The 57671-nt window shown below is 71.5% G+C and carries 49 protein-coding genes and 1 pseudogene (2 of these 50 cut by a window edge); 29 read left to right on the top strand and 21 right to left on the bottom strand.

All coding sequences use genetic code 11. The features are described from left to right. Positions 1-499, top strand: a pseudogene (gene bla, locus ACRAWB_RS01315) (class A beta-lactamase); it begins 424 nt to the left of the window's first position. 71 nt (positions 500-570) lie between these two features. Here the strand turns inward: bla and hpf are convergent. The 5 genes from hpf to mtrA all read right to left on the bottom strand — a co-directional run bounded on the left by hpf (position 571) and on the right by mtrA (position 6240). Next, a complete protein-coding gene (hpf, locus tag ACRAWB_RS01310) occupies positions 571-1272 on the bottom strand; it encodes a ribosome hibernation-promoting factor, HPF/YfiA family (RefSeq protein ID WP_431351711.1) in 702 nt (233 codons plus the stop codon). Continuing rightward, positions 1232-2095 (bottom strand): ComF family protein, encoded by an 864-nt coding sequence (locus ACRAWB_RS01305; protein ID WP_431351710.1) that lies wholly within the window; start codon positions 2093-2095, stop codon positions 1232-1234. Before ACRAWB_RS01305 ends, hpf begins: the two co-directional genes overlap by 41 nt. Positions 2096-2182: 87 nt before the next feature. Next, entirely contained in the window at positions 2183-3889 is a 1707-nt protein-coding gene (locus ACRAWB_RS01300; protein ID WP_431351709.1) for an LpqB family beta-propeller domain-containing protein, read from the bottom strand. After that, a complete protein-coding gene (mtrB, locus tag ACRAWB_RS01295; RefSeq protein ID WP_431351708.1) occupies positions 3886-5541 on the bottom strand; it encodes an MtrAB system histidine kinase MtrB in 1656 nt (551 codons plus the stop codon). Before mtrB ends, ACRAWB_RS01300 begins: the two co-directional genes overlap by 4 nt. 15 nt (positions 5542-5556) lie before the next feature. After that, on the bottom strand, positions 5557-6240 hold the full coding sequence (gene mtrA / locus ACRAWB_RS01290) for an MtrAB system response regulator MtrA (protein WP_431351707.1): 684 nt from the start codon (positions 6238-6240) through the stop codon (positions 5557-5559). 184 nt (positions 6241-6424) lie between these two features. Here mtrA and ACRAWB_RS01285 point away from each other — a divergent pair, with 184 nt between their 5' ends. From ACRAWB_RS01285 to ACRAWB_RS01265, 5 genes are read left to right on the top strand one after another with little or no spacing between them, the layout of a single operon-like run. Beyond that, complete coding sequence (locus tag ACRAWB_RS01285) at positions 6425-7636, top strand: hypothetical protein (RefSeq protein WP_431351706.1); 1212 nt, start codon at positions 6425-6427, stop codon at positions 7634-7636. Next, entirely contained in the window at positions 7621-8280 is a 660-nt protein-coding gene (locus ACRAWB_RS01280; protein ID WP_431351705.1) for a DUF4129 domain-containing protein, read from the top strand. Before ACRAWB_RS01285 ends, ACRAWB_RS01280 begins: the two co-directional genes overlap by 16 nt. Beyond that, a complete protein-coding gene (locus ACRAWB_RS01275; RefSeq protein ID WP_431351704.1) occupies positions 8277-9560 on the top strand; it encodes a DUF4350 domain-containing protein in 1284 nt (427 codons plus the stop codon). Before ACRAWB_RS01280 ends, ACRAWB_RS01275 begins: the two co-directional genes overlap by 4 nt. Continuing rightward, entirely contained in the window at positions 9557-10567 is a 1011-nt protein-coding gene (locus tag ACRAWB_RS01270; protein ID WP_431351703.1) for an AAA family ATPase, read from the top strand. Before ACRAWB_RS01275 ends, ACRAWB_RS01270 begins: the two co-directional genes overlap by 4 nt. Before the next feature lie 9 nt (positions 10568-10576). Continuing rightward, entirely contained in the window at positions 10577-11917 is a 1341-nt protein-coding gene (locus ACRAWB_RS01265) for a DUF58 domain-containing protein (RefSeq protein WP_431351702.1), read from the top strand. Positions 11918-11941: 24 nt separating this feature from the next. On the opposite strand, the gene ACRAWB_RS01260 is transcribed toward ACRAWB_RS01265, so the two are convergent. Further along, positions 11942-12937 carry a stage II sporulation protein M gene (locus ACRAWB_RS01260; protein WP_431351701.1) on the bottom strand — a complete coding sequence of 332 codons (996 nt, stop codon included), beginning with the start codon at positions 12935-12937 and terminating at the stop codon, positions 11942-11944. Positions 12938-12954: 17 nt separating this feature from the next. Here ACRAWB_RS01260 and ACRAWB_RS01255 point away from each other — a divergent pair, with 17 nt between their 5' ends. Further along, positions 12955-13794 (top strand): RDD family protein, encoded by an 840-nt coding sequence (locus tag ACRAWB_RS01255; RefSeq protein ID WP_431351700.1) that lies wholly within the window; start codon positions 12955-12957, stop codon positions 13792-13794. A 34-nt stretch (positions 13795-13828) separates the two neighbouring features. Continuing rightward, complete coding sequence (locus ACRAWB_RS01250; RefSeq protein WP_431351699.1) at positions 13829-14506, top strand: cyclase family protein; 678 nt, start codon at positions 13829-13831, stop codon at positions 14504-14506. A gap of 1 nt (position 14507) precedes the next feature. Here the strand turns inward: ACRAWB_RS01250 and ACRAWB_RS01245 are convergent, their stop codons facing one another. The 4 genes from ACRAWB_RS01245 to ACRAWB_RS01230 are packed head-to-tail and all read right to left on the bottom strand — an operon-like array spanning position 14508 to position 18230. Further along, complete coding sequence (locus ACRAWB_RS01245) at positions 14508-15059, bottom strand: GNAT family N-acetyltransferase (protein WP_431351698.1); 552 nt, start codon at positions 15057-15059, stop codon at positions 14508-14510. Further along, positions 15059-16537: an adenosylhomocysteinase gene (gene ahcY, locus ACRAWB_RS01240; protein ID WP_431351697.1), complete on the bottom strand. Its 1479-nt coding sequence runs from the start codon at positions 16535-16537 to the stop codon at positions 15059-15061. Before ahcY ends, ACRAWB_RS01245 begins: the two co-directional genes overlap by 1 nt. Before the next feature lie 33 nt (positions 16538-16570). Further along, positions 16571-17995, bottom strand: a complete 1425-nt coding sequence (locus tag ACRAWB_RS01235; protein WP_431351696.1) for a phosphomannomutase/phosphoglucomutase — start codon at positions 17993-17995, stop codon at positions 16571-16573. A 28-nt stretch (positions 17996-18023) separates the two neighbouring features. Further along, positions 18024-18230 carry a DUF3499 family protein gene (locus tag ACRAWB_RS01230; RefSeq protein ID WP_064111176.1) on the bottom strand — a complete coding sequence of 69 codons (207 nt, stop codon included), beginning with the start codon at positions 18228-18230 and terminating at the stop codon, positions 18024-18026. A 42-nt stretch (positions 18231-18272) separates the two neighbouring features. Between ACRAWB_RS01230 and ACRAWB_RS01225 the strand changes: the two genes are divergently transcribed. After that, positions 18273-18716: a metallopeptidase family protein gene (locus ACRAWB_RS01225; RefSeq protein WP_363807702.1), complete on the top strand. Its 444-nt coding sequence runs from the start codon at positions 18273-18275 to the stop codon at positions 18714-18716. Between the two features lie 19 nt (positions 18717-18735). Here the strand turns inward: ACRAWB_RS01225 and ACRAWB_RS01220 are convergent, their stop codons facing one another. The 5 genes from ACRAWB_RS01220 to ACRAWB_RS01200 form a co-directional block, all read right to left on the bottom strand. Continuing rightward, the gene (locus ACRAWB_RS01220) at positions 18736-20166 is read right to left on the bottom strand and encodes a DUF5719 family protein (RefSeq protein ID WP_431351695.1); all 1431 of its coding nucleotides are present in this window, start codon (positions 20164-20166) and stop codon (positions 18736-18738) included. After that, the gene (locus ACRAWB_RS01215; RefSeq protein ID WP_431351694.1) at positions 20159-23335 is read right to left on the bottom strand and encodes a glycosyltransferase; all 3177 of its coding nucleotides are present in this window, start codon (positions 23333-23335) and stop codon (positions 20159-20161) included. The genes ACRAWB_RS01220 and ACRAWB_RS01215 overlap by 8 nt, the downstream gene beginning before the upstream one ends. An 81-nt stretch (positions 23336-23416) precedes the next feature. After that, positions 23417-23740 carry a WhiB family transcriptional regulator gene (locus ACRAWB_RS01210; RefSeq protein WP_082889078.1) on the bottom strand — a complete coding sequence of 108 codons (324 nt, stop codon included), beginning with the start codon at positions 23738-23740 and terminating at the stop codon, positions 23417-23419. A 186-nt stretch (positions 23741-23926) separates the two neighbouring features. After that, positions 23927-24889, bottom strand: coding sequence for a UDP-glucose 4-epimerase GalE (gene galE / locus ACRAWB_RS01205; protein ID WP_431351693.1), 963 nt, complete (start codon positions 24887-24889; stop codon positions 23927-23929). Between the two features lie 54 nt (positions 24890-24943). Beyond that, positions 24944-26122, bottom strand: coding sequence for an acyl-CoA dehydrogenase family protein (locus ACRAWB_RS01200; RefSeq protein WP_431351692.1), 1179 nt, complete (start codon positions 26120-26122; stop codon positions 24944-24946). Between the two features lie 115 nt (positions 26123-26237). On the opposite strand from ACRAWB_RS01200, the gene manA reads away from it, so the two are divergent. Genes manA through ACRAWB_RS01180 form a run of 4 tightly spaced genes read left to right on the top strand, consistent with a single transcriptional unit; the run spans position 26238 to position 30071 of the window. Then, positions 26238-27404 carry a mannose-6-phosphate isomerase, class I gene (manA, locus tag ACRAWB_RS01195; protein ID WP_431351691.1) on the top strand — a complete coding sequence of 389 codons (1167 nt, stop codon included), beginning with the start codon at positions 26238-26240 and terminating at the stop codon, positions 27402-27404. 14 nt (positions 27405-27418) lie between these two features. Next, on the top strand, positions 27419-28015 hold the full coding sequence (locus ACRAWB_RS01190) for a hypothetical protein (RefSeq protein ID WP_431351690.1): 597 nt from the start codon (positions 27419-27421) through the stop codon (positions 28013-28015). Then, positions 28012-28758, top strand: coding sequence for an O-antigen ligase family protein (locus ACRAWB_RS01185; RefSeq protein ID WP_431351689.1), 747 nt, complete (start codon positions 28012-28014; stop codon positions 28756-28758). The genes ACRAWB_RS01190 and ACRAWB_RS01185 overlap by 4 nt, the downstream gene beginning before the upstream one ends. Before the next feature lie 23 nt (positions 28759-28781). Then, complete coding sequence (locus ACRAWB_RS01180; RefSeq protein WP_431351688.1) at positions 28782-30071, top strand: O-antigen ligase family protein; 1290 nt, start codon at positions 28782-28784, stop codon at positions 30069-30071. Here the strand turns inward: ACRAWB_RS01180 and ACRAWB_RS01175 are convergent. Then, positions 30013-31422 carry a lipopolysaccharide biosynthesis protein gene (locus ACRAWB_RS01175; RefSeq protein WP_431351687.1) on the bottom strand — a complete coding sequence of 470 codons (1410 nt, stop codon included), beginning with the start codon at positions 31420-31422 and terminating at the stop codon, positions 30013-30015. The genes ACRAWB_RS01180 and ACRAWB_RS01175 overlap by 59 nt on opposite strands. 29 nt (positions 31423-31451) lie before the next feature. Between ACRAWB_RS01175 and ACRAWB_RS01170 the strand changes: the two genes are divergently transcribed. Beyond that, on the top strand, positions 31452-32339 hold the full coding sequence (locus tag ACRAWB_RS01170; RefSeq protein ID WP_431351686.1) for a glycosyltransferase family 2 protein: 888 nt from the start codon (positions 31452-31454) through the stop codon (positions 32337-32339). 7 nt (positions 32340-32346) lie between these two features. Here the strand turns inward: ACRAWB_RS01170 and ACRAWB_RS01165 are convergent, their stop codons facing one another. Next, positions 32347-34203 (bottom strand): hypothetical protein, encoded by a 1857-nt coding sequence (locus ACRAWB_RS01165; RefSeq protein ID WP_431351685.1) that lies wholly within the window; start codon positions 34201-34203, stop codon positions 32347-32349. Positions 34204-34302: 99 nt separating this feature from the next. Here ACRAWB_RS01165 and ACRAWB_RS01160 point away from each other — a divergent pair, with 99 nt between their 5' ends. The 7 genes from ACRAWB_RS01160 to ACRAWB_RS01130 all read left to right on the top strand — a co-directional run bounded on the left by ACRAWB_RS01160 (position 34303) and on the right by ACRAWB_RS01130 (position 40330). After that, positions 34303-34836 (top strand): DUF2142 domain-containing protein, encoded by a 534-nt coding sequence (locus tag ACRAWB_RS01160; protein ID WP_431351684.1) that lies wholly within the window; start codon positions 34303-34305, stop codon positions 34834-34836. Positions 34837-34841: 5 nt separating this feature from the next. After that, entirely contained in the window at positions 34842-35822 is a 981-nt protein-coding gene (locus ACRAWB_RS01155; RefSeq protein WP_431351683.1) for a DUF2142 domain-containing protein, read from the top strand. A gap of 58 nt (positions 35823-35880) precedes the next feature. Next, complete coding sequence (locus tag ACRAWB_RS01150; RefSeq protein WP_431351682.1) at positions 35881-36615, top strand: glycosyltransferase family 2 protein; 735 nt, start codon at positions 35881-35883, stop codon at positions 36613-36615. Beyond that, a complete protein-coding gene (locus ACRAWB_RS01145) occupies positions 36615-36992 on the top strand; it encodes a DUF2304 domain-containing protein (protein ID WP_064111162.1) in 378 nt (125 codons plus the stop codon). The genes ACRAWB_RS01150 and ACRAWB_RS01145 overlap by 1 nt, the downstream gene beginning before the upstream one ends. A gap of 13 nt (positions 36993-37005) precedes the next feature. Further along, positions 37006-37752: a DUF2142 domain-containing protein gene (locus ACRAWB_RS01140; protein ID WP_431351681.1), complete on the top strand. Its 747-nt coding sequence runs from the start codon at positions 37006-37008 to the stop codon at positions 37750-37752. Beyond that, the gene (locus ACRAWB_RS01135; RefSeq protein ID WP_431352686.1) at positions 37701-38549 is read left to right on the top strand and encodes a DUF2142 domain-containing protein; all 849 of its coding nucleotides are present in this window, start codon (positions 37701-37703) and stop codon (positions 38547-38549) included. The genes ACRAWB_RS01140 and ACRAWB_RS01135 overlap by 52 nt, the downstream gene beginning before the upstream one ends. A gap of 116 nt (positions 38550-38665) precedes the next feature. After that, complete coding sequence (locus ACRAWB_RS01130; protein WP_431351680.1) at positions 38666-40330, top strand: DUF2142 domain-containing protein; 1665 nt, start codon at positions 38666-38668, stop codon at positions 40328-40330. Here ACRAWB_RS01130 and ACRAWB_RS01125 read toward each other — a convergent pair. Together ACRAWB_RS01125 and ACRAWB_RS01120 are read right to left on the bottom strand one after the other, a co-directional pair. Continuing rightward, on the bottom strand, positions 40215-41219 hold the full coding sequence (locus ACRAWB_RS01125; protein WP_431351679.1) for a glycosyltransferase family 2 protein: 1005 nt from the start codon (positions 41217-41219) through the stop codon (positions 40215-40217). The genes ACRAWB_RS01130 and ACRAWB_RS01125 overlap by 116 nt on opposite strands. Beyond that, the gene (locus ACRAWB_RS01120) at positions 41216-43693 is read right to left on the bottom strand and encodes a glycosyltransferase (RefSeq protein ID WP_431351678.1); all 2478 of its coding nucleotides are present in this window, start codon (positions 43691-43693) and stop codon (positions 41216-41218) included. Before ACRAWB_RS01120 ends, ACRAWB_RS01125 begins: the two co-directional genes overlap by 4 nt. Before the next feature lie 134 nt (positions 43694-43827). Between ACRAWB_RS01120 and ACRAWB_RS01115 the strand changes: the two genes are divergently transcribed. Further along, entirely contained in the window at positions 43828-45195 is a 1368-nt protein-coding gene (locus ACRAWB_RS01115; protein WP_431351677.1) for a hypothetical protein, read from the top strand. Between the two features lie 2 nt (positions 45196-45197). Continuing rightward, the gene (locus ACRAWB_RS01110; protein ID WP_431351676.1) at positions 45198-46739 is read left to right on the top strand and encodes a DUF2142 domain-containing protein; all 1542 of its coding nucleotides are present in this window, start codon (positions 45198-45200) and stop codon (positions 46737-46739) included. Here the strand turns inward: ACRAWB_RS01110 and ACRAWB_RS01105 are convergent. Further along, entirely contained in the window at positions 46670-49603 is a 2934-nt protein-coding gene (locus tag ACRAWB_RS01105; protein ID WP_431351675.1) for a glycosyltransferase, read from the bottom strand. The two genes, ACRAWB_RS01110 and ACRAWB_RS01105, sit on opposite strands and share 70 nt — an antisense overlap. Positions 49604-49681: 78 nt before the next feature. On the opposite strand from ACRAWB_RS01105, the gene ACRAWB_RS01100 reads away from it, so the two are divergent. The 6 genes from ACRAWB_RS01100 (at position 49682) to ACRAWB_RS01075 (ending at position 56198) form a co-directional block, all read left to right on the top strand. Next, a complete protein-coding gene (locus ACRAWB_RS01100; protein ID WP_431351674.1) occupies positions 49682-50761 on the top strand; it encodes a glycosyltransferase family 2 protein in 1080 nt (359 codons plus the stop codon). Positions 50762-50942: 181 nt separating this feature from the next. Next, positions 50943-52346, top strand: coding sequence for a glycosyltransferase family 4 protein (locus ACRAWB_RS01095; RefSeq protein WP_431351673.1), 1404 nt, complete (start codon positions 50943-50945; stop codon positions 52344-52346). A gap of 74 nt (positions 52347-52420) precedes the next feature. Further along, positions 52421-53278, top strand: a complete 858-nt coding sequence (locus ACRAWB_RS01090; RefSeq protein ID WP_431351672.1) for an ABC transporter permease — start codon at positions 52421-52423, stop codon at positions 53276-53278. Between the two features lies 1 nt (position 53279). Then, a complete protein-coding gene (locus ACRAWB_RS01085) occupies positions 53280-54536 on the top strand; it encodes an ABC transporter ATP-binding protein (RefSeq protein ID WP_431351671.1) in 1257 nt (418 codons plus the stop codon). Further along, positions 54533-55405 (top strand): glycosyltransferase family 2 protein, encoded by an 873-nt coding sequence (locus ACRAWB_RS01080; RefSeq protein ID WP_431351670.1) that lies wholly within the window; start codon positions 54533-54535, stop codon positions 55403-55405. Before ACRAWB_RS01085 ends, ACRAWB_RS01080 begins: the two co-directional genes overlap by 4 nt. A 481-nt stretch (positions 55406-55886) precedes the next feature. Then, on the top strand, positions 55887-56198 hold the full coding sequence (locus tag ACRAWB_RS01075; protein WP_431351669.1) for a hypothetical protein: 312 nt from the start codon (positions 55887-55889) through the stop codon (positions 56196-56198). A gap of 24 nt (positions 56199-56222) precedes the next feature. Here ACRAWB_RS01075 and ACRAWB_RS01070 read toward each other — a convergent pair whose 3' ends face one another. After that, a protein-coding gene (locus tag ACRAWB_RS01070) for a cell wall-binding repeat-containing protein (protein ID WP_431351668.1) crosses the window boundary here: on the bottom strand, positions 56223-57671 show its 3' portion. 612 nt of this gene lie beyond the right edge of the window; 1449 of the gene's 2061 nt are visible here — the last part of the coding sequence; the start codon falls outside the window, past its right edge; the stop codon is at positions 56223-56225.

The following is a 57671-nucleotide window of genomic DNA, read 5'->3' as shown; positions in this document are numbered from 1 at the left end:
CGCCGCTCTCCAGAAGAGCGACAACACGGCCGCGAATCTCCTTTTCCGTCGGCTCGGCGGACCTGCCGAGCTCGAGAAGAGGCTGCGAGCCCTCGGCGACACGGTCACCGAAGTGGACCGGACGGAGCCCGACCTCAACCAGGCGATCCCGGGTGACCACCGCGACACGAGCACGCCGCGCGCACTTGCCGCGGATCTGCGGTCGTTCACCTTAGGGAGTGCTCTGTCGGAGAAGAACCGCGCGATCCTTCTGGAGGACATGACGGGCAACGCGACCGGCGACCCACTCATCCGCGCCGGCGTGCCGAACGACTGGGCGGTCTCCGACAAGTCCGGAGCCGCGTCCTACGGCACCCGCAACGACATCGCGGTGGTGACGCCTCCCGGCCGGGCGCCGATCGTGATGGTGGTCTTTTCACGCAAGACCGATCCCGAGGCGAAATACGACAACGCCCTCATCGCCGACGCCGCACGGGTAGTGGTGAGGGCCTTCGACTGACCCACGGCCCGGCACGAGAGCGCCGATGGCGACCGCCGCCCGGGCGGCCGCCATCGGCACGGGATCGCGACTCAGCCGAGTTTGCGCGCCGCGGTGGCGACCTCCTGCAGCTCTTCGGCCTCCTCGTCGAGCGAGATCACGCCGTAGTCCCACCCCTTGCGGCGGTAGACGACGCTCGGACGCTGGGTCTCCTGGTCGACGAACAGATAGAAGTCGTGGCCGACGAGCTCCATGTAGTAGAGCGCGTCGTCGACGGTCATGGGGATGGACGCGAAGACCTTCTTGCGGATGACGACAGGGCAGTACTCCTCCTCCGTCTCCGCGGTCTCCGCCACGTCATCGGATGCGGCCGGCGTTGCGCCGGTGCGGACCTGGTCGAGCACGGCGACCGGAGCCGCCGCCAGACCGACCGCGCTGAAGCCGTCGGTGCTGGCCTCGCGCAGCGAGGTCGGCCGGTGCTGTCCGCGGTGGACCTTGCGGCGATCCTTCGCGCGGCGCACTCTCTCCAAGAGCTTGCCGAGCGCGATGTCGAAGGCCGCGTATTTGTCCTGGCCCGTCGCCTCGGATCTCACCACCGCCCTGGGCCCGACGAGAGTGAGCTCCACGCGGTCGTCGCCGCTCGGATTGCCCAGCTTCTCGTTGTGACGACTCACTTTGATCTCGAACGAGATGGCCCGTTCGGCCAGGTGTGCGACCTTCTCCGATTTCTCGGTGGCGTACTCCCGGAAACGATCAGTGATGCCCAGGTTGCGTCCGATGATGTTGATGTCCATGGAGACCTCCCTGATCCGGCGCGATGTCCGCCCGGTTCACGAAGGGCGGATCGCTCGCGCCTTTTCGACTACCGTAGTGCGCCCGCTCCGGAAGCGAAACCGTCGAACCTGACGCATTTCCGGTGCGTCCGCTGGACGCTCGCTGAGCATCGCTCCCACCGCGGAGCGGCGTCCGCGCGATGGCTACCGCACCTGTCACGCGTCCGCCCGCCGCACGGATGGCGCGAGCCGCTTCTGCGATCGTGGCGCCCGAGGTGAGGATGTCGTCGACGATCAGGCAGTCCCGTCCCGAAAGGCGCGGAGACGCCCGCATGCTCCCTGCCCGGTTGTCCGATCGGTCCACCGCCGACAGCCCGGCCTGGTCGGCCGTCTGCCGCGCCAGGCGCAGCGCCTTCCAGAGCGGCGGCACCAGCATGTGCGCCCGGGCCAGCACCGACCCGGTCGGATGGTAGCCGCGGGCGCGCCAGGCCGCCCGGGTGGATGGGACCAGGACCGGGAGGAGGGCGGTGCCGTCGCTCGACCGGAGGGACGTCCGCTGCGCCTCGGCGATCGCCGCGCGCAGCACGTGCGCGAGGGCCCGCGCGAGGTCGACCCGTCCCTTGTCCTTGTAGGCGAGCAGCACACGACGGGCCACACCTTCGTACGGGAGCGCCGACCAGACCGGGACGTCGCCGACCGTGTCGAGCCGCAGCACCGGCCGCAGGGCCGCGTCGCACTCGTGGCACAGCGTCCGGTCGGACGTGCCGCAGCCGGCGCAGTGGACGGGCAGCATGATCGCCGCAGCGTCGAGGAGGGATTCACGGATCAGGGTGGTGGTTGTCATGCGTCCAGCCTCGCGGGCGGCATGCCGCCGCGAGCGGGAGCCCGCGAATCGGTGGAGAACCAGTTCAGGACACGTGCTGTGGAGAACTCAGGGCTGACCCTGCTGCACCGCCACCGCGCCGACCTTGTCGAGCTGCGCCTGCCACCCCGTCCCGGTCGGCGCCAGCAGCGTCCCGTCGGCGCTGAGCACGACGTACGGGGCGAGCCCTGCGGCCCCGACGATGGTCCGGCCGCCGGTCGGCCCGGAGGTCGTCGTCTGCGAGCCTCCGACCGTCTGCTGGGCGATGCTGGTCGCCTCCCCGCTCGTCGTGGTGAGCACCGCGATGGTGAGGTCGCTGGTCCACGCCGCCGACCGCGCACCGGCCGACGGCACGGCGAGTTCGACCGGTTCGGTGAGCCCGTTCGGCGCTCCATTCGCGGCTCGGACGATGCCGGACGCCATCAGCGCGTAGCCGGTCGTGGTGCGCAGCAGAGCGGCGAGCCGGGTACCGTCGCGCGACACGGCCAGCGAAAGGATCCCAGTCGCATCCGGCCAGTTCGCGACCAGCCCGTGCGCATCCGCGCCGTTGCCCGCGGTGACCTGGATCGCGCCGGGCGACCCGCCGGGGACCGACCAGACCCACCCGTCCGCGTCCAAGGAGGGTCCGATGAGCCCGGGGCGCCCATCCACGCGGACCGGATCGCCGTTCTTGCGGACGGAGTACACCCCCGCTTGCGAGAGCACTGCGGCCTGATCGCGCGAGGCGCTGAGGGTGACGGCCGTCGGGTGCAGGGCCGCGACCTTGTCGCTGAGTCCGCTCAGCCCCGTCACGGTGTCGCCGTTCACAGGCCCGAAGACGTCGCCGCGGTAGACGTAGGCACGCGAGTCCACCGAGGGGTTCCGGACAGGCGCCGCGTCCGTGCTCAGCGACGGCACCTGCTGAACATTCCCCTCGATCGACAGCTGCACGCTCTGCGCGAGGCTGCCGAGGGACTGCTCCAGCTGGTACTGCATGCGCTGCAGCTGCGCGGAGTCCGCCTGCCCAGCCTCCGAGCTGAGGTCGACGCGCGCGACGCCGCCCTCCGTCGTGACGGACGGCACGGCGAGCTGCGTCCCCTTCGGGAACGAGGTGACGACCGCGCCGTTCAGCCAGGGCGCCGGCCCGGCGAGCACCGAGCTGGCGACCCGGGTCGCGGCGGACGCGACGCGCGCCGGGAACCAGCGCGCGTCCGGCACCAGGTAGGTGTAGCCGGGGCTGTAGAAGTAGAGGTTCTGCTGCGCGTACACCGCGCGGAACGTCGGGTCGTCGATGACGACGCCGTTAGGCGCGACGGAGATGCGCCATTCCCCGTCCTCCCGCACCAGCTGGTAGTTCAGCCCGACCGGCGCGGTGCTGGCCACGGGATGGTAGGAGCCGACGCTGTCGACGTTGGCGACCGGGGTGACGTCGAGGCGCCACAGCGTCCCCTGGTCGTCGTAGGTGCGGTTGCGGCCGTCGTCGACGGTCACCGACTCGTCGGGGTTCCAGTTGGCGGCCATCGCGGTCGTCAGGTACTCGCGAGCGATCTTGAAGTTGTTCTTGGGGCTGGACGCGGCGTCGATGAAGCCCTGCACGATCCGCTGCTGCGACGCGCCCTTCTCAGGTGGCGACGGGTTGAAGTCCAGGTCGAGCGGATCGTTCACCTGCGCGACAGGGGCTCCCTGGCGCACCGGGCCGGAGTCGGGGATGCTCGCGCAGGCGGCGAGCGCCAGCAGCGTCAGCGTGACGACGGCGGCGAGCGCGGCGCGGACGCGCAGGGGACGACGACGGATCATGCGCGGGCCTCGCTTCCGGTGCCGACAGGGCCGGGCAGCGCCTCCGGACCCGATCCGGCAGGCAGGGTCGCCCCGGCGTCCACCGGGGGCAGTGGCAGCGGTGACGCGGTGATCTCGCGTCCGGTCACGCGCGGCAGCGTCAGGCGGAAGCACGAGCCCTGCCCGGGCGCCGACCACACCTGCAGCCATCCGGAGTGCAGGGTCGCGTCCTCGAGCGAGATCGCGAGCCCCAGTCCGGTGCCGCCGAGCGTGCGCTTGCGGGACGGGTCGGCGCGCCAGAAGCGATCGAAGACGTGGGCCATGTCCTGCGGGTTCATGCCGATCCCGTAGTCGCGCACGGTCAGCGCGACAGCGGTCTCGTTGCTGTCGACCGTGACGACGACCGGGCGGCCCTCTCCGTGTTCGATCGCGTTTCCGATGAGGTTGCGGACCACGCGGCGGATGCGGCGCGGGTCCATCGGCACGTCGAAGTAACCGCCGGGCGCGTCAAGGGTGAGCTCGGAGCCGTTCTGCTCCGACAGGGTCCGCAGCTCGTCGACGCAGTCCTCGGCGAGGCGGACGAGGTTGGTGGGCTCGGCGTCGAGGACCACCGATCCGGCGTCGTAGCGGCTGATCTCGAGGAGGTCCGAGAGCAGCCGATCGAACCGCTCGATCTGCGTGTGGAGCAGTTCGGCGGTGCGGGCGGTCGCAGGTGCGAAGCCCTCCCGCTGGTCGTAGATCACGTCGCCGGCCAGCCGGATGGTCGTGAGCGGCGTCCGGAGCTCGTGCGACACGTCCGACACGAACCGCTGCTGCAGTTGCGACAGGGTGGCCAGCTGGTTGATCTGGCTCTGCAGGCTGTCCGCCATCCCGTTGAACGAGCGCGCGAGGGAGGCGAACACGTCCTCGCCCTTCTCCGGGATGCGCACGGCGAGGTCGCCCGCGGCCAGCCGCTCACTGGTCTGCGCGGCGACGCGGATGGGCTCCACGACGAAGCGCACGATCACCCAGGTGATGGCGCCGATGAGCAGGATGAGAGCGAGCCCGGCGAGCAGCAGCGTGTTCTGCACGAAGAGCAGCGTGTTCTCGGAGTCGCGCAGGTTGTAGCCGATGTACAGCTCGTACTTGCCGTACGAGGGCAGCGTCAGCTGTGAGCCGACGACGATGCCCGGGTCGGTGTCGCCACCGACGGCCGGGAGGGCGACGGACTGGTAGAACTGCTTGGTCCCGCCGGTCTGCACCTTCTCGCGCAGCTCGGGCGAGATGACCGAGTTCATGGCGGGGCTGCCGCGGTCGGGAGGAGCGAGCACGCCGGTGTCCTGGCCGGGCACGCGGTAGGCGGCGACCAGACGGCTGGAGGTGGACGCCTGAACGCTCTGCAGCACGGTGTTGAGCAGGTTCTTCCCGGCGTCGCCGGTGGAGACGTCGGAGGCGTTCAGCGTCGACTGGGCAGTCGTGGTGGCGCGGCTGGAGTCGCGCAACGCCTGGTCGAGCCGCGACTGGTAGAGGTCGTTGCTGATGCTGAGCGCCATGTAGACGCCGGTGACGAGGATGGCGACGCCGGTCAGGAGGAGCGTGATGGCGACGGTGCGCAGCTGCAGCGAGCTGCGCCACAGGCGCGCCAGACGGGACGGCGCCTGCCGCCACATCTCCTGCGTCGGCCACCAGCGCATTCAGGCCTCCGAACGCTAGACGGCCGCGCCGGCGCGGTAGCCGACCCCGCGCACGGTCATGACGATCTTCGGGTTGTCCGGGTCCTGCTCCACCTTGGCGCGCAGGCGCTGCACGTGGACGTTCACGAGCCGGGTGTCGGCCTTGTAGTGGTAGCCCCAGACCTGCTCCAGCAGCATCTCGCGGGTGAACACCTGCTGCGGCTTGGACGCGAGCGCGAGCAGGAGGTCGAACTCCAGCGGCGTGAGGGCGATGCGCGTGTCCCCACGGCGCACCTCGTGGCCGGCGACGTCGACGACGAGGTCGCCGACGGTCAGCTCGTCGGCGGGCGGTGCGGCCGGGCCCGGGCGGAGGCGGGTGCGGATACGAGCCACGAGCTCCTTGGGGTTGAACGGCTTGACCATGTAGTCGTCGGCGCCGGACTCGAGGCCCTTCACCACGTCGGCGGTGTCGGACTTGGCGGTGAGCATGATGATCGGGGTGCCGGATTCGGCGCGGATGCGGCCGCACACCTCGATGCCGTCCATGCCGGGCAGCATGAGGTCGAGCAGGACGAGATCGGGCTTCGCCGACCGGAAGGTGTCCACTGCGAGCGACCCGTCTTCGCAGAAGACCGGGTCGAAGCCCTCGGTGCGCAGCACGATGCCGATCATCTCCGCAAGCGCGGTGTCGTCGTCGACCACCAGGATGCGACTAGTCATGTGGGACGTTCCCCGAACCCTCCTCGAGCGGCCGGAGCCGCGGACAACATGACCAGCGTAATGGAGCAGTCCTGATACCGGCTTGAATGAATGCATCACGTGCCCTGTGGATGGGACATCGCTCGCGAGGCCGATGTGCCAGCATGGGACCAACGCACGACGCGCGGGGACGGAAGGGCACGGCGTGACCGACGAACAGAACTGGCAGGCGCCGGGTGCCGGGCAGCCGCAGCCGCCGCAGTACGGGCAGCCGCCGCAGTACGGGCAGCAGCCGCAGTACGGGCCGTACCCGGGGTACGGCCAGCCCGGACCGCAACCCGGCTGGACGCCGCCGCCCAAGCCGGGGCTGATCCCGCTGCGCCCGCTCACGCTTGGGCCGCTGCTCGCCGCGCCGTTCCAGGCGTTGCGGCGCAATCCGCGCATCACCGTGGGCGCAGCTCTGCTGCTGCAGGGCATCCCGGCGATCGTGGCCAGCATCCTCATCGCGGGCGCCGTCGCCCTGCTCGCCGGACGCATCGCGAACGGGGACGTCGCCGATCAGCCGACCCTGCAGGCCGGAGCCGTCGGCGGCATCATCGTGCTCGGCGTGCTCTCGTTGCTGATCACGACGGTGTTCAGCGCGCTGCTGCAGGGAGTGATCGTCGGCGAGGTGGCGCGCGAGACCCTGGGCGAGAAGCTGACCTTCCGTTCCCTCTGGCACCTCGTGCGCGGCCGCATCGGCGCCCTGATCGGATGGACGTTCCTGCTGGGCCTGGCGTGGTTCGTCGCGCTGGCGCTGGTCGTCACCGTGGTCGTCGTCCTGGCGATGCTCGGCGGGACCGCGGGCGTGATCGGCGCCGTGGCGGCCGGAATCGTCGGCGGGTTCGGTCTCGCCGCCCTCGCCATCTGGATCAACACCAAGCTCGCCATGGTGCCGTCCGCCATCGTGCTGGAGCGGCTGTCGCTCACCGCCGCGGTGGCCCGGTCGTGGCGGCTCACCGACAACTACTTCTGGCGGACCTTCGGCATCATCGCGCTCGTCTGGCTGATCGTCTACGCGGTCACGCAGACCATCAGCATCCCGTTCGGCCTCATCGGCGGCTTCCTCGGCGGGGTGCTCGCGCCGACGTCGGCGAGTTCGGCGGACCCGCTGTCCCAGGTGCTGGTCACGCAGCTCAGCGTCAACGTGCTCGCGAGTATCGTGACGTCGATCGTGGGGGCCATCGGCAGCGTCATTCAGAACGCCGCCGTCGCGCTGCTCTACCTCGACCTCCGGATGCGCAAGGAAGGCCTCGACCTCGAGCTGGTGCGGTTCGTGGAGGCGCGCGAGACCGGGCAGGAGCTGCCCGACCCGTACCTGCCGCCCGCCGAGCGCGCACAGCCGCCCGCCGCGGCTCCCGGGTGGCCGGCCGGCTGATCGTGTTCCGTGTCGACGTCCCGGTGGACCCGAGCTCGCCGGAAGCCCAGCAGTGGCTGCGCGACGAGCTCGCGCGCCCGCAGTACCAGGCGGCCAAGCCGACCTGGTTCGACCTGGCGTCGAAGGCCGTACAGGACTGGCTGGCGTCCCTCTTCCAGGGACCCGGTGGGAACGCCGGACCGGTGCTGCTGCTCGTCGTGGTCCTGATCGTCGCCGGGCTCATCGTGGTCGCCTTCTTCGTGTTCGGGCGCCCGCGGGTCAATCGCCGGTCCGCGTTGGAGCGTCGGTCGCTGTTCGGCGACGACGACGCCCGCAGCGCCGCCGACTTGCGCGCGGCGGCCGAACGCGCGGCCCGCGCGGGCGACTGGGTGGTCGCCGTCGAAGAGCAGTTCCGTGCGATCGCGGTGTCGCTCGACGAGCGCACGCTCGTGCGGGTGAGTCCGGGAACGACCGCGACGGAGTTCGCCCAGCGCGCCGCGGAGGTCGCGCTGGACGAGCGCGAGGCGCTGCGGACCGCGGCTCGCGCGTTCGACGACGTCCGCTACCTCGACCGCCCCGGCACCGAGGGCGCCTACCAGCAGCTGGTGGCTCTGGATCAGCGCCTGCAGCGGGTGCGCGTTCCGGCGACGACGGTGACATCGTGACCGCCCCGGCACCCGCGCGCGAGCGGGATGCGACCGAGTCCGCTCCCGCGCTCTCCCCCACGGTGCGCCAGACCGCGCGACGGGCCGTGCCATGGATCGTGCTGGCGGCCATCGCGGTCGTCATCGCGCTGTTCGGCATCCTGTTGACCGGCGGCCGTGCCGGCGAGGGCACGCCCGTCGATTCGGCGAACGCCGCGCCGGCGGGAGCGGAGGCGGTCGCTCAGGTGCTGAAGGCTCATGGGGTGACGGTCAGCCCCGTCACCACTCTGGCCGACGCCACGGCGGCGGCCGCAGATGACGCGACCGTGCTCGTCTACGACCCGCAGGGCAACCTGTCCTCCACGGGATACCGGTCGCTGGCGGCCGACGGACGCACCATCGTCCTGGTCGAGCCCGGATTCGCCGCCCTGCGAGCCGTCGCGTCCGACGTCACCGCGGCCGGCGCACCGCGCGGCGCCGTCAGCGCGGGCTGCGACGTCAGCGCCGCCGAGCGGGCCGAGCGCATCGACCCGCGCAGCACCCCTAATACAGAGGAGCACATCCACCCCGGCACGTTCCGCGTCGCGGGCGACGGCGTCTCCTGCTTCACGGACGCGGACGGGCGCACGTCCCTCGTGCGCACGACGTTCGACGATTCGACCCTGTACCTGTTGGGTTCCGCCGCCGTGCTCACGAACGACGGCGTGGAGCGCGAGGGGAACGCGGCGCTGGCGCTCAACCTGCTGGGCGGTCACCCCACGCTGGTGTGGTACCTGCCGTCGGTCGACGACCGCCCGGTCACCGGACCGCCGGACATCGCGGCGCTCACCCCGGGCTGGGTCACGCCGGTGATGCTGCTGTTGGTGGTCGTCTTCATCGCCGCCGCGATCTGGCGGGGGCGCCGGTTCGGGCCGCTCGTCGTCGAGAACCTGCCGGTGGTGGTCCGGGCCGGAGAGACCCGGGAGGGGCGGGCCCGGCTCTACCAGCGTTCCTCGGCCCGGCTGCGCGCCGCCGACGCACTGCGTGTGGGGACCGTCGGGCGCCTCTCCGCGATCGTCGGGCTGCCCGCCGCCGCGACGACGGTGGAAGTCGCCGACGCCGTGGCGGCACTGCTCCGCGCCGACAGGATGCGCGTTCGCGACATCCTGGTCGACCGGATCCCCGCCACCGACCACGACCTGCTCCGGCTCTCGGACGACCTCGCGGAGCTCGAACGCGCCGCCGCCGACGCCGTCTCACCGACCGCCCCGCCGCCGACCTCCCCGCCCGACTCGGGCCCGACCGGAAGAATGAGCGAATGACCGACGTCACCACGGGGGCCGAGTTCCCCGCTGCCTCCCCCGGCGCCTCCGCCGATGCCGCCCAGCTGCGCTCCGCCCTCGCCGGGGTGCGCACCGAGGTCGGCAAGGCGGTCGTCGGGCAGGACGGCGCGGTCACCGGGCTCATCATCGCGCTGCTCGCGCGAGGCCACGTCCTCCTGGAGGGCGTGCCGGGCGTGGCGAAGACGCTCCTCGTACGGTCGCTCAGCCACGCCCTCAGCCTCGACACCAAGCGCGTGCAGTTCACGCCCGACCTGATGCCGGGCGACGTGACCGGCTCGCTCGTGTACGACGCCCAGACCGGCGGCTTCGTGTTCCGTGAGGGACCTGTGTTCACGAACATCCTGCTGGCCGACGAGATCAACCGGACGCCTCCGAAGACCCAGTCGGCGCTGCTGGAGGCGATGGAGGAACGCCAGGTCAGCGTGGACGGTGTGAGCCGCCGCCTCCCCGATCCGTTCATCGTCGCGGCGACCCAGAACCCCATCGAGTACGAGGGCACCTACGCGCTGCCCGAGGCCCAGTTGGACCGCTTCCTGCTCAAGCTGACCCTGGATGTGCCCGAGCGCGACACCGAGGTGGAGGTGCTGCGGCGCCACGCGGCCGGGTTCAACCCGCGCGACCTGGCGGCCGCGGGCGTGACCCCGGTGCTCGGGTCCGCGCAGCTGGCCGCCGCGCGAGCGTCGGCGGCGGCCGTCGGCGCCAACGCGGACGTGCTGGCCTACATCGTCGACCTCGCCAGGGCCACCCGGCGCAGCCCGTCGGTGAAGCTGGGCGTGAGCCCGCGCGGGACGACCGCGCTGCTCGCGGCTGCGAAGGCCTGGGCGTGGCTGTCCGGCTACGACTCGATCACCCCGGACCACGTGCAAGCGATGCTGCTGCCGGTCTGGCGCCACCGTATCCAGCTGCGGCCGGAGGCGGAGCTGGAGGGCGTGGGCGCCGATGCGATCCTGCAGTCGATCGTCCAGCAGGTCCAGGTCCCGATCTAGGCGCGCGACGTGACGGTATCCGGACGCTTCGTCGCCCTGCTCGCGCTGGGCGTCGTCCCCGTCGTGCTGCTCGGACTGGGCGGCGGGAGCGGCGCGCCGGCGTACCTCGCGCTGGGCGGATGGCTCGTGCTGTGCGTCGTGCTCGGGGCGATCGACCTGACGGCGGCCGCGTCGCCGCGCGCCGTCCGGCTGGAACGCACGCTCCCGGCGCGCGTGCGTCTCGGCGCGGAGGCCGAGTCGGAGCTGCTGGTGACGAACACGGGCCGGAGGATGCTGCGCGGCATGGTGCGCGACGCCTGGGAGCCGTCCGCCGGCGCCGCGCCGACACGCACGCGTGTGTCGATCCCGGCCGGCGAGCGGCGACGTATCGTCGCCTCGCTGCGCCCGTGGCGGCGCGGCGAGCGCCGCGTCGCCGCCGTCACCGTGCGGTCCTGGGGGCCGCTGCACCTGTGGGCGCGGCAGGCGACGCTGGAGGCGCCGGGGCGCATCCGGGTGCTCCCGCCGTTCACGTCGCGCAAGCACCTGCCCTCGCGGCTCGCTCGCCTGCGCGAGCTCGAGGGGAGCACGACGGTGCTGCTCCGCGGCCAGGGCACCGAGTTCGACTCGCTGCGCGAGTACGTGCGCGGCGACGACGTGCGCTCGATCGACTGGCGAGCGACCGCGCGGCGGCACGACCCGACCGGCGGACGCGGCGCGCGGGTGATGGTCCGCACCTGGCGGCCCGAGCGCGACCGGCGCGTCGTGATCGTGATCGACACGGCCCGCACGTCCGCTGCGCGCGTGGCCGACGAGCCCCGGATCGACACGGCGTTCGAGTCGTCCCTGCTGCTCGCCGCCCTCGCCACGCGTGCCGGCGACCGGGTGGACCTGATCGCCTACGACCGGGTCGTCCGCGGCCGGGTGCAGGGCGCCTCCGGTCCGGAGCTCCTGTCGCGGATGGTCGACGCGATGGCCGGGATCGAGCCGTCCCTCATCGAGATGGACTGGTCGGCGGTGCCGTCGCAGGTGGCGCAGATCACGTCGCAGCGGTCGCTGGTCGTGCTGCTCACCTCGATCGAGTCGCCGGGCGCCTCGCGCGGGCTGCTCTCCGCACTGCCCCAGCTCACGGCCAAGCACCTCGTCGTGGTGGCGAGCGTGACGGATCCGGACACGATCGCGGCCACGGGGGAGCGGCCCAACCGGGAGGCGGTCTACCGCGCGGCGGCCGCCGAGCGTTCGCTGCTCGATGTCAGCCGCGTCACGGCGGCGGTGCGCCGGCTCGGCGGCGACGTGGTGACCGGGGCGCCCGCGGACCTGCCGCCCGCGCTCGCGGACCGGTACCTGGCTCTCAAGGCCGCCGGGCGCCTCTGACGCGCGGCGCCGGACGACACCGCCTCACCCGGCGATGATGCGCCGCGTCCCCGCTTCGTACTCCGTGAGGTCGCCCGTCTCGCCCGCGCGCACGGCCCGTCGGCCGAGAACCAGCATGTAGGCGAGGAACGCGGCCAGGGCGAGCGCGCCGATGCCGATCTTCGCCCAGACCGGCAGCCCCGACGGCGTCACGAAGCCTTCGATGAGACCCGAGACGAACAGCGAGATGGCGCAGCCGACGGCGACCGTGAAGAGCGCACGGCCGTCCTCGGCGAGCGCCTGACCGCGGGTGCGGGCACCGGGTGCGACCCACGCCCAGAAGATGCGGAGGCCGGCGGCCGCGGCGACGAAGACGCTCGTCAGCTCGAGCAGGCCGTGCGGGACGATGTACGAGAACAGCACGTCGCCGCGACCGTAGGCGAACATCACGCCGGCCGCGGTGCCGACGCCGACCGCGTTCTGGATGAGCACGTAGGGCACGTAGAGACCGGTGATGCCGAACGCGATGCACTGCGCGGCGATCCAGGCGTTGTTGGTCCACACCTGGCCGGCGAAAGAGGCGGCGGGGTTGTTGGAGTAGTAGTCGATGAAGTCGTGCTCGACGTAGCGGCGCAGGTTCGCGTCGTCGCCGAGGTTGCGGAGAACGTCGGGGTTGCCCGTGATCCAGAGCGCGTACAGCGTCGCGATGACGACGGTGGCGAGCGCGACGGCCAGCACGATCCAGCGGAGGCGGTACAGCGCGGCGGGCAGCTGCAGCACGAAGAAGCGCGGCAGTTGCGCGAACAGGTTGGCGCCGGCGCCGGTGAAGCGGAGCCGGGCGTTCGACAGCGCGAGGGAGAGCCGGTCGCCGGCGGCGGTGGCCCCCGCGCTGGTCTGCATGGCCGACAGATCGGCCGCTCCGGACTGATAGAGGTCGATCAGGCGGTCGGCCTCAGCCCCGTCGAGACGTCGCTTCGCGGCCAGCCGGGAAAGCTCCTCCCAGTCGGCGCTGCGCGCGGCGGTGTAGGCGTCGAGGTCCATCTGCTTAGATGATATCTATGATGCAGGCGGGGCCGGGGAGCGCGTCGCAGGACGACCGCGAGCTGGTCACCGGCGAGGCCGTCGCGCTCGACGTGAAGCCCGCCAGCTACATCCTCCGGGCGGCCGGCTGCATCATCGACTGGCTCGTGTCCATGCTCGTCATGTTCGGCTGCATCCTGCTCCTCGCGGCTACCGGGGGCGGCCTGGACCAGGCCCTCGCCCGCGCGCTGATCGTGCTCATCCTCGTGTTCGGGATGGTGGTGCTGCCGACCACGGTCGAGCTCGTCTCCCGCGGGCGGTCGCTCGGCAAGCTCGCCGTCGGAGCGCGGATCGTGCGCGACGACGGCGGCGCCATCGGGTTCCGCCACTCCTTCATCCGCGCCCTCGTCGGCGTCCTCGAGATCTTCATGACGGTGGGCGCGGTCGCGGCGCTCACAGGGCTGCTCAATACCCGGTCGAAACGGCTCGGCGATCTGCTGGCGGGCACGTACAGCCAGCTCGTGCGCGTCCCGAAGCCGACGCCGCTGCCGCTCTACCTCGCGCCGCACCTGACGACGTGGGCGGCGACCGCGGACGTCGCCCGGCTCCCGGACCGGCTCTCGCGCCGGATCGCGCAGTTCATCCGGCAGGCGCCTGACCTCACGCCCGCCGCCCGCCTCGGGCTCAGCGCCGAGCTGGCCCGCGAGGCTGCGCCGTATGTCTCGCCCCTTCCGCCGGTCGACGCCGAGACGTTCCTCGTCGCCGTAGCCGTGCTGCGACGGGAGCGGGACGCCCGCGGCCTCGCGTTGGAGCAGCAGCGGCTGGAGCGGCTGGAGCCGGTGCTCGGCACGCTGCCGCACGGTTTCCCCGAGCGCTGAGCCGCCCGCCGACCGCCCCGAACGAAGGAGCACCATGACCGCACGACGCATCGTCGACCTCAGTCACCCGATCCGGGCGGGTCTGGTGACGTATCCGGGCCTCCCCGCCCCGGTGATCACGCCGCACCTGACCCGGGAGGCGTCCCGTGACGTGTACGCGCCGGGCACGGAGTTCGCGATGGACGTCATCACGATGATCGGCAACACAGGCACGTACCTCGACAGCCCGTTCCACCGCTACGCGGACGGGCCCGACCTCGCCGGGCTCGACCTGGCGACCTTGGTCGGCCTCCCGGCCCGGGTGGTCGACTGGAGCGACGGCGAGCGGGACGCGCGCGGCATCCCCGCCTCGGCCGTCGCCGGCGTCGGCGAGCCCGGCGGCGCCGTGCTGCTGCGCACGGGATGGGATGCGCACTTCGGCACCCCGGCGTATGCGACCGGTGCCCCCTTCCTCACCGAGGAGGGAGCACAGGCCCTGGTGGACGCTGGCGTCGCCCTGGTCGGCATCGACTCGCTCAACATCGACGACACCGAGGGCGGTGGCACGCGTCCCGCGCACAGCATCCTGCTCGCCGGGGGCATCCACGTCGTCGAGCACCTGACCCGGCTCGGCGAGCTCCCGGAGCGCGGTGCCCGCTTCACCGCCGCTCCCCCGGCGATCGAGGGCTTCGGCACCTTCCCGGTGCGCGCGTTCGCGGAACTGCCCGACTGACTCAGTCGTGCAGGATGCGCTGGAACAGGACGTGGTCCTGCCAGCGGCCGGCGATCTGCAGGTACTTCGGGGCGACGCCGATGCGCTCGAACCCGGCGCGGGTCAGCACGGACTGCGAAGCGTGGTTGGCGAGCAGCGTCGCGGCCTGGATGCGGTGCAGCCCGTACTGGTCCCGGGAGGCCTCGATCACCGCGGTGAGGGCCGCCGACGCCAGCCCGCGGCCGGTGTGGTCGCGATCGAGCCAGTAACCGACCGTCGCCGACTGGAAGGCACCGCGGACGATTCCGCTGAGCGTCATCCCGCCGGCGATCTCGCCGCCGTCGACGAGCACCAAGGGCAGGGTGGCGTCCATCTCGCGCAGGGCCAGCAGCTCACGCGTCTGCGACAGCTGACCGCCCTCGGTGAAGAAGTCCTCGGTGCGGGTCGGATCCCACGGCGCGAGGTGCCCGCGGTTGCGCTGATAGGCGGCGGCGAGCGCCGCGGCGTCCTGCTCCTTCCGGACCCGGAGGATCAGGCCGCCGGGCAGCTCCCGGTCGGCGAACTCGAGCACCATCAGTAGCGGTAGTGGTCGACCTTGTAGGGGCCGTCGACCGGCACGCCGATGTAGGCCGCCTGCTCCTCCGTCAGCGTGGTCAGCTCGACGCCGAGGGCGTCGAGGTGCAGCCGCGCGACCTTCTCGTCGAGGTGCTTCGGCAGCACGTACACGCCGATGGGATAGTTCTCGGTCGAGACGTACAGCTCCAGCTGGGCGAGCACCTGGTTGGTGAACGAATTGCTCATGACGAAGCTGGGGTGGCCGGTGGCGTTGCCCAGGTTCATCAGGCGGCCCTCCGAGAGCACCAGGATGCTGCGGCCGGTCGGCAGGCGCCACTCGTGCACCTGCGGCTTGATCTCGACCTTCTCCGCACCTTCCAGGGACTCGAGCGAGGCCATGTCGATCTCGTTGTCGAAGTGGCCGACGTTGGCGACGATCGCCAGGTGCTTGAGCCCGAGGAGGTGGTCGAGGGTGACCACGTTGAGGTTGCCCGTGCCGGTGATGAGGATGTCGACCTGGTCGATCACCGACTCCAGGCGCGCGACCTGGTAGCCGTCCATCGCGGCCTGCAGCGCGTTGATCGGGTCGACCTCGCTGACGATGACGCGCGCGCCCTGGCCGCGCAGCGCCTCCGCTGCGCCCTTGCCCACGTCCCCGTAGCCGGCCACGAAGGCGACCTTGCCGCCGATGAGCACGTCGGTGGCGCGGTTGAGGCCGTCCGGCAGCGAGTGACGGATGCCGTACTTGTTATCGAACTTGCTCTTGGTGACCGAGTCGTTGACGTTGATCGCCGGGAACAGCAGCTGTCCGGCCTTCGCCAGCTCGTAGAGGCGGTGGACGCCGGTGGTGGTCTCCTCGGTGACGCCCAGGATGTCGTCGGAGATGCGCGTCCAGCGGTCCTTCGACTCGGCGAGCGAGGCACGGAGGGCGGCGAGGATGACGCGGTACTCGTGGCTGTCGCCCGGCGCGTTCTCCGGGACGGCGCCGGCGAGCTCGAACTCGCGGCCCTTGTGGACGAGGAGGGTGGCGTCGCCGCCGTCGTCGAGGATCAGGTTCGGGCCGAGGTAGTCGGCGCCGTCGGCCGCGGCCTCCGCGGACCAGTCGAAGATCTGCTGGGTGCACCACCAGTACTCCTCCAGCGTCTCGCCCTTCCAGGCGAACACGGGGACGCCGGCGGGCGCCTCGGGGGTGCCGGTCGGGCCGACGGCGATCGCCGCGGCCGCTTCGTCCTGCGTGGAGAAGATGTTGCAGCTGGCCCAGCGGACGCGCGCGCCGAGCGCGACCAGCGTCTCGATGAGCACAGCGGTCTGCACGGTCATGTGCAGGGAGCCGGCGATGCGGGCGCCGGCGAGCGGCTGGGAGTCGCCGAACTCGGCGCGCAGGGCCATGAGGCCCGGCATCTCGTTCTCGGCGAGGCGGATCTGGTGACGTCCCGCTTCGGCGAGGGACAGGTCGGCGACCTTGAAGGGCAGGGCGGTCGAAGTGGGAGCTGGCATGTTGTTTATTCTCGCATGCCCTCCCGGAGTGGGTCAGGCGCGGATGAGCGCCAGCACCTCGTCCCGGATGCGCGCCATCGTCGCCTGGTCCCCCGCCTCGACGTTCAGCCGGAGCAGCGGCTCGGTGTTGGACGGGCGCACCGAGAACCACCAGAACGTCTCGTCCTGCCCGACGCGGCCGGTGACCGTGAGGCCGTCCAGCTCGTCGAAGTCCGCGCGGTTCGAGAACGCCTCCACGATGCGGGTGAACGCTGCGGGCACGTCGTCCACGGTCGAGTTGATCTCCCCGGACATCGCATAGGGCGTGTACTTCGCCGCCAGTTCGGACAGCGGACGATCCTGCGAGCCGAACTCGGCGAGCAGGTGCATGGCCGCGAGCATCCCGTTGTCGGCGCTCCAGAAGTCGCGGAAGTAGTAGTGCGCGGAGTGCTCGCCGCCGAACACCGCGCCCGAGCGGCGCATGGCGTCTTTGATGAGCGTGTGGCCGACACGCGTCCGCAGCGGGACCGCGCCCGCCGCCTCGATCGTCTCCGGGACGATGTTGGACGTGATCAGGTTGTGGATGACCGTGATCTCGGCGTCCGGATCTTCGGCCCGCGCCCGCGCGATCTCGCGAAGGGCCACGATCGCCGCCACCGCGGAGGGCGTGACCGCCGAGCCGCGCTCGTCCACGACGAAGCAGCGGTCGGCGTCGCCGTCGAAGGCGAGCCCGAGGTCGGCGCCGTGCTCGACGACCGCGCGCTGCAGGTCGACGAGGTTCTTCGGCTCCAGCGGGTTGGCCTCGTGGTTCGGGAAGGTGCCGTCGAGCTCGAAGTAGAGCGGGATGACCGTGATCGGCAGCGCAGGAAGCCCCGCCGCCTCCTCCAGCACCGCCGGCACGGTCAGGCCGCCCATGCCGTTCCCCGCGTCCACCACGATCGTGATCGGCCGGATCCCGCTCAGGTCGACGAGCGAACGCAAATAGGCCGCATAGCGGTCGAGGACGTCCTCCTCGCGGAAGGTCCCCGGACGCTCCACCGCCGGGATGCCGTCGCGCAGATACGCGTCGGCACGGTCGCGGACGGCACGGAGCCCGGTGTCCATGCTCAGGCCCTGCGCGCCGGCACGGGACAGCTTGATGCCGTTGTACGTCGGCGGGTTGTGGCTGGCGGTGAACATCGCCGCGGGCGCCTCCAGGTAGCCGGAGGCGAAGTACGACTCGTCGGTCGAGCACAGCCCGATGGAGACGACGTCGGCGCCGCGCGCCTGCGCGCCGCGCGCGAAGGCCGCCGCGAAGGACGGGGACGAGTCGCGCATGTCATGGCCGACGATGACGTCGCTCCCGGCAGCCTCCACCTCGTCCACGAACGCGGCGGCGATGGCCTCGACCACGTCCTCAGCGAGGTCCTTGCCCACCAATCCGCGGATGTCGTAGGTCTTGACGACGGACTGCAGGCGCGGGTCGCTGGGGGTGCTCATGGCCCTAACCTACCGCGAGGCGCGCTCGTCAGTCGGTCACGCCGACGTGGCGGACGATCTGCCAGCCCTGCGGAGCGGACAGCCGCTCGGCGTGGATGGCGCACAGGTCGTACGAGTGCGGCTCGTGCGACAGGCTCAGCGGCCCGATGACGGCCATGGAGTCGGCGTACACGTACGTGAGCGTCTGCACGGCGTCGCGCGGACACGCGACACGGGAACAGGGACGGCTCAACATCGGGGACAGAATAGCGGTTCGCGGCGGAAGTAGGATGGCGACATGCCCCGCAACCGCCGCACCAGCAGTCAGACCCCGGCGACCAGCCGCTGGCGTAGCAGGCACGGCCGCGGCGCCCGCGGGCCCGTGACCGGCCCGCACCTGCCGATGCTGCAGAACCGGATCGACTTCTTCGACATGACCGTCGCGTCCACCGCCGACTACCTCAAGGGCATCTGGCCGGAGGAGCTGTCGAACGTGCACTTCGAGGTCGCGGCGACGCCGATCGGCAACTCCGGCGCCGACGGGGTCGACCGCTGGCGGGTGGACGCGTCCCGCCGCCGCATCGTGCTGTACCGCGTCCCGATCCAGCGCCTGACCAAGCTGCACCGGGACGACGAGCTGCACCGCCGCATGTACATCGAGGGATGCGTCTTCCGCGCGGTCGCCGAACTGCTCGGCAAGGACCCGTGGGACCTGGCACCGGACCGCTACCGCCACTTCTGACGCGGGCGTCGCCTGGGCGTCAGTTCGGGTAGACCGTGATGGGCGCCGCGAGCGGGCCTGGCGGCGCGAGCACGAAGCTGCTCGCGCGTCCGTCGGCCGAGAGGCTGACGCTGCCGGTGAGGTCCGTCGCGCCGGTCACCCGGTAGGTGCCGGGGGCGACCTTCACCTGCGCGCCACCCTCGGCGGGGACGGTGAGCTTGGTCGGCGTGCCGCCTCCGCGCGCCCCCTCGATCGTGACCGTCTTGTCGTCGTCGCCGGCGTTGGCGAAGTGCAGGGTGGCGGAGGCGCCGGAGGGCACCGCTGCGACCAGCTCCTTCTGCAGCGGACGCGCCGACGAGAACCAGGCGAAGTCCCGGGTCTTCGAGCCGATCACGGTCGTGCGCACCGCCGCCACCACGGGAACGTCGGAGTTGACGGTGACGGTGTAGTTGCCGTCCTTGAGGTTGTCCAGCGGCAGCTCGGCGACCGTGCCGGCCTTGAGGGTGGTGGCGTACGAGTTGCCCGCCGCCGTGCCCGCCTCGCCGACCGCGCCGACGGTGACCTTCGCGTCGGCGTCGCCGGGCACGAGGAGCCGGACGACGGGGAAGTCGACGCTCACGCCCTCCGCCGACTGCGCGCTCTGCACGGCGTTCATGGACGCGATGGTGACGCCGGGGATGATCTGCTGGCGTCCGGGCAGGCCGGTCGCTCCGGCGAGCTCCGCTCCGCGCGGCTGGATGCCCTGCTCGTAGCTCTGCTGCAAAGAGGCGACGACCTCGCCGCCGCTCGTCGTGACGCGGACGACCGGCGCTGACGCGGACGGCGCGAGCCCGGCCAGCGGGACGACCTTCTGGGATCCGGCGGGCACGACGATGCCCGTCGCCCCGGGGGCGCTGACGACACCGGACTCGGTGTAGATCGTCAAATCGACGGTGGCGTCCACCTCGCTCGCGTTGGACAGGAGCACGAGGCTGGTCTGGCCGAGGGATGTGGAGCCGGCGACCAGCCAGGTGTCGGCGCTCGGCTCGGCGCAGGCGGCGGCGGCGAGGCCGGCGAGGTCTTCCGTCGACGCCGTCTGGGACTGCGCGGCCGCGAACAGCGGCGGCGCAGTCGCCCCCTGCGGAGTCCTCATGGAGACCAGCTGCGGCGCCTGATCGGCGGAGTCGCTGTCGGCGTCGGGCTTCAGACCGCGCACCTCGGCGTCCTGGCTGCTGGCCGCGTAGTCCGGGGTCCCGACAGCGCTGGGCCGGGTGGCGGCGCCCGCGTCGGCTGCCAGCGCGAGCAGCGGGCCCGGGCAGACGCGCTGCTGGTCCGCGGCGACGGGGGTGACGGTCTTCGCGGGCACGCCGATGGCGACGTCCTGCAGCGGAAGGAGCGTGGTCCCGGCGATGACGACCACGGCCACGCCGACGCCCACGAGGCCGCCGACGGCGCGCATGCCGATGCGCGCGATACCCGTGCGGTCAGCCACGGTCGCCTCCCTCGAATCGGACGCGGGGACGGATGATGGTCTCCTCCAGGCCGTCCTCGAGCGTGGTCGGGCCGGGCGGGGTGGTCACGCGCTCCTCCTGGCGGTCGTGGGGGCGGTCGAGGTCGGGATCGGGTTCGTAGGCGGGTGCGGGCTCCGGCTCGGGCTCGGGGGCCGGCTCCGGCGCGGGCACGTCCTCCTCCTCCGCCGACTCCACGACGGCCTCGCCTTCCGGCTCGGCCTCGTACTCGCCCAGCGTCTCGGCGGCGACGCCGTCGGACGCATCCGCGGGCCGGTCTGGCTCGTCGTCGGGCTCGACCGCGCGCTCCTTCACCGTCCGGCGCGGGCGGCGGGCGGACAGCTCCGACACCCGGTCGGCCGACCGCGTGGTCGGGATGGCGAGCAGCAGCGTCACGCCGATGATCAGACCCTGCACGACCAGGATGAGGACGCGCCACCATCCGCCCGCATCGGCCGGGACCTGCGCGGCCGCGGGCACATCGGCTGCGCCACGGTCGAACGCCCACAGCCGCCCGGTGCCGGTCGAGCCGACGGGTGCGAGGAGCGGGTTGGCATCCATCGCAACGGATGCGCGGCTGCGCGTCGCGTCGGCGGTCGTCGTATCCGTGGAATCGATGGCCGTCGCCGACGGCGTCAGCAGGACGAAGTCGATGCCGAGACGCTTCAGTTCGCCCGAGGCGTCGTAGCCGCTGCGCGAGGAGAGGTTGCCGGCGAGGGTCGCAAGGTCCTGCTGCGCCGGCGAGAGGCCGCGCTCGGTGTCCGCGAGGGTCGACTGGTCGTCGAGCGTCTGACCGCTCCCGCGGACGATGTCGGCGCGGATTCCGCCGTCGGGCTGCGGGACGATCCGCAGCGTCCCGGTGCGCGGCGCTGTGGCGGCCTTCGCAGTGACCACCGCGGGCAGCGTGCGTCCGTCGCTCTCGGCGACCTGGGCGTGGCCGTTAAGCGTCGCGATGCCGACCGGGACGGAGGCGACGGCGAGGGTCACAATCGCAACCCAGGCCGGGTAGACGGCCGCGCGTCCGAGGGCCGAGAGGGCGAGCACGGCCGCCCCGACGAGTCCCAGCCAGTACAGGCTGAGCGCGCTGCCCGGCCAGATCGGCACCGCCGTGCCGCCCGCGACGGCCAGCTGGAGGTGCAGCGCGGCCACTGCGGTCAGGAAGCCGGCGAGGGCCACGAGCAGCGCGATGATGGCGCGCACCGTCCCGCGCAGGAACAGCGCCAGGAGGGCCAGGATGCCGAGCGGCGCCAGCAGGATCGGCACCAGGATGTTCGCCGATGCCGTCGACAGGTGGAGCGCCTGGGCGACCGCGTGCCAGCCGCCAAGCGTGCCATCGGGGAAGCCCAGCGCGAGCTGCCAGGCCGGCGTCTGTCGCGCATCCAGCGGGACGCCCGGATCGGCGAGGATCGACAGCCATGCGCCGCGCGAGATCTGCTCCCAGGCCAGCGGAGCGAACAGCACGACCGCGGGCAGCGGGATGAGCGCGATGCGGGCGACGCGGCGGCCGGCGAAGGCGATGGCGGCAATCCACGCGACCACCAGGGCCGGGATGAGGATGGGCGCGCACGCGACCGTGGCGGCGGCGAGCAGTGCGGTGGTGGCGCTGGCCGCCCAGGACCGTCGCGCGGCGAGCCCGGCGAAGAACAGCCACGGCAGCAGGATGTGCGCGAGCACCGCCGCAGGGCGACCGCCCTGCAGAGCGACGAGCAGCATCGGCGCAAGGGCGTAGGCGAGCGCGCCGACCGTACGGAGCACGCCACGGTTCGTCAGGCGCGCGGCTGCCAGCCAGGCGCCCAGCGCGGCGAGAGGCAGCGCGAGAAGCCAGAGCAGCACGAGCGAAAGCGACGGCTGCCAGAACGTGAGCGTGCCGAGCACCGCGAGCACGGCCGAGAAGGGATCGGCGGCCCCCGTGAAGCCGAGGCTCACGTCCCTCCAGCCGTATCCGAGGTTCGCCCAGAGCTGGCCGACCGAGGCGTCGAGCGGCAGCAGTCCCCCACCGCTCAGCGCGCCGGAGCCGATGAGCGGGAAGAACAGGGCGACGCCGATCACCAGGGCGGTGAGCACCGCCCATCCCCCACCGGTGCCGAAGAAGTCGAGGTCCTGCCGTTCGCCCTGCAGCTGCACGGTCGCCGCCTCGCGTTTGAGCGCGCGGGCGCGACGCACCTCGGCGAAGGGGATGCGCAGCGGCGCGACGGCGGCCCAGCCGACCTCGCGCGCCGACGCCAGCCTGCGCCGGGCGTTGCCGACCGCCATGCCGGAGAACGCGACGCGGAACGCCGCCCCCAGCTCGCCGCCGATCGACCCCGGCTCCTTGCGCAGCAGCCGCAGCAGGCCACGCAGGATGCCCAGTGGCACGAGAGTGAGCCAGTGCAGCGGCACCGCCCACCCGGGCGCGTAGGCCATGCGGCGGTGCAGCTGAGCGCGACGCCGCTCCCCGGAGAGGCGACGGCGCACCGTCCACTTCGGGCTGAGATTCGGCCCGGCGAGCCCGTCGCCCGCGAGCGCGACTCTGGCCGTCGCGACGAGCGTGACGCGGAAGCCGGCGAGGCGGGCGCGGGTGCAGAAGTCGAGGCCGTCGTCGATGGTCGGGAGTGCGGGGTCGAAGCCGTCCAGCCGCTCCCAGAGCGCCTGGCGCACCAGCATCCCGGCGCTGGAGACGGCAAGCACGTCGCTGAGACCGTCGTGCTGGGCCTGATCGAGTTCGTTCTCGACCAGCGGCACCGAGGCGCCGAACGGCGTCATCGCCTCGCCGAACTCGCGGATGAACGCCGGGTCGTCCCAGTCGACGAGCTTGGGTCCGACGATCGCGACGGAGGGCGACACCTCGAGAGCGGCGAGCAGAGACTCGAGCGCCTGCGGCTCCGGCGCGGTGTCCTGTGCCAGCAGCCAGAGCAGCTGCTCGGAGCCGTCGACGGGAGGGAGGACGCGAACGGCTGCAGCGACGGAGGCGCCGAACGGCAGCTTCTCGGGGAGGGAGATCAGCTGGGTGGGCTGGGCCTCGGCCAGGAGCCGGGCGGCGTCGTCGGTGGAAGCGCAGTCGACGGCGATCACGGCGTCCGGTCGTCGGGTCTGCTCCGCGAGGGCGTCGAGAGTGCGCTGCAGGTGGGCGCCGCCGCTCTGGGCGACGACGATGGCGGTGACTCTCGGATACATCGGGAGTCAGCCTAGGTCGGGGTCGCGCCGAATGCGTCTTTGCACCGGGCGCGGCGCGCCATTGCGGTCAATCGGTCGCGGTCAGCCGGCGCGCTTGCGGAGCTTGCGGCGCTCGCGTTCGGAGAGGCCGCCCCAGATCCCGAAGCGCTCGTCGTTGGCGAGTGCGTACTCCAGGCACTGGGCCCGCACCTCGCACGAGGTGCAGATGCGCTTGGCGTCGCGCGTCGAGCCGCCCTTCTCCGGGAAGAAGGCCTCCGGGTCGGTCTGCGCGCACAGCGCGTCGGACTGCCAGGACAGCGGGTTGTCGTCGTCGACGTCGGCTGACCGGACTCCGGGGACTCCGAGCGTGATCGGGTCGACGAACCAGTCGTCGGGTACACCCGCACGATATTCGGGAACTGGCATATCGGTCTCCCCACCCATGAACTGCTGAAACACGAGATTCCCGTGTGCCTTAATTACACCGTTGTCATTCGCTTCCGTCAAGTCGCGAATCGTAAAGCCTTGACCGCTGGTCGAGAGTTCGCGACGCGCCGGAGAACGACAACAATCGCGACACGCCCGAACCGGAACCGCTCGGCCGGAGGGGTGTCAGGACGCCGCCTGGCGCGCTTCCCAGGCGCTGCGCACCATCTCGTCGAGGGTGTGACGCATCTTCCAGTCGAGATCGCGCGCGGCGAGCTCTCCTGAGGCCACGATCCTCGCCGGGTCGCCCGGCCGTCGAGGCCCCACTTCTGGGGTGAAGGGAATTCCGGTCACTTCGGCCACCGTGTCCATGATCTGGCGGACGCTGACCCCGTCGCCGCTCCCCAGGTTGTAGACGGGCTCGATCTGCTCGTGCGCATCCAGACGCTTGGCCGCCGCGACGTGCGAGACCGCGAGATCGGCGACGTGGATGTAGTCGCGCACGCACGTGCCGTCCGGCGTCGGGTAATCGGTGCCGTTGATCCGGGGAGTGCGTCCCTCGGCGAGCGCGTCGAAGACGAGCGGGAAGAGGTTGTGCGGGCTGGTGTCGCGCAGGCTCACGTCGCCGGAGCCCACGACGTTGAAGTAGCGGAGGGAGGTGTGGCGCAGCGCGGCGGCGACACCCTGGTCGCGGAGCAGCCATTCCCCGATCAGCTTGGACTCGCCGTACGGCGACTCGGGGTTCTTCGGAGTGGACTCGGTGACGATGTCGACGTCCGGCGTGCCGTACACCGCGGCGGACGACGAGAAGACGATGGCGTCGACCCCCGCATCCTGCATCGCGGCGAGCAGGACGGCGGTGCCGGTGACGTTCTGCTCGTACGTGTGCAACGGCCGCTGCACGGAGACGCCCGCGTACTTGAAGCCGGCGACGTGCACGACACCCGTGATCGGGTTCTCGGCGAAGATCCGCGACAGCAGCTCGCCGTCCAGGATGGTGCCCCGGTAGAAGGGGACGCCCGCCGGCACGAACTCCTCGTGCCCGCTCGACAGGTCGTCGACCACGACGACGTCGATGCCCTCCTGACGGAACGCACGCACCACGTGCGCCCCGATGTAGCCTGCTCCTCCGGTCACCAACCACGCCACGGGCGAACCTCCTGTGTTCGACGGAGCTTCAACCCTATCGGGAGCGGTGGGCGCTCAGACGAACGCGGCCTGACCCGTCACCGCACGACCGACGATGAGCGTGTTCATCTCGCGCGTGCCCTCGTACGAGTACAGCGCCTCCGCGTCGGCGAAGAACCGCGCGACGTCGTAGTCGAGCACGATGCCGTTGCCGCCGAGGGCTTCGCGGCACCACGCGACCGTCTCGCGCATCTTGGAGGTCGCGAACGCCTTGGCGAGTGCCGAGTGCTCGTCGCGCTGCTCTCCGGCGTCCAGCATCTCCGAGACGCGGGTGCACAGGCCGATGGAGGCCGTGATGTTGCCGACGGACTTCACCAGGAGGTCCTGGATCAGCTGGTGCGACGCGATCGGCTTCCCGAACTGGACGCGCTCCTTCGTGTAGCGCAGTGCCGCCTCGTAGGCGCCCACCGCGACGCCGATCGCCGCCCAAGCGACCTCGGCGCGGGTGAGGCGGAGCACCGCGGCCGTGTCCCGGAAGCTGTTGGCTTTCTGCAGCCGCAGCGACTCGGGGACGCGGACGTTCTCGAGGGTTATGTCGGCGTTCTGCACGATGCGCAGCGACTGCTTCCCCTCGATCTTGGTGGCGGTGAAGCCGGGGGTGGAGTTCGGGACGATGAAGCCCTTCACCTGGCCGTCCTCGGCGCTCTTGGCCCAGATGACGGTGATGTCGCTGAAGGTCGCGTTGCCGATCCAGCGCTTCGAGCCGTTCAGGATCCAGTCGTCGCCGTCGCGCGTCGCCACCGTCTTGAGGCCCTGCGCCGAGTCGGAGCCGGAGGTCGGCTCGGTCAGGCCGAACGCGCCGAGCACTTCGCCGCTCGCCAGCTTCGGCAGCCACTCCGCCTTCTGCTCGTCCGAGCCGCAGACGCCGATGGCGCCGAGCGCCAGGCCGTTCTGCACGCCGACGTAGGTGCTCACCGAGGCGTCGATGCGGGCGAGCTCCAGCGCGACCCAGCCGCGGAACACCGCCGAGTTCTCGAAGGGTGCCGTCTCCGGGAAGCCGAGGCCGATCGCACCGTTGCGGTGCAGCACGTCGATGATCTGGTGCGGGAACTCCGCCTTCTCCCAGTACTCGTTGACGATCGGCTTGACCTCGGTCTCCAGCTGCGCGCGGAGGGTCGCGATGAACTCCTTCTCGCGGTCGGTCAGCTGGTTCTCGAAGCCGTAGAAGTCGCCGGCGATGGTCTCGAAGGGCATGTCTGCTCCATTGCGTCCACAGGGATGGTCGGGCGGTCGTCAGCCTACGGACGGGAGGCCGGGCGGACAAAGCGATTGGTAGTTTGGTCCAACGCGACGAAAGGGATGAGGACGCATGTTTGTGCGCATCGGCAACACTCCACGCGACTACGCGTGGGGCTCCACCACGGCGATCGCCGGCCTGCTCGGAACCGAGCCCAGCGGCGGCCCGGAGGCGGAGCTGTGGCTGGGCGCGCATCCCGGCTCCCCGGCCCGCGTGCTCGACCCGGCGGTCGCGGACGGCTCGGCCGATCTGGCGGCATGGGAGCGGACCAGCGACCTCCCTTACCTGCTGAAGGTGCTCGCGGCCGACGGCCCGCTGTCGCTGCAGGCGCACCCCTCGCCCGAGCAGGCGCGCGCCGGCTTCGAGCGCGAGAACGCCGCAGGACTGGCGCCCGACTCCCCCGACCGCAATTACAAGGACCCGTTCCACAAGCCGGAGCTGATCTTCGCGCTGAGCGATCCGTTCGAAGCGCTCTGCGGCTTCCGCGACCCCGCGGAGAGCCGGGCCGCCCTGGAGCGTCTAGCGGCCGGCAGCCCCGGCGGCGCGGTGATCTCGGGCTTCGCCCGCACCCTCGACGGCGAGCCTGGCACGGTCCTGCGCCGCGCGACGGAGTGGCTGCTCGGCGGCGACACGGATGTGGATCTCCTCGTCGCGGAGGTGGTCGCGGCCGCGAAGGCGTTGCCCGACGACCGGGACGCGGACACCGTCCGGATGCTCGACGCGGCGTTCCCCGGCGACCCCGGGATCGTGCTCGCCCTCCTTCTCAACCGGGCGACCCTGCGGCCGGGCGAGGTGCTGTACCTGCCGGCCGGCAACATCCACGCGTACCTGAAGGGCCTCGGCATCGAGCTCATGGCGGCGTCCGACAACGTGCTGCGGGGCGGCCTGACGCGCAAGCGGATCGACGTGCCGGAGCTGGTGTCGGTGCTCGACTTCTCGCCCATCCGGGCGACCCCGCTCGCGCCGGAGCACCCCTCGTCCGGCGTCGAGGTGTTCCGTCCGGATGTCCCCGACTTCCAGCTCGCTCGTGTGGCCCTGGACGCCGATGTCGCCGAGGCCCGCCTGGAACTGCCGGGCACGGCGATCGCACTCTGCACGGACGGCACGGTCACGCTCACGGGTGCTTCCGGGAGCACGACCCTCCAGCGCGGCGAGGCGACGGTCGTCACCGCGGACGAGCGCGCCGTCTCGGTCACCGACGGCCCCGGCACCGTGTTCGTCGCCACCCCGAACCGGTGAGCTATCCTTCGGGGGTGACGAGCCCGACCCCCGCGCTAGGCGCCCGCATCCGCGCCGCCCGGGCGGTCACGGGGACGGGCGAGTCGGTCTTCGCCGCCGTCCTGCTGTTCACGCTGTTCGCCGGCGAGTTCTGGCGCGATTTCATCAGCTGGCCCGGGTACTTCGTGCTCGCCGCGGTGCTCGCGGTCGGCAGCGCGATCCTCGTGGTGCGGTCCCGCCCGGCGTTCCGCTGGCGCACGACCCCGAAGACGCTGCTGGTGTTCCTGGCGCTGGCCGTGCTGTCGATCGCCTGGTCGGCGTATCCCGGGGCCAGTGCGCTCGGCGTCTTGGCGCAGCTGCTCACGACCATCGGCGGCCTGTTCCTCGGTCTGCGGCTGTCGACCGCCGGGCTGCTGAACGCGCTGGGCAATGCGTTCCGCTGGATCCTCGGCCTCTCGCTCCTCTTCGAGTTCGTGGTGGCGGTGTTCGTCCGGCAGCCGGTCCTCCCCTCACGCCGGTCCAGGCCGTCCCGTCCGGGAAACTGCCCTCGGCGTTCTACTGGAGCCGCGACCTGCTGTTCCACGGCGGTCCTATCCAGGGCATCGTCGGGAACAGCAACCTGCTGGCCATGATCGCGCTGCTCGCGATCGTCGTGTTCGCCATCCAGCGGGCCGACCGGACGCTCCGCCGCGGCTCGGCGACGACCTGGCTCGTGATCGCGGTGCTGACGCTCGCGCTGACCCGCTCCGCGACCGTGATCGCCGCAGCCCTCGCGACGGCGGTGGTGCTCGGTTTCGCCCTGTGGACGCGTCGGGTCGGACCCGAGCGACGGACGCCCGTGTACGTCGTGGCCGCGGTGCTCGTGGCGGCCGTCATCGTGCTCGTGTCGGTGTTCGGCTCCCGCCTCCCCGCGCTCTTCGGCAAGAGCGAAGACCTCACCGGCCGGATCGACATCTGGGACGCGGTGATCCGCCTGGCGCAGCAGCGTCCCGTCTTCGGCTGGGGCTGGGTGAGCTACTGGGCGCCGTGGGTGAAGCCCTTCGACGGGCTGGCCACACGGAACGGCGTCGAATACCTCCAGGCGCACAACGCCTGGCTCGACGTCTGGCTGCAGCTCGGGATCGTCGGCCTCGTCGTGTTCATCCTCCTGGTGCTGACGACCTTCGGGCGCAGCTGGTTCCTCGCGGTCGACCGGCCACGCTGGACCGTCGTCGACGACAAGCCCTACACCGCTACGACACTGCTCCCGCTGCTGCTGATGGCCGCCCTGATCGCGCAGAGCTTCGCCGAGAGCCGGATGCTCATCGAGGGCGGGTGGGCGCTGCTGGTCGCCATCGCCGTGGCCACGAAGCGGTCAGTCCCCGACGCCCACTGACGCCGGACCCGTAGTCTGTGAGCATGGCAACGCCCCGACGGACCCTGGTGCCGCCCGCGGTGACCGAGTTCCTGGGCTCCGCCCGCTTCACCTCGACGCTCGCCCTGCTCGCGGTGATCACCGGGTTCTCCACGCATGCCATCCGGGCGCTGATCGGCTGGCCGGGGCTGATCGGAGCGCTGGCGGTCCTGGTCGTGCTGGCCGCGGTGTCGTTCGCCGCGCAGTGGCGGCTGATCGAATGGCACGGGCTGCTGCCGATCTCAGCGCTGCTGTTCGTCGGCTGGTGCGCGCTGTCGATCCTGTGGAGCCAGTATCAGTGGGCCACGTTCGGTGCGGTGATCTACCAACTGATCTTCGCGTTCCTCGCCGTGTACATCGCGCTCGTGCGGGACGCCATCCAGATCGTCCGCGTGGTCGGCGACGCGCTGCGGTTCCTGCTGACGCTGTCCCTCGCCCTCGAGGTGCTGAGCGGGCTGCTGATCGACGCGCCGCTGAAGTTCCTCGCGATCCAGGGCAACATCGCCGCAGGTGGCCCAATCCAGGGCCTGTTCGGCACCCGCAACCAGCTGAGCATCGTCGCGCTGATCGCGTTCGTGACGTTCCTGGTCGAGCTCCGGACCCGATCGGTCCGTCCCCCGATCGCCGCGTACTCGATCACGCTGGCCGCGCTCTGCATCCTGCTCGCCCACTCCCCCGTCATCGCTGCCGTGTCGGTCGTGGTCGGGCTCGCCACCCTCGCGCTGTTCCTCATCCGGAAGGCGCCGGCATCGCAGCGGGTCTACTTCCAGTGGGGGCTGGCCCTGCTCACAGTGGCCGTCCTGGTCGTCGCGTACATCTACCGGACGCGCGTGATCGACCTCCTCAACGCCCGCGCCGACTTCCAGGTGCGCTACCAGCTGTGGATCCAGATCTGGCAGCTCATCCCCGTGCAGCAGATCGTCGGCTGGGGCTGGGTCGGGTCGTGGCCGACCGACCTCTACCCGTTCACCGCCATCCAGGCGAACACCGGGGTGTATCACGCGAACGGTCTCAACGCGTATCTGGACGTCTACCTGCAGGTCGGCATCATCGGCCTCCTGCTCTTCGTCGCCCTCATCGCGCTCGCCTTCGGCCGGTCGTGGCTGCTCGCCTCCAACCGCCGCAGCACGGTCTACGCGTGGGCGCCGCTGGTGCTGGTGGCGCTGCTCGTGACGAGCGTCTTCGAGAGCTCGATCCTGGTGGAGTCAGGATGGATGCTACTCGTCATCTGCACCGTCAAGGCCTCGCAGGGGATGAGCTGGCGGCTTCGGCTGCCGCACCGCGACGCGAGCTGACGGATCCCCGCGAGAGCTTCATCCCCACCAGGTGCACGGCGAGGCCGACCGCCGGGCCGGCCGCCAGAGCGAGTGCCGCGCGACCGGCCAGCGGCAGCGGCACGAACAGCAAGGCCAGGGTGACGACGGAGGCGGCCACCCAGCCGGCGGCGTACAGGCCGTGGAGGTTCCGCGCGAGCACCGCGGACCCGCTGACGAACAGCGCACCGATGAGCCCCGACGAGGCGATCAGCGCGACCAGGACCCCGGCGGACAGGTCGAACTGGGACCCGAACACGAGGTGCATGACCGGCTCGCCCCACAGCCAGGCCGCGCCGCAGAGAACCAGGATGACGACCGCGATCCCGGCGAAGAGCAGGGCGATCGTCCGCGCAGTCCGCTCCGGATGGTGCGAGAACCGGCTGACCAGGAAGCTCGACAGCGCGGTCAGAGGCACCAGGATGGGCGCGCGGGTCAGCGTGACCGCGAGCACGAGCGACCCGAGGTCGGAGTGGTTCTCCGGTCCCGCGAAGAACGAGAGCACGAGGGGGAAGCCGTTGATCAGCACGGCGGTCGCCGACGCGGCCAGCATCGTGCGGCCGGTGTTCGCCACGAGGGCCCGCACGCCGAGAGCGACCCGCGCGTTCTGCACGAGCGCCCGCGGGGCGGTGAGGAACACGATCGCCAGCGAGAGCGGGAACGGGAGGATCACCGCGACGGCGAGCGGCACGATGTCGTGCGTCACGCTGAGCACCGCCACCACGCCGATGACGCGCAGGATGCCGTCCAGGGCGACGATCGTCGCGAGCTGCCGCCACATCCCGGCTCCGGCCATGACGCCGGACGCCGCCGCGACGAGGCAGTTCAGCCCCGCGCCGACGGCCACGAACCACGCGAGTCCCGCGTTCGCCGCGCCGAGGCTGGGGACCGCCCACAGCAGGCTCGTCAGTGCCACCGTCACCGCCACGACCACGGCAGCGACCGCCGCGAAGGCCCAGAGGGACGTCCGCCGTCCGGCCGCCGGGGCGTCGACCGCCTGCTGCGTCTCCCGCACGGTCTGGGCCGTCGCGCGCGTCGACTCCTGCTGCAGTCCGAACAGGACGCCCACCACGAGGAACAGCGCCGACCAGAACACCGAGAAGACCCCGTACCCGGCGGCGCCGACCTCGGTGTACACCCGCCAGGTCACGACGTAGCCGGCAATCCCCGAGATGGCCGTCGCCGCGAGGATCAGGACGACCGACGACCGGGCCGACCGCGGTGCCGATGCCTCCTCGTAGTCCGGAATGGGCTCGTTGAGCGGTTCGAAGGCGGTGATGGGTCTCTCCCCGGAAGCGCGTGAAAGGATGGTCGGCGGCCGCGATCGCGGCACGCCAACACTACGACGAAAGTCTGGACGCAGTGACGATCGACATCATGATGCCGTTCTACGGCGACCCCGGCCTGTTCCGCGACGCCGTGGAGAGCGTGCGGGCGCAGGAGGACGGCGACTGGCGGCTGGTCGTGATCGACGACGTGTACCCGGACCGAGGCCCCGGCGAGTGGGTGTCCTCGCTGGGCGACGCCCGCATCCACTACGTGCGCAACGAGGTGAACCTCGGTGTCAGCGGCAACTTCAGCAAGTCGGTCGCGCTGGTCGAGGCGGCGCATTTCGTGCTCATGGGCTGCGACGACCTGATGGAGGCCGGCTACATCGGGTCGATGCGCGACGCCATCGCGAATCACCCGGACGGCTCGTACTTCCAGCCCGCGGTGACGGTGATCGGCGACGACGGGCGTCCCTCGCTCCCACTCGCCGACCGCGTGAAGTCCTGGTACCGGCCGAAGAAGACCGAGACGGCCGTGCTGTCCGGTCAGGAGCTCGCTGTTAGCCTGCTGCGCGGCAACTGGACCTACTTCCCCTCGATCTGCTGGAACACCGAGGCGGTCCGTCGTCACGGCTTCGACGCCGCCTTCGACGTGGTGCTCGACCTCGCGCTGCAGCTCGACATCGTCCTCGACGGCGGGAGCCTCGTGCTGCTCCCCGAGCACACCTTCCGCTACCGCCGGCACGCGGGCAGCGTCTCGTCGTGGACCGCGCAGGACGGCACCCGCTTCGACGAGGAGCGGGCCTTCTTCCTGGATGCCAAGGCCCGCCTCCGCGCGCGGGGCTGGCAGCACGCGGCTCGCGTCGCCGGGGCGCACTGGTCGTCCCGGCTCAACGCGGCGACCAAGCTGCCCGGCGCGATCGTGAAGCGGGACGGCGCCGGGCTGCGCGCGCTGAGCCGCCACATCCTCCGCGGCTGGTGAACGGCCGCTAGCGTACGGTGCCGACGACGACCCGCGGGTCGGCGTCCGGGCACAGCTCACGCAGTTTGGCCTCCAGCCCGGCGTCGCGCGTGCGAATCTCGACCTGCGGTCCCCAGGCGTCGAGGGCGGAGCAGACCTGCTGCGGATCGTCGACGCGCAGCGAGTAGCCGAACGGCCGGATGGGGTCGGACCCGCTGGTGGCCGACGCGCCCAGCAGCCAGAGGTTGGCGAATCCGTCTGCGCGCCAGTCGAAGTAGCCGGCCAGCATCGTGTGCGCCTGCGACGGGTCCTTCAGCGCGAAAAGGGTCGGGAGCACCGCGTCGCCGCTGGCGACCCCCTGACCGTGCAGGATGTCCGCGTACGGCACCAGCGCGCCGAACGTCGGCGGCTTGGGCAGGACGCTCGCAGCGGTCGAACCGACGGCGATCAGCACGCCCGCGACAGCGGCCACCCGACGCCAGACCGTGAGCGTCGCGGCGGCGAGCGCATCCAGCGCGAGGCCGAGGGAGAGCACCAGCAGGAGGATCCCGATGAACCAGACCAGTTTCGCCGGGTAGTAGCCCCACGCGTACTGATCCGCCCCCACGTTGCTCGCGAGGAAGATGTAGACGGCGACAGACGGCACCACGATTGCGAGCACGCCGAGGAGATGGGATCGTCGCCCCGGGGTGGCGAAACTCGTCGCGGCCAGAGCGATCGCGATGCCGGCCAGTACGTAGAGGAGGGCCGGCGTGACCGGGGCCATCGAGCCGCCCTGGGCGAGCGCTCCCTGCTCCCGGCGCAGGTCCGGCACGGAGAAAAGGAAGACGTAGACCACCAGCTGCAGCGCGCAGAGCCCGAGCGCCGCCCACGCCATCCACGAGACACCGGTCCGCCAGGGGCGCCCGAGGAGCCAGCGCAGTCCGGCCACGCCGGCGAGCGCGAGCGGGATGATCGCGAGGAACGCCCAGAGCGCGAGCAGGGCCGTCGCCGCCAGCAGCAGGACGCCGATCGCTGCGACGGGGGTGGTCCCGGCGCCGCGCCACGCCAGCCACGCGGCGAAGAGGCACGCCAGCGTCGGCATCACGTTGTAGAAGCCGAACTGGAACGAGAAGCCGGCGACGAACCAGGAGAGGATGAGCGTCGACCCCAGAACCGCTGCGATCGAACGGAGCACGGGGTGCCGACCACGCACCAGCTGCCCGGCGACCAGCCCGGCGAGGAACGCGGTGACCACGGTGGTCGCGGCGAAGACGCCCGCCATCGCGGCGATGTCGTGCTGCAGGATGCCTGGGGCGTCGGTGCCGGGTCGTCCGGTGGCCATGGCGGCCGCGAGCATGACGGAGACCAGAGGCGAGACATTCGGGTGCAACGACGGGATGAGACCCGCGTCGGTGATGAGGAAGCGCGACAAGACGAGGTTCCACACGGCGTCGTTCTGCATCGCCCACGAGAGCGCGTGCCCGTTGCGCAACAGGGGCAGCCCGCAGAACACCACCGCGACCAGGGCGGGCAGCGCTCCCGCGGCGAGCGCCAGCCACCACGCGCGTGCGGACGGCAGGCGGAAACCGGAACCGAAGACGACGGCCGCGAGAGCGAGGAGCACGACCGCGCTGAGCACCAGGATGTTGCCGGCCGCCAGGCTCAGCCCGACCTTGTGGAACACCCGGACGGCGAACGCGGCCGCCACGAGCGGCACGACGACTCCGGCGGCGATCCCCACCGCACGCGAGCGGAAGGCCGCGGCGACGGACAGCGCGGCCGCGGCGCCGAGGACCCAGATCGTCACGCCTCTCACCGCGAGGACGACACCGGCCACCGCGATGAGCAGCAGGACCGCGGCGGACCACCACCGGGCGCGCGGAGCTCGGATGGTATCGTCCACCTGTCCCCTTTTCGTCAGCCTGCACGGGCGCCTCCGCCCAGCATCCGAACCTACCTCACGGTGTTCGAGCAGGTGCTCCGAGACCGACAGGATGCCGCGATGACCTCTGCGCCACCCCGGACCGGCGTCCGTGGAGCGTGGACCACGTTCTGGCTGGCCTTCGGCGTGCTGTTCCTGATGATGGGCTCCTATTCGCTCGCGGTTCCGCAGGGTGCGAGCCCCGACGAGCCGGCCCACGCGATGCGCGCCTACGCGGCTGCCCACGGACAGCTCTCCGGGCCGGAGTCGAAGGCCGTCCCCGGAACCCTCGACCTCACAGTCTCCGAGTACTTCGCCCAGCTCGAGAAGCACATGCCGTGCTTCAAACGCGACATCACCCAGACTCCGGCGTGCGTGACGCCGACCGCCGATCAGGACGCGACCACCACCGGCCACTCGTCGACCGGGGTGAGCACTCCGGTCTTCTACCTGGCCGTCGGCTGGCCGACAGCCGTGCTCGACGGCGCGAAGGGCCTCTACGCCATGCGACTGGTGAGCGCTGCACTCTGCGCCGCCCTGCTGGCACTCGCCTTCGTCGCGGTGCGCTCGCTCCCCGCTCGCGCTGGGCGACGCTCGCCCTCGCCGCGGGCGTGACCCCGATGACGCTCTTCCTCTCCGGCACGGTCAACCCCAACGGACTGGAGGTGGCGGCGACGGCGGCCGTGTTCGCGCTGCTGACCGCGACCTTCGGCGCACCGGCCTCGCGGCGGACGCTGGCCTGGCGGCTCGCAGGGGTCACAGTGGTGTCCCTGCTTCTGGTGAACACGCGCAGCATCGCGCTGCTCTGGCTGCTCCTCGCGCTCGTCGCGGCGCTCATCCTCTCCGATCGGTTCGTCCTCCGCATCGTGCTCCGATGGTGGGCGACGTGGGTCGCGGTCGGCGTCGTCGCCGCGGTCACGCTCGCGGTCGCCGTGTTCTACCTCCGCCCTCGTCCGCTCACCCCCGCCTACCAGCCGATCGGCGCTGGTCAGAGCTGGGGACAGGGCTTCTCCTGGACCATCGACCAGACCTTCTCGTTCATGACCGGGTGGATCGCGCAGTTCGGCTGGCTCGAGATCCCGGCCCCTGCGATCGCGCTCGTGATCTGGGCGGTCGTCGGCGGCGGCATCCTGATCACCGGCGTCGTCTTCGGGGGACGACGGACCCAGCTGGCCGCGCTTCCCGTCGGCCTCGCGCTCCTGCTCGTGCCGCCGCTCACGCAGGCAGCCGTGATCGGCGTCGCCGGGTACATCTGGCAGGGCCGCTACACCCTGGCCCCCGCCGTCATGCTCCTCCTGCTCGCCGGGATGGGACTCGACCGCGCGCTCCCCGCCCTCGAGCCGTTCGGCCGGCTGCGTCCCCTGGTCGGCGTCGCCGTCGTCCTGCTGGCCGTGGGCCAGGTCGGCGCCTTCCTCTGGATGGTGCGCCGCTACGTGACGGGCCTCACCAGTACCGGAACCTGGCTCGACCTCCTGCGCCACCCGGTGTGGCAGCCGCCGGGCGGCTGGATCCTGCTCGTCGTCCTGCTGACAGCCGCGGCCGCCGTCGGCGCCTGGCTGACCGCCCGCACGGTGACCTCCCGGCTCCCCGTGCGAGAATGACTCCGACGCCCGGCCCCGTACCGTCTCCCTCCGCCACCCATCTAGTACCGTGACTGCCATGCCCTACGCCCTCTCCGAAACGCTCATCGTCATGCCCGCCTTCAATGAAGAGGAGTCGGTCGCGGCGGTGATCGCCGAGGTGCACGCCAAGCTCCCCGGAGCAGCGGTGCTGGTCGTCGACGACGGCTCGCTGGACGCCACGGCGGAGGTCGCCCGGGCGGCCGGCGCGCAGGTCGCGTCCATGCCGTTCAACATGGGCGTCGGCGGCGCGCTGCGACTCGGCTTCCAGTACGCGGTGGAGAACGGCTACCAGGTCGCGGTCCAGATCGACGCCGACGGCCAGCACGACCCCGGACTCGTCCCGGCGCTCCTCGCCGGCCTCGACGACGCTGACCTCGTGATCGGCGCGCGGTTCTCCGGCGAAGGCGACTACACCGTCCGCGGGCCGCGGAAGTGGGCCATGAGCGTGCTCTCCACCGTGCTCAGCCGCGTCGTGCGGACCCCGCTCAAGGACACGACCAGCGGCTTCAAGGCGAACGGTCCGCGCGCGATCGCCCTCTTCGCCCACTCCTTCCCGGCCGAGTACCTGGGCGACACCATCGAGGCGCTGGTGATCGCTGGGCGCGCCGGGCTCCGCGTCCGACAGGTCCCCGTCGCGATGCGTCCGCGGTCCGGCGGTCAGCCCTCCCACAACTTCGTCAAGTCCGCGGTCTATCTCGGGCGCGCGTTCGTCGCCCTGCTGGTCGCCCTCATGCGCCCGCGCACAGCCCTGAAGGAGACGGCGACGGCCTGATGTCGATCACCAGCTATATCTTCGGAATCCTCGCCGCGCTGCTCACGCTCGCGGTGGTCATCGAAATGCTCCGGCGCGGCCGGATGCGCGAGCGTCACGCCATCTGGTGGATCGTCGCCGGCAGCCTCGCGCTCCTGATCGGCGTCTTCCCGGCCATCCTGGATTGGGCCGCGGGCCTCATCGGCGTCGGCCAGCCGGTCAACCTCGTCTTCTTCGTCAGCATCGCGGTGCTGTTCCTGGTCTGCATCCAGCACAGCTCGGAGCTGACCACCCTTGAGAGCAAGTCGCGCACGCTGGCCGAGCGGAGCGCCCTCCAGGAGCTGCGGATCAGCCAGCTCGAGGAGCGCGTCGCCCAGCTCAGCCGCGAGCAGGAGTAGCGGGTTGCGCGGAATGTGGCGACCGCTCCTCGTGGTGTGGTCCCTCCTCTCGGCGCTGTGCGCCTGCTGGGCCCTCGCGACCCCGATCTCGGCCTCGCCCGATGAGCCGGCCCACGTGGTCCGGGCCGCCAGCGTCGCCCGCGGCGAGTGGGTGGGCACGCCGTCGCCGGAGGGCCATCTGGTCACGGTGCCGGGCTACATCGCTCGCACGCAGCAGCTGACCTGCTTCGCATTCCACTACGAGCGCACCGCGGACTGCGTGACCGCCGGGCCGGATGCGGCTCCCGCGCCCTCCGATCCCGCCGCACCGACCACCGCTCCCACGACCGCGGGACTCTACAACCCGCTCTATTACGTGGTCGTCGGCTGGCCGTCGCTGCTGTTCCACGACGACGCGGGGATCTACGCGATGCGCGTGGTCAGCGGCATCCTCGCCTCCCTGTTCGCCGCCCTCGGCTTCGCCGTGCTGTGGACGCTGCCCCGCCGTGCGCTCACACTGCTCGGCTTCGCCCTCGCGATGACGCCCGCCCTGCTCTTCCTCGGCGGCTCGGTGAACCCGACGGCCGTCGAGGCGACCGCGACGCTGTCGCTCTTCGCCGCGATGCTGGCGGTGGTGCTCGATCCCCGGCCCGAACGGCTCGCGGTGCGGGCCGCGGTCGTCGCCGTCTCGGGGGCGTTCGCGGTCAACGCCCGCGGCCTGTCGCCGCTCTGGGTGCTCCTCGCGATCGCCGCACCCCTGATCCTCGCGCCGCTCCCCTGATCCGGGAGCTGCTGCGGCGTCGTGCCGTTTGGATCGCGGCGGGCGTCGTCGCCGCCGGCGCCCTGTTCGCGGTGGGATGGACGCTGGGCAGCAATTCCCTCTACAACGCGGTCGCCAACCCGGACTCCACGCCGCAGCACTTCCCCGGCCAGGGCACGAACCCGCTCAGCGGCTTCTGGATCACCTTCGTGCGCACGATCGAGTACGCCCACGGCGCGATCGGCCTGTTCGGCTGGCTCGACACCCCGGCCCCGCCGGAGGTCTTCTTCGTCTGGGCGGCCCTGATCGGCGCGCTCCTGATCGCCGCCGTCTGCCTGCTCCGCGGCCGGTTCCTGGTCTTCGCCCTCGCCCTGCTCGGCGCGTACGTGCTGCTGCCCCCGATCGTGCAGGCCGCGTACATCACCGGAGGCGGCATCATCTGGCAGGGCCGCTACGCGCTGCCGCTCCTGGTCTGCCTCTGCGTGGGACTGGCCGTCGCCCTCGACCACACCGTGACCATCGCGCCGGCAGCCCGTTGGCTGCGCCGACTCACGCTGATCAGCCTGGTGGCGCTGGCGGCGGCGCAGTTCTACGCGTTCGAGAGCACCCTCCGCCGCTACACGGTCGGTCCGACCGGCTCGCTCAAGACCATGCTGATCGGGTCGCCGCCGTGGAGCCCGCCGGGCGGCGTGCTCCTCTGGCTCCTGCTGACCGCGGCGCTGCTCGCGGTGGGTGTCTGGCTGGGCGTCCGCACGTCCCGCAGCCTCCGCCTCGAAGCCGAGCTGCCGCTGAACCGCGCGGTGGACTCGGCGGTCTAGGCACGCCGGAGGATCGCGCCCCCGCAAGCCGTGCCCGTCCGCTAGGGTGCAACCGTGCCTCCTCAGACCGATGCCGCCCGGCGGGCGATGATGCCCGCACGCACGCGGTGACGACGGTGCCGCGCACGCGCCCGGAACAGCTCTCCCGGCTCGTCGCCGTCACCCGCGCTCCCGCCGGCCGCCCCGTGGCCGCCTTCTTCGCGGCGTGGGCTGTCCTGGCCGTGCTCGGTTCCCTCTGGGCCTGGGCGACGCCGCCCTCCGCCTCCCCGGACGAGCCAGCGCACATCATCCGGGCCGCCAGCGTCGTGCGCGGCGAGCTGTTCGGCGAGCCGTCCGCCTGGGGCAACGTCGTCCACGTTCCGCAGTACGTCGCGGATGCGCACCGGCAGACCTGCTACGCCTTCCAGCCCACGGTCCCCGCCAACTGCACGCTCCCGGCCGAAGCCGATCCCGCAGCACTGGTGACGGCGCCGACCTCAGCAGGCCTCTACAACCCGCTGTACTACGCCCTCGTCGGCTGGCCCTCGCTGCTGTTCGGCGACGCCAACGGGCTGACCGCCATGCGCGTCGCGAGCGCCGTGCTCTCGGCTCTGTTCGCCGCACTCGCCTTCGCCGTCGTCATGACGTTCCGTGAGCGCCGGATGCCCGTGCTCGCCTTCGCCGTCGCGGTCACGCCGATGCTGCTGTTCCTGAGCGGCACGGTGAACCCGAGCGCCATCGAGGCGACGGCGACCCTCGCGGTGTTCTGCGGGATGCTCGGCGTGACGCTCTCCCCCGACCCGGCCCGGCTGCGCGGGCGCGCCGTCATCGTCGCGGTGTCGGCCGTCGTCGCCGTGAACGCGCGGGGGCTCTCCCCGCTGTGGGTGCTCGCCGCCGTCGCCGTCCCGTTGCTGCTGACCAGCGGGCGCGGCCTCGCCCAGCTGCTGCGACGCCCCGCGGTCCTCGTCACCATCGGGATCGTCGCCGCCGGCACGCTCGCGGCGGTCGGCTGGACCCTCGGCACCAACTCCCTGGCGAACGCGATCGCCCACCCCGAGGACGCGCTGCAGTTCCCGGGCGTCGGGGCGTCGCCCGTGACCGGGTTCCAGAAGGTGTTCCTCGGTACGATCGGATACTCGCAGGGCCTGGTCGGCCTGTTCGGATGGCTGGACACGCCGGCGCCCGATCCGGTGCTGTACGCGTGGGGCCTCGCCATCGGCGCTCTCTGCGTCGGCGCGCTGCTGGTGCTCCGCGGCCGGCGCCTGCTCGTCTCGTGGGTGCTGGTCGGCGCCTTCCTGCTCCTGCCGGCGGTCGTGCAGGCGGTCTACATCCACGGCGGCGGTCTCATCTGGCAGGGCCGATACAACCTGCCGCTGTTCCTCTGCCTCGTCATCGGGCTCGCAGCTCTGCTCGGCGACTCCGTCTTCCGGGCACGGCACAGTCGCCTGCGGCTGCGCATCCTCGTCGTGGCGGCCGCGGCGGTCGGGCAGCTCTGGGCGTTCGAGACGGCGCTGCGCCGCTATGCCGTGGGCTCGAACGGCTCGGTCAAGACGCTGCTCTTCGGCTCGCCGGACTGGGCGCCCCTCGGCGGAGCCCCCGCTGTGCTGATCGTCGCCGCCGCAGCCTTCGCCGTCGCGGCGGTGCTGCTGTTCCGCGCCTCTGGCGACACCGCCGGGGGACGCCGGTTCACGCCGGTTGCAGCAGGTCTCGCAACACGTCCAGCCGGCCTCGGCTCGCGAAGCGGCCGTAGCGACCTCCGCGGGCCAGGCGGATCACGCGGGACACGCGCGCCGGCCGGCTGATCGGCAGGGCCGCCCGCTCGGCTTCGAACAGGGCCTTCTCCTCGGCGAGCGTGCGGTTCTCCCACGACACGTCGGCCGCTCCCGCCAGCCGCTCGCTGAGGATGCGTGAGCGCACCGCCAGCATCCGGTTGCGATCGCCGCGGCGACCGAGCACGCGGCCGATCTTGTGGCGGAGGGTGGGGTCGCCTGCGCCGATCTGGTTCTCGTCGTGCCGCCGGTAGCGGGTGAGCGGGCGCTCGCTCAGCTCGAGCCGGCCGCGGGCCGCCGCCTGGACGGCCAGCCACTCGTCGTGCACCCACTCGGCAGGGAACGGCAGAGCGCTCCGGAGCAGGTCGGCGGTCACCATCGCGGTCGCTCCGGTGGCCAGATTGCGGCGCACGAACACGTCGAACGCGTGGCCGGAGTGCACCGCCGCGCGCTCCTCGTCCGTCACCTCGAGCACCCCGAACAGGGTGCCGCCGGCCGGGAGGCCGTCGTCGTCGATGAGCGTCGCGTCGGTGTGCAGGAAGCCCAGGCCGGGACGCTGCGCGAAGTACGCCGCCATCCGCTCCAGCTTGTCCGGCTCCCACTCGTCGTCCTGGTCACTCAGCGCGATCAGCTCGCCCGTGCACGCCCGCAGCGCCTGCTCGAAGTTGGCGGTGACGCCGAGAGCCGTCTCGTTGCGCAGCAGCACCAGCTCGGGGGTCGGCGCCCCGGAGGCGCGATGCGCTGCGAGCTCCTGCTCGACGATCGAGACCGTGTCATCCGCGGACGCGTCGTCGGAGACCACGAGCTGCGCGGGAGGCAGCGTCTGGGCCAGGATGCCCGCGAGCTGCCTGCGGATGAACCGCGCGCCGTTGTACGTGCACAGCGCGACCGAGATCGCCGGGGCCGGAGCCGCGTCGGTCATCGCCGCCCCAGCCGGCTCCGGATCTTCTTCGCCACGACGGCCGGCCCGCCGTTGCGCATGTAGTGGAAGAACAGACCGACGTCGTGCCGGACGCCGTGCTTCTTGCGCCGGGTGGTCGCGCGCTTGACCGGAGTCCCTGAGCCGACGACGCCGCGAGCGACCAGGTCGGCCGCGTGACGCGGGTCGGCGACGAAGTCCACCAGCGGCGCCAGCACCACGCTCCAGAAGTAGCGCTGCCGCACACGGGCGACGTTGCGCTTGGCGGCGGCGATGAACTTCTCGTCGTACAGCACCTTCTCCAGCGCCGCGGCGAGCGCCGCCACATCGCCGGACGGGACGACGACGCCCAGCTTCTCCTCCTCGACCAGCTGGGCGAAGTGGTCGCCCTCGGTGACCACCATGGGCAGACCGGCCCACAGGTAGTCGAGGATGCGCGTCCGGAACGAGAACGTCGTCTCGACGTGCGAGAAGTGGGTGCTCACGCCCGCATCCGCCTCGGTCAGGTAGTTCTGCCGGTCGGCGTAGTCGACCCAGGAGCTGTTGAAGAACACGGCGCTGTCGAGCACGCCGAGGTCGCGGGCCAGCTGGCGGGACTCGGCCACGATGCCCATCTCCGGAACGCCCGGATGCGGGTGCTTCGTGCCCTGGAAGAACAGCCGGACGTCGTCGTGGGTCTCCGAAAGACGGGCGACCGCCTCGATCAGCGACTTCGGGTCGAACCAGTTGTAGAGGCCGCCGCTCCACAGCAGGAGCTTGTCGTCGCGTCCGATGCCGGGCAGCACGCCCTTGAGCACGTCGCGCTCGTGCGCGGGCGGGGTCTCCGAGAGCCCGAACGGGACCACGTCGATGAGGTGGTCGAGGTCGGGGTCGTCGTCGTAGTTGGCCGGGTTGATGCGGCCGAGCGCCGCGAGCTGGCCGAGGTAGAAGTGCCGCTGCCGCTCGGAGGCGCACAGGAAGAAGTCGCCCCGCTCCAGCTGTTCGTTGAGCACGTCGGTCGCATCCAGGACCTGCTTGTCCCACTGGGCCCGGCCGAGCTCCTTGCCCTGCTCCAGCTGCTCCAGGTGCATCGGGTCGTAGACGTCGGCGACGATGATCTTGTCGGTCTTGCGCAGGCTCTCGAAGAGCGCCATCGCGAGGCCCTGGAAGACGATGACATCGCTCTCGCGCTCCAGCGCCTTCATCGAGCGGTCGTCGCCCGGACGGATGTGGACGACATCGAACGGCGCCGACACCGGCTCGAGCCCGGCGAGCGACACCAGGGTCACCAGGTTGTCCTTCGCCAACGCCTCGGCCATGCTCCAGGCACGGATCGCGGGGCCGGCCATCTTCGCGCCGATGGGGTCGCCGGTGATGATGAGGACGCGGGTGACCGCCGGGCTCTCGGTGACCGGGAACGCGGTGGCCAGCTTGTCGTAGCCCTCGAGGTAGTGCTCGTCGGTGTACGACGGCGCATCGGTCTCGCCGAACAGCGCCCAGATGCGGCTGTCCGCGACCACCCGCGTGCTCTGGATGCGCTCGCGATCGGCGGTGAGACCCGGCAGGTGCTCGACGAACTGGTCGATCGCGTAGACGGCGGCGACCGTCTCCTTGTCGATCTCCATCGTCGGGTCGTTGGAGCCGCCCTTGCGGAGGTCGAACTCCGTCGAGTCCAGGCCGCCCTTGGCGACGCCGCGACGGACGGTGAGCGCGAGGGTGGCAGGGAGAGCCGTCGCCAGCGCCTCCTCGCCCAGGTTCTTGTACTGCGTGAAGAGGGCGTTGCGCTCCAGGAGGTAGCTCTCCTTGAACGCCCCGAACGACGACATGGACGCGTGGTGCTTGTGGAAGGCGAGAGATGCCGGCTCGTAGACGAAGCGGTGGCCCGCCAGGTTGAGCCGCCAGCCGAGGTCGACATCCTCGAAGAACATGAAGAAGCGCTCGTCGAAGCCGCCCAGCTCCTCGTAGACCGACCGGCGGACGAACATCGCCGAGCCGGTGCCGAACAGCACGTCCTTCGGAACGTCCGGGGTGGACGGGACGGGCTGCGCCGTCAGCGGCTTGTAGCCCTGTCCGAACCAGGTCATCGCCGAGCCGATGTAATCGACCTTCTCGCCGTCCCAGTCGAGCACCCGGCTCGCGACCGCACCGACGCGGGAGCTGGACTCGAACCGCTCGACCGCGGCGCGCACCCAGGCGGCGTCGGGCTTGGCGTCGTTGTTGAGGAACGCGACGTACTCGCCGGAGGCGTTGCGCACGCCGAGGTTGCAGCCGCCGGCGAAGCCGAGGTTGGCCTTCGACTCGATGAGGACGACGTGCGGGGCCTCGCGGCGGATGCGCTCCGCGCTGTCGTCGCCCGAGGCGTTCTCGACCACGACGATCTCGAGCCGGTCGGCGGGCCAGTCGAGCCGGCCGAGGTGGTCGATGGCGGTCAGCGTGTCGTCGGTCCCTCGGAAGTTCACGAGGACGACGGAGACGACTCCGGGGCGCGTGGTGGGCATGCGGTCCTTTCGCTGGCGATGCGCCCGCCAGCCTACCAAGGCCCCCTGGGCTCGCCGGGGCGCGGCGACAGGGACTTGCTAAGCTCTCTGGCGACCCCCGCCCGGACCGCGAACGGATATGAGGCCGCCACCGCATGAGCACCGACACCGCCACGACCCCGGGACGCCGGGGCTTCCGGGAGCGGGTGTTCTCGCGGGCGTCGATCGGGCCCGTCCTCCTCGTGCTCGCCGCCCTGCTGGTCGGGATCGTCCAGGTGCCCGGTCACAAGGGCGTCTCCCCGGTCGACGAGTACGTCTACATCGACTACTTCGCCAAGGTCGCCACGCAGGGCACCGTCCACCGCGGTGAGCAGACGGGCACCTTCGCCCGCCAGGAGCTCGGCTGCCGCGGACTGCGGCTGCTCCAGCCGGCCCCGGACGCGCGCTGCGAGCTGAAGAACGCCGAGAACAAGGAGCTCTTCCCGTTCCACGGCGCCACCTCCGCCTACATCTACACGCCGCTCTATTTCGCGATCACCCGCGTGCTCGCCGAGCCGCTGGTGTGGGCGGGCGTCGGTCTGGTGGATGCGGGCCGCTTCGTCGGCGCCATCTGGCTCGCCGCCGCCGCTCTGCTGCTGTACCTGGCGCTCCGCCGGCTGCGCGTGCACCCGGTCGCCGCCACCGCCGTCGGCCTGCTGATGGTCGGGTCGCTGCCCGCCTACTGGTCCAACACGTACATCAGCACGGATGCCACGGCGCTCTTCGCCGGCGGCCTGATGCTGTATCTGGCCACGTTCGTCCTGGAACGCCGGGCGCGCATCCTGTTCGTGGCCGGCGCGGCCTTCGTCACGCTGCTCAAGGTGCAGAACCTCGCCGCCGTCGCGGCGGCCGTGCTCTTCGTCGTGCTTCGCGCCGGTGTCGCCGCCTACCGTGAGCGCGGGTCGCGCTGGGGTTGGGTGGGCGCGCTGTTCCGTGACAGCCGGACCATCACCTCCATCGTCGCCGTCGTGGTCGCGGTGGTCGCGCAGGTCGCCTGGCTCGCCTACTCGACCGCCACGGCGGTCGGTCCCGCCCCCGACATGGGCAAGGTCCGTCCGCTCGGGATCACGTCGATCATCCTGCAGTCGGGCCTCTTCATCGACGGGGCGACCAAGGGCGTCGGCGACATCACGACCTTCCTCAAGGGACCGGGCCTGATCGTCAACTACGCGGTCTCCTGGATCGCCGTCGCGGGTGTGATCGGTCTGCTGATCGTGGCGCGCTGGGGCCGTAAGCGCAACGCGATCGCACTCGCCACCTTCGCCGCCGCCGTCATCTCCGCGCCGCTGCTCTCGGCGGTGACCTACGTCACGCTCGGCACCTATCCCGACCCGCCGCCCGCCCGGTACGGCATCTCGCTGGTCCCGCTGTTCCTCGCCTGCGCCGCCCTGCTCGTGCCGGCCCGTCGTCCGGTGCCGCGCTGGATCCTGCTCGGCGTCGGCGCCGTGACGTTCCTGGCCAGCCTGTTCCTCCCGCAGGGATGACGATGGACGCGGCGACGACCGATCTACGATTCCCGGGCCGCCTCTTCGTCTCGGTGTTCGCGGTGCTCTTCGCGCTGATGACCGCCTGGTCGCTCGCGACGCCGATCTACGCGGTGCCGGACGAGGCCTCCCACACCGTTCGGGCGACGGCGGCGGCGCGCGGCCAGATCGTCGGGGACGGCAAGCACTTCCAGGCGCCGGGCTACCTCTACATCCCCGGGGCTGGCGCGTGCTTCGCCGGCCGACCGGACAAAACGCCCGCGTGCGTCGGCACGTCGCCCTACGGCGCCGAGCTGCGTGACACCATCTCGACCGCGCAGACCAACTCGCCGGTCTACTACGTGATCGTCGGGCTCCCTTCCCTCGTCCTCTCCGGGACGGCCGCCATCTTCGGCATGCGGATCCTGTCGGGAGCGCTGGTCGCCGCCGTGTTCGCCGCCACCGCCGTCCTCCTGCGGCGAATGCCGGGCGTGCGCTGGGGTCTCCTGCTGCCGATCGCTGCCATCACCCCGGAGGTCGTCTTCCTGGGCGGCGCGATCAATCCGAACGCGATCGAGATGGCGGCGGCGGGAGGATTGTTCGCCTCGCTGCTCGTCCTGGCCCGCGTCCGTCCGTCCGGCTGGGCCTTCGGGTTCGCCGCCGCGACCGCCGTCGTCTCCACCGCGCTCGTGACCGGCGGGCGCAGCCTCGGGCTGCTCTGGGTCGTCTTCGCCGGCCTCGGCGTGATCGCCCTCCTGCGACGGGACGACTGGCGCGCGCTCACGCGGCGGGTCTCGACGTGGATCGTGCTCGGCGCCATCGCGGTCGTCTGCCTCGGCCAGCTCATCTGGTTCACCCGGCCGGGGAACGCCGTGCAGGCGCTGGCGGAGCCGGTCCCCGGGAGCTTGTTCACGGTCGCGCAGACCATGCTCGAGAACACGTTCGTGTACTGGCGGCAGCTCACGGGCTTGTTCGGCACCGTGGACGTGCCCGCGCCCGAGGGCGTCCAGACCCTGTGGACCGCGCTCTTCCTCGCGGTCCTGGTCCTTCCCCTCGTGATGGGCCGTGGCCGCGAGCGGTGGGTCGCCGCCGGCTTCACCGTCGCGCTGCTCGTCGTGCCGGTGATCACGCAGGTCGCGCTCTGGCGGCAGGTGGGCGATGTCTGGCAGGGCCGCTACGTACTGGCCGTGCTGCTCCTCGCCGCCATCGCCGGCGGCCTCGCCCTCGACGCAGCCGGGCTCCGACCGGGCCGCGGCTCGCTCGCGGTGTTTCGCACGCTCCTCGTACTGGTCGCCGTCGGGCAGTTCGCCGCGTTCACGTTCACCCTGCGCCGCTACGCCGTGACGAACGGCTCGTGGCCGCAGTTCCTCCTCGATCCGCAGTGGCAGCCGCCCGCGGGCACGATCGTGCTCACGCTCGTCGTCGTCGCCGCCCTCGCGTACGCCGTGTTCGCCGCCTGGCGCGCCCTACCTCGGCTCGCCCTGCCCGCGCCCGATCAGGGCGCGACCCACGGCGGAGCGGCCGTCGGCACGGCGTTCCCCTCGGGGTCGGACAGGAACTCGTAGATACCGTCGAGGGCCGCATCCCAGTCGGAATGCCGCTCGTCGATGGTCGCCTCCCCCGCCGCGGCGATGCGCTTGCGGGTCTCCGCATCGCGGACGAGCTCGTCCAACGCGGCGACGACCTCCTCGTAGGTCATCATCGACGTCCGCGCGTTGACGCCCGGCTCGAACAGCCAGCGGAACCACGGCGAGTCCGGCACCACCATCGCCACACCGCTCGCCATCAGCTCGAGCGGCAGGTACGACGGGTGGCGTGAGATCTGCAGCGTGATGCCGATGTCCGTCTCGCGGTAGAGGCGTCCGGTCGCCCGGTAGTCGAGCAGCCCGAGGTCGATGAAGTCGGCGCTCGGCGGGAGGTACTTTGCCCCTGCCGCCACGATCCGCACGCGGTCTCCGTAGCGGCGCTTGATCTCGCTGAGCGCCGCGTAGACGAGCTCCCAGCAGTTGCGGAAGTGATCGCGCGCGTAGGCGAAGATCGTCACCGGGTCGCCGGGTGCAGGCTCCGTGCGGCCCTCGCCGTGGAAGATCTCGCGGTCGACGGCGGGCTCGAAGTAGGTCGCCGTCCCGCCGTAGCCGCCCGCGTAGATGTCGTGCATGCTGCGCGTGTTGCAGATGCCGTACAGGCCGAGCCGGTAGGTCTGCTCGGTCATCGCGAACATGGTGCTGGCCGGGTAGAACGACGGCTCGTAGTCCTGGATGAGGTAGAACTTGCGCGGCGTGCCCGACAGCTTGGCCACATCCCGCGCCGTCAGCCAGAACGTCGCGATCGCGGCGTCGGCCGGAGGCACGGCGGCGAGGCCTTCGTCGGTGCCGTAGTAGTTGCCCACCTCGGAGCCGGCGAGCCCCGGGAACGCGGCGACGATGGCCGACTCGTAGAACTCGTTCGCCGGGTGCCCGTTGACGAGGAACCGGTTGAGCACGCCGTGCTCGCGCGCGAGCTTGTCGGCGATGCGCAGGGTCGTGTTCACCCCGCCGAAGAACGGCAGGTCGAAACCGGGGAGCAGCCAGTTGATCGTGCGGACCTCCCGGCGGCCGACGGTCGCGGCGTGCGTCTCGACGACGCGGTCCACCTCCTCGGCGGTGATGGTCGCCAGCGGCAGCAGCGCCGTCGCGTCCTCCGAGATCGTGGACTGCTGGGCGTCCGACTTCCACGGGCGGCCGAGTCCGGCCATGGTGAGCTTCAGCGGCGGCGGGTCGTCCACGGACGCGAAGCGCGGCACCTCCACCAGCCGGCACACGTTCGGCGAGATGTACGGGTCGCCCCCGGCGAGCCACGGCTGATAGCGCCAGTAGCTGGCGAAGGAGTCGGCTCGCGGCGCGTGCGCTCCGCGCGTCAGCGACTCGAAGTGCCGCACCGCGTCGAACGGGATGACGACGTTGCGCCGTCCGCGGATGATCTGGTCGAGCCCGAGCACCACGTCGCTCCCGGTGAGCTGGAAGCGCTCGTCGAACCCGCCGACCTCCTCGAACAGGTCCCGGCGGATGCCGACGCACGCCGCCGTGACCGCCAGCGTGTCGCGGTACCAGCGCACCGGCCCGATCAGCGAGTCCTCCTCGGGCCGCATCCCGGCGAACAGATTCGCCGCGAAGCCGCCGGGGCCGATCATCACGCCGCCGTGCTGCACCAGCCCCTCGCCGGTGCGGAGCTGGAAGCCGACCGTCCCGACACCCTCGCGGTGCAGCATCCCGACCAGCTCGCGCAGCCACCCCGCGTCGACGATCTCGGTGTCGTCGTTGAGGAAGACCAGCACCTCACCGGACGTGGAGCGCGCGGTCACGGTGTTGACGCGGGAGTAGTTGAACGGCTCCTCTGTCCACCACACGTGACGGATCGGGACGCCGGCGTCGAACCCGGCGTACCAGGCCTCGTTCTCCTCGGTCTCGCCGCCGTTGTCGACCACCGTGACGTCGAACGCCGGGTAGTCGGTCGTCGCCAGGCTGGGCAGCAGCCGCTCCAGGTTCGCCCGCGAGTGCCGCGTCGGGATGACGATGGACACGGTGGGCCAGTGTTCGGGGTCGAAGCGCACCCGGACGATGCCGGCGTCGACCTCGGCGGTCGCGGCCTCGCCGCGGTCGCTCAGTGCGCGCGCGACCATCGCCGCGTCCTCCGGCGTCGCCGGCGCGGCCGGCTCGACCGGGACCGACAGCAGCACGTGCGGCACCCGGCCGACGGACGCGTCGCTCAGCTCCGAGCGCAGCAGCAGCCGCCAGATGCCGTGATCGTCGAGCGTGATGCCGCTCGCGCTCCGCGCATCCTGCACCCGGATGGCGAACGCACGCCCGAAGTAGTTGACGCCGAGCATGATTTCGGGCGACCAGACCGGCCGGAACAGCGGCGACACGCGGTCGCCGCGGGCGGTCAGCCGGTCGGAGTCGAAGGCGATCACCCGGCGCACCGGGTCGACCCGGTGCTCCTTCGCCACCTGCTCGAGCGCGTGCGGGTCGAGCACCGAGCCCGACTTCACGAACAGGACGAAGTCCTCCGGGACGTCGGGCAGCACCTCGCGCAGCGGCGTCCCAGTGCGAAGCACCAGCGCCCGCGGCTCCAGTGCGACCTGGGCCGCGATGCTCGCCTCGGTCGCGGCGACGCGGGCCGCCTCCTCCTCCTCGCCGGACCCCGATGTCTCGACGATGACGAGGAACGTCGTGGTCTGCCCGGCGGGCAGCGGCTCGAGCGGCGGCTGCTGCGCACGCCACTCGGCGTAGTCGGTGAGGCCGGGACCGCGGTCGGCGGGCTCCGCCCCGGGCACGTCGCGACGCAGCTCGGAACGGAAGGTGCGGGCGGCGTCCTTGCCGGCGCGAAGCACCCTCCCCGGGCCGGACTGCGGGGGGAACAGCCGGCCGAGCGCGCGCTGTGCGTGGCTCATCCATGGGTTCATCCGGGCAAGTCTATCGGGGAGGATGCCGAATCCCGCCCGCCTAGACTGGGGCGCAGAGGAGGCGCCGTGAGACTAGCGATGACCCTGATGGTGCGCGACGAGGCCGACATCGTCGGTGCCATGATCGACCACCACCTTTCCCAGGGCGTCGACACGCTCATCGTCACCGACAACGGCTCGGCCGACGGCACCACCGAGCTGCTGGAGCAGTACGCCGCCGACGGCCGGATCGTGCTCCACCACGACCCGGAGCACCGCAAGCAGCAGGCGGTCACCGTGACCAGGATGGCGCGCGAGGCGGCGACCGAGCACGGCGCCGACTGGGTCATCAACGCCGACGCGGACGAGTTCTGGCTTCCGCGCGCGGACGGCCTGACCCTCAAGGAGGCGTTCGCGGGCATCCCGACCAGCATCCAGGCCTTCGACGTGCCGGTCCACGACATGATCGGCCCCGCCGCGCTGGCCGGCACCGGCCTGCAGCGGCTCGCCTACCGCGACCTGCGCTCGACCGAGGCCCTGCACCGCGTCGGGCTCAAGGCGCACGCCACCCACGACGCCGTGCACATCGGCGACCCCGCCATCGAGGTCGTGCAGGGCAACCACTTCGTGAGCCTTCCGAACAACGGGCCGGTTCCCGAGGGCTTCGAGGTCGAGGTGCTGCACTTCCCGTGGCGCTCGTGGGAGCAGTACAGCCGCAAGGTGCGCAACGCGGGCAGCGCGTACGAGAACTCCGATCTGACGCCGAGCCCGAACCACCACGGGATGCGCGACTACCGGCGCCTGCTCGCCGGCGTCCTCTACCCCCTCTACCTCTGCCGCCACCCCGACGAGGAGGAGCTGGCCGCCGGAGTCGCGACCGGCGAGTACGTGCTCGACACGCGCATCGCCGAACGCGTCCCCTCCCCGGTGCCCGACCGCCCGGTCGACGGCGTGACCGAGCCGGTGGACCGTGCGATCGGCCTCGCCCTCGCCGACCTGGACGCTCAGCTCGCCCGGGAACGCGACGACCGCTCGCGCGCCGAGGCGGAACTCCACGCGGCCCGCGAGGAGAACCGGGCACTGCACGAACAGCTCGGCGCGCTCCGCAATCGCCGGATCGTGCGGCTGACCGACCGGGCGGCGCGGCTGCTGCCTGGGCACCGCTGAGAGTCCGCACAGACCCCCGCTCTCACACCGTCTTCCCGTTCTGGGGTGGTAACGTTCCGAGCGGCTTTCGTGCTCGGCGCTTACCCGTATGCGGGCGAGAGGCCTCCCCGCGGTGTCGCCTCCTTCGGTCAAGCCCGGACCGTTCGAGGGTGGCCCGCACGATGACGCGAGAAGGAGCACCATGCCGACCACCGATCCGAGCGAGGGCACGGACGTGACCACGACGACGGCCCCGCGGCGGCGCATCCTCGTCGTGACCCCGGACACGCTGGGCGAGCTGATGGCCGGCCCCGCGATCCGCGCCTGGGAGATCGCCAAGGCGCTCAGCGCGGTCGGCGATGTGCGCCTCATCTCGACCAACCGGGTCACCGACATCTCCGACGAGCGTTTCCACGTCGCCTTCGCCGACGACGAGGGCCTGCGCGCCCACGTCGACTGGGCCGAGGTGCTGGTCTTCCAGGGCCACATCCTGCGCAGCCACCCGTGGATCAAGGCGACCGACACCATGATCGTCGCCGACATCTACGACCCCATGCACCTGGAGCAGCTGGAGCAGGGCAAGGACCTCTCGCCCGAGGAGCGCGTCGCGGTCGCGATCGACACCGTCGAGGTGCTGAACGACCAGCTCGAGCGCGCCGACTTCCTGGTCTGCGCGTCCGAGAAGCAGCGCGACTTCTGGCTCGGCCAGCTCGCCGGCCTCGCCCGCATCAACCCGGCGACCTATGACCGCGACCCGAGTCTGCGCTCGCTGCTCGACATCGCGCCGTTCGGCGTGCAGAACGAGCCGCCCGTGCTGAAGCGGCACGGCATCAAGGGGACGGTCCCGGGCATCGGACCGGACGACAAGGTGATCGTCTGGGGCGGCGGCATCTACAACTGGTTCGACCCGCTCACCCTCATCGAGGCCGTCGCGATCGCCCGCCGCGCGCATCCCGACCTCCGGCTGTTCTTCCTCGGCGCCGCGCATCCCAACCCCAACATCCCCACGATGAGGATGGCCGTGCAGGCCCGCGAACGCGCCGATGCCCTCGGGCTCACCGGCGAGACCGTGTTCTTCAACGAGTCGTGGGTGCCGTACGCCGACCGTGCGGACTACCTCCTCGACGCCGACCTGGGCGTCAGCACCCACTACGAGCACCTTGAGACGGCGTTCAGCTTCCGGACGCGGATCCTCGACTACCTGTGGGCGTCGCTCCCGATCATCAGCACCGACGGGGACACGTTCGCGCCGATCATCCGCGACAACGACCTCGGCCGCGTCGTGCCGCCGGAGGACGTGGAGGCCCTGGCCGCCGCCATCGAGGAGCTGCTGTACGACGCCGACGCGCGCGAACGCATCGGGGCGAACATCGCCGCCTACGCCCAGGAGCACACCTGGGAGCACACCCTGCGCCCGCTCGTGGCCTACTGCGCCGACCCGACGCCCGCGCCGGACCGCGTCGCCGGCATCGTCTCCGAGCGCACGCGGGTCACGAACGACCTGCACAAGCGCATCCGCGGGCTCGAAAGCAGCTCGTCCTGGCGCCTCACCCGACCGCTGCGGGCGGCCTCCGAGTGGGTCTCCGCCAAGCGCCGCAAGCTATAATCCATCGAATGCCCGAAGAGATTGACGACTGAATGACTGCACTGGATCGATATCGTGCGCTCTCCCAAGAGCGGATGGTGACGGTCAGCGGCGACGACAAATCCAGCGGCTCCTGGGCCGCCGTGCGGGACATCCTCCGCCACCGCGAGCTCCTTTCGCTCCTCGTCCGCCGCGACCTCAAGTCGCGCTATAAGGACAGCGTCCTCGGTTTCGTGTGGACGCTGGTCCGCCCGCTGACCCAGCTGCTGATCTACGCGATCGTCATCGGCAAGATCCTGGGCGCGGAGCACGGCATCGCCGACTTCGCGATCTACGTCTTCACCGGCCTTACCGCGTACGGGCTGTTCAGCGAGATCATCGGCGGAACGACGGCGTCGATCGTCGGCAATGCCGGACTGATCAAGAAGATCTACCTGCCGCGCGAGATCTTCCCGCTCGCCAGCGTGGGGTCGGCCGGGTTCAACTTCCTCATCCAGTTCGCCATCCTGCTGGTCGCGACGATCGCGATCGGCAAGCCTCCGCTTCACGCGGAGACCTGGTACCTCATCCCGTCGGTGCTGCTGCTCCTGCTGTACGGCACGGCGTTCGGTCTGCTGCTGGCCGCCGTGAACGTGTACCTGCGCGACGTCCAGTACCTCGTCGAGGTCGTGCTACTGCTCCTGCTCTGGGCCTCCCCGATCGTCTACTCCTGGGAGATGGTCGCGAAGGCGCTCGGGCACGGCATCCTGCTCGACATCTACACCGACAATCCGGTGACGCTCGCCGTGCTCGGGTTCCAGAAGGCCATGTGGGTGGGCGGCCAGGGAACGGCGGTGTACCCCGACTTCCTGCTGCTGCGCATGGGCATCGCGTTCGTGGTCGGCCTCTTCCTCCTGTTCGGCTTCCAGCGGGTGTTCTCGCGCCTGCAGGGCAACTTCGCGCAGGTGGTGTGACATGACGACAGACACGACAGCAGTCGCCCGGGACGAGGTGGAGGGCGAGACCCCCGAGATCGTCCGGGTCGCCGACGTCTCCAAGCGGTTCGTGATCCGCAAGGACAACTCGCTCAAGGAGCGCCTGGTCGCCTTCGGCCGCGGCCGCGAGCACCGCGAGGAGTTCTGGGCGCTCCGGGATGTCTCGCTTACCATCCAGGCCGGTCACACGGTCGCGCTGATCGGCCACAACGGCTCCGGCAAGAGCACGCTGCTCAAGGTCATCGGCGGCATCATCGACCCGACCAGCGGCAGCGTCGCGCGCCGCGGCCGCATCGCCGCGCTGCTCGAGCTCGGCGCGGGCTTCCACCCCGACCTCACCGGGCGTGAGAACGTCTACCTCAACGCCTCCATCCTCGGCCTCAGCCGGGAGGAGACCGAGGAGCGCTTCGACGAGATCCTGAGCTTCTCGGGCATCGGCGACTTCATCGACACACAGGTGAAGTTCTACTCGTCCGGCATGTACGTGCGCCTGGCGTTCGCCGTCGCCGTGCACACCGACCCCGACCTCCTCCTGGTGGACGAGGTGCTGGCGGTCGGCGACGAGGCGTTCCAGCGCAAGTGCCTCGACAAGATCCGGTCCTTCCAGCAGGAGGGGCGCACCATCATCCTGGTCACCCACAACCTGAGCCAGGTCACCGAGCTCGCCGACCGCGCGATCCTGCTCAACAAGGGCGAGGTCGTCTACGACGGCGAGCCGGGCGGGGCGGTCACCGAGTTCCGCAACATCCTCGAGGGCCGCCGGGTGCTCGAGGCCGAGGCGGAGGCCGCGGTGCACGCGTCCAAGCACGGTGAGCCGGTGCTGGAGCACGGCCGGGTCATCGAGGCCCGTGCGTGGGCCGACGGGCGCGAGCCGGGCGAGCCGGTCCAGCCGGGCGACGATCTTCGCATCGAGGTCACCGTCGAGCACGAGGAGGGCATCGACGACTGGATGGCCGCCATCCAGATCGACAACACCCTCGGCCAGCCTGTCTACGGCACCACGACCGCGCGCATCGGCGCCGACGTGGCCCGCCTCAAGGAGCGCCGCACCGTCGCGTTCGTGCTGCGGGACGCCCGCTTCGGCGCAGGCAAGTACTTCGTGAACGCGTCGCTGATGGACCGCGCCGGCCGCCACCTCTCGGACATGCCGCAGGCCTGCTCGTTCGATGTGCCGTACTACCCGCTCGCGGTCGGGATGGTCCACGCCGTCCCCGAGGTCGTCGAGCCGTCGGCGTGACCGGCGGCCCGACCGGCGACGCCGCGAGCGCCGCCCCGCGCGTGCTCGCAGTGACGGTCACGTACAACTCCGCGGACACCATCGGGCCCTTCCTGTCGTCGCTGGCCACGGCCGGCCGGATCGACGAGGTCGTCGTGGCCGACAACGCCTCCGCCGAGGCGGCCGAGGTCGGCGCTGCGGTCAGGGCCGCCGGGTACCGGTTCGTCGAGCTCCCGGAGAACGAGGGCTACGGCGGAGGGGTGCGCGGCGCGGTCGACGCGGCGCTGGTCGAGCCGGACTACGTGCTCGTCGCCAACCCCGATGTGATCTTCTCCCCCGGCGCCGTGGACGCGCTCGTCGCCGCCGGGCAGCAGCTCCCGTCGGCCGGGTCGCTCGGTCCCAAGATCCTGGACGCCGACGGCACCGTCTATCCGTCCGCCCGCCGCCTCCCGTCGCTCCGCACGGGCGTGGCACACGCCCTCTTCGGCCGGCTCTGGCCGTCGAACCCGTGGACGGTCCGCTACCGCGCCGAGCGCGAGACCGAGATGCGCCGCGACGCCGGCTGGCTGTCGGGCGCGTGCCTCCTCATCCGCGGCGAGGCCTACCGCGAACTCGGCGGGTTCGACCCCGCCTACTTCATGTACTTCGAGGATGTCGACCTCGGCGACCGGCTCGGCAAGGCCGGCTGGCGCAACGTCTACGTGCCGGAAGCCGTGGTGACCCACACCGGGGCGCACTCCACCTCGCGCGAGCGGAAGCGCATGGAGAAGGCGCACCACGACAGCGCCTACCGCTACCTCTCGCGCAAGTACTCCCCCTGGTACTTCGCCCCGCTGCGCCTCGCCGTGCGGTTGGGCCTCTGGGGCCGCCTGTGGTGGGTGTCGCGGTGAGTTCCGCCTCCTTCGCCCGTCGCGCCGTCTCCGCGGTGCGCTGGCGGGCGGCCATGCGGCTGTACCGCGCCGGGCGCTTCCGGATGCGCGAGCTGCTGCGCTCCGGCGACCCGGACGGCGTCGCGGTCATCATGTGCCTGTGGAACCGGCGCGAGCGCATCGACGCGGTGCTGACGCAGCTGGATGCGCAGCAGGGCACCCGTGTCCGGCTGCTGCTATGGAACAACAAGCCCTCCGACGACGCCTACTACCGTGAGCGGATCGCCGCGTACCGCCCGCACGGCGCCCTCGCCTCCGTCTCCCTGTTCTCCAGCCCAGTGAACGTCGGCGGGCTCGGCCGCTTCTTCGCCGCCCGGCAGCTCTGGGTCGCGGGCGAGCGCGGTACCTTCGTGATGCTCGACGACGACCAGGACGTCAGCGACGCCTTCCTCACCGACCTGCTCGCCGCCTCCGGCCCGAAGACCATCGCCGGCTACTGGGCGTGGACCATGGATGGCGAGTACTGGGCCCGCACCCCGCGGAGCCGGGCGACCGCGTCAGCTACGTCGGCACCGGCGGCTGCGCGTGCGACCTCGACATCGTCTCCGACCCGTCCTTCTTCACCGAGCTGCCGCGCTACTTCGCGTTCCTCGAGGACATCTGGATGTGCGGGTACGCCCGCAAGCGCGGCTGGGTGCTGCGCAAGGTCGACACCCCGGTGGAGTTCGTCCTCGACGAGACGAACCAGCACCACACCCTCGCCGAACGCAAGGCGGAGTTCTACCGCTACCTCCGGCTCGACGACAGCCACTGACCGCGCGCTGCGCCCGCCCGGGCGTCAGCAGGGGCGGAAGCTCGCCACGTCGGGCGCGAGGGCGGTCGTGCCGCCGATGAGCACGACCTTGGTGGTCTTCATCGTGACCAGGTCGTTCCCGATCGAACGCGGGAGGCAGTACGACCGGGCGACGAACAGCGGCGCCTTCTGAGCACCGGCCACGGCCGAACCGGCCAGCGCGTCCGGGAAGTCGACGCCCGAGGCGACGTAGACGGTCGGCGCGGTCGGGAACTTCTGCGAGTTGACCAGGTGGCTCGTGTCGAAGCGGTCGTAGCCGCCGATCCGCGTCACGGTCGCGCCCGACGCGCGCATGGAGGTGTCCAGCGCCGTCGAGATGGCCGTGGAGCCGCCGACGATGGTCGCCGAGGTCAGCTTCGCCGAGGCCGCGTAGGCGCTCGTTCCGGCGTCCGTCGCGCCGAAACCGGTCACCAGCACGACGGGCTGGCCTCCGGCCCCCGCCGCGGACGCCGCGGACAGCGCGTCCGGGAAGTTGAGTCCCGACGCGAAATACGCGCCCTTCACGCCTGGGAAGGCGTACTGGGCGAGCAGACGCGAGGTCTCGAACCGGTCGGAGCCGGCGATGCGCTGGAGGTTCGGCTGCAGTGCCGCGAGCTTCGCGACCGCGGCGGCGGACACCGCGTTCACGCCGCCCACGACGACGATCTTGGCGGGAGCGAGACGCTTCACCTCGGCCAGGACGCTCGCGGTGACGTCGGCGCCGGTCGAGAGCAGCAGCGGGCCCTTCTGCGCCGCGGCCGCAGGCCCGGCGGAGAGCGCGTCCGCGAAGTTCATACCGGAGGCGATGTACACCACCGGAACGCCCGAAGCCGGGTAGGCCGCCTTCGAGACGGCCACAGACGTGTCGAACCGGTCGGAGCCCGAGATCCGGCTGCTGGTCGGACTCCCGCCGATCGTGCTGGAGTACAGCACCGTGCGGCAGCCGAGGTCGCTGTTGCCTGCCGGGTTGCCGGGCGCCGCGATCGCGACGAGGCACGCCGAATACTGCCCGTCGGTGGTGCGCGGCACACTGGCGGAGAACCCGTGCGCCGGCCCCGCCATCGGGTAGACGGCTCCGACGTCGGGCCGGTTGAGGTTCGCCACGACGGTCTGGGTGCTGGTGCCGGACGGGGTGTTCCAGCTGATCTGGACGTTAAGCGGCACGGTGCTCAGCGACGGGTCGAACGTCCATCCGGAGACGGAGAAGGTGGTCGCGCCGAGCGTTCCGGCCTCGAAGTTGCCGGTGGGCTGCGCGCCGGACGTCGGCGACCCGAACCAGTCGGAGTACAGCCGCCAGAAGTTGCGGTTGCCGTACGCCGAGCATCCGTCGCCGGTCCCGTAGAGGTTGGCGAGCGCCGCGGCGTTCGGCTGGTACGGCGTGTAGTAGTAGAGGGCCGCGGTCGCCTGGTTGCGCACCACGACGTTGGACGACCCGCAGGCCGCGTTCGGGCTGTA

It is taken from the genome of Leifsonia poae (assembly GCF_050632865.1).
Classification (GTDB): Bacteria; Actinomycetota; Actinomycetes; order Actinomycetales; family Microbacteriaceae; genus Leifsonia; species Leifsonia poae_B.
Note: the sequence above shows the minus strand (reverse complement) of the source record. Positions and strands in the feature narration are given on the sequence as shown.

Bases quoted from the DNA above. Each gene is read 5' to 3' on its own strand.
- hpf (WP_431351711.1), bottom strand. From the start codon at position 1,272: ATGGACATCAACATCATCGGACGCAACCTGGGCATCACTGATCGTTTC.
- ACRAWB_RS01305 (WP_431351710.1), bottom strand. From the start codon at position 2,095: ATGACAACCACCACCCTGATCCGTGAATCCCTCCTCGACGCTGCGGCG.
- ACRAWB_RS01300 (WP_431351709.1), bottom strand. From the start codon at position 3,889: ATGATCCGTCGTCGTCCCCTGCGCGTCCGCGCCGCGCTCGCCGCCGTC.
- mtrB (WP_431351708.1), bottom strand. From the start codon at position 5,541: ATGCGCTGGTGGCCGACGCAGGAGATGTGGCGGCAGGCGCCGTCCCGT.
- mtrA (WP_431351707.1), bottom strand. From the start codon at position 6,240: ATGACTAGTCGCATCCTGGTGGTCGACGACGACACCGCGCTTGCGGAG.
- ACRAWB_RS01270 (WP_431351703.1), top strand. From the start codon at position 9,557: ATGACCGACGTCACCACGGGGGCCGAGTTCCCCGCTGCCTCCCCCGGC.
- ACRAWB_RS01260 (WP_431351701.1), bottom strand. From the start codon at position 12,937: ATGGACCTCGACGCCTACACCGCCGCGCGCAGCGCCGACTGGGAGGAG.
- ACRAWB_RS01255 (WP_431351700.1), top strand. From the start codon at position 12,955: ATGATGCAGGCGGGGCCGGGGAGCGCGTCGCAGGACGACCGCGAGCTG.
- ACRAWB_RS01250 (WP_431351699.1), top strand. From the start codon at position 13,829: ATGACCGCACGACGCATCGTCGACCTCAGTCACCCGATCCGGGCGGGT.
- ACRAWB_RS01245 (WP_431351698.1), bottom strand. From the start codon at position 15,059: ATGGTGCTCGAGTTCGCCGACCGGGAGCTGCCCGGCGGCCTGATCCTC.
- ahcY (WP_431351697.1), bottom strand. From the start codon at position 16,537: ATGCCAGCTCCCACTTCGACCGCCCTGCCCTTCAAGGTCGCCGACCTG.
- ACRAWB_RS01235 (WP_431351696.1), bottom strand. From the start codon at position 17,995: ATGAGCACCCCCAGCGACCCGCGCCTGCAGTCCGTCGTCAAGACCTAC.
- ACRAWB_RS01230 (WP_064111176.1), bottom strand. From the start codon at position 18,230: ATGTTGAGCCGTCCCTGTTCCCGTGTCGCGTGTCCGCGCGACGCCGTG.
- ACRAWB_RS01225 (WP_363807702.1), top strand. From the start codon at position 18,273: ATGCCCCGCAACCGCCGCACCAGCAGTCAGACCCCGGCGACCAGCCGC.
- ACRAWB_RS01215 (WP_431351694.1), bottom strand. From the start codon at position 23,335: ATGTATCCGAGAGTCACCGCCATCGTCGTCGCCCAGAGCGGCGGCGCC.
- ACRAWB_RS01210 (WP_082889078.1), bottom strand. From the start codon at position 23,740: ATGCCAGTTCCCGAATATCGTGCGGGTGTACCCGACGACTGGTTCGTC.
- ACRAWB_RS01200 (WP_431351692.1), bottom strand. From the start codon at position 26,122: ATGCCCTTCGAGACCATCGCCGGCGACTTCTACGGCTTCGAGAACCAG.
- manA (WP_431351691.1), top strand. From the start codon at position 26,238: ATGTTTGTGCGCATCGGCAACACTCCACGCGACTACGCGTGGGGCTCC.
- ACRAWB_RS01185 (WP_431351689.1), top strand. From the start codon at position 28,012: ATGATCGCGCTGCTCGCGATCGTCGTGTTCGCCATCCAGCGGGCCGAC.
- ACRAWB_RS01180 (WP_431351688.1), top strand. From the start codon at position 28,782: ATGGCAACGCCCCGACGGACCCTGGTGCCGCCCGCGGTGACCGAGTTC.
- ACRAWB_RS01160 (WP_431351684.1), top strand. From the start codon at position 34,303: ATGACCTCTGCGCCACCCCGGACCGGCGTCCGTGGAGCGTGGACCACG.
- ACRAWB_RS01155 (WP_431351683.1), top strand. From the start codon at position 34,842: ATGACGCTCTTCCTCTCCGGCACGGTCAACCCCAACGGACTGGAGGTG.
- ACRAWB_RS01150 (WP_431351682.1), top strand. From the start codon at position 35,881: ATGCCCTACGCCCTCTCCGAAACGCTCATCGTCATGCCCGCCTTCAAT.
- ACRAWB_RS01145 (WP_064111162.1), top strand. From the start codon at position 36,615: ATGTCGATCACCAGCTATATCTTCGGAATCCTCGCCGCGCTGCTCACG.
- ACRAWB_RS01140 (WP_431351681.1), top strand. From the start codon at position 37,006: ATGTGGCGACCGCTCCTCGTGGTGTGGTCCCTCCTCTCGGCGCTGTGC.
- ACRAWB_RS01125 (WP_431351679.1), bottom strand. From the start codon at position 41,219: ATGACCGACGCGGCTCCGGCCCCGGCGATCTCGGTCGCGCTGTGCACG.
- ACRAWB_RS01120 (WP_431351678.1), bottom strand. From the start codon at position 43,693: ATGCCCACCACGCGCCCCGGAGTCGTCTCCGTCGTCCTCGTGAACTTC.
- ACRAWB_RS01115 (WP_431351677.1), top strand. From the start codon at position 43,828: ATGAGCACCGACACCGCCACGACCCCGGGACGCCGGGGCTTCCGGGAG.
- ACRAWB_RS01110 (WP_431351676.1), top strand. From the start codon at position 45,198: ATGGACGCGGCGACGACCGATCTACGATTCCCGGGCCGCCTCTTCGTC.
- ACRAWB_RS01105 (WP_431351675.1), bottom strand. From the start codon at position 49,603: ATGAGCCACGCACAGCGCGCGCTCGGCCGGCTGTTCCCCCCGCAGTCC.
- ACRAWB_RS01095 (WP_431351673.1), top strand. From the start codon at position 50,943: ATGCCGACCACCGATCCGAGCGAGGGCACGGACGTGACCACGACGACG.
- ACRAWB_RS01090 (WP_431351672.1), top strand. From the start codon at position 52,421: ATGGTGACGGTCAGCGGCGACGACAAATCCAGCGGCTCCTGGGCCGCC.
- ACRAWB_RS01085 (WP_431351671.1), top strand. From the start codon at position 53,280: ATGACGACAGACACGACAGCAGTCGCCCGGGACGAGGTGGAGGGCGAG.